The 57,671-nt window shown below is 44.3% G+C and carries 52 protein-coding genes (1 of these 52 running past the window's edge); 16 read left to right on the top strand and 36 right to left on the bottom strand.

The features are described 5' to 3' along the window. Positions 1–753, top strand: a 753-nt coding sequence (locus R7Q41_RS17490; protein ID WP_318144606.1) for a pyruvate kinase, incomplete at its 5' end; no start/stop codon positions are given. A gap of 108 nt (positions 754–861) precedes the next feature. Here R7Q41_RS17490 and R7Q41_RS17495 read toward each other — a convergent pair. Together R7Q41_RS17495 and R7Q41_RS17500 are read right to left on the bottom strand one after the other, a co-directional pair. Beyond that, entirely contained in the window at positions 862–2,013 is a 1,152-nt protein-coding gene (locus R7Q41_RS17495; protein ID WP_005372971.1) for a patatin family protein, read from the bottom strand. Positions 2,014–2,057: 44 nt separating this feature from the next. Next, positions 2,058–2,150, bottom strand: coding sequence for a YnhF family membrane protein (locus R7Q41_RS17500; protein WP_005372970.1), 93 nt, complete (start codon positions 2,148–2,150; stop codon positions 2,058–2,060). A 127-nt stretch (positions 2,151–2,277) separates the two neighbouring features. On the opposite strand from R7Q41_RS17500, the gene R7Q41_RS17505 reads away from it, so the two are divergent. The 3 genes from R7Q41_RS17505 (at position 2,278) to R7Q41_RS17515 (ending at position 4,996) form a co-directional block, all read left to right on the top strand. Beyond that, positions 2,278–2,868 (top strand): outer membrane protein, encoded by a 591-nt coding sequence (locus R7Q41_RS17505; RefSeq protein WP_053349626.1) that lies wholly within the window; start codon positions 2,278–2,280, stop codon positions 2,866–2,868. 569 nt (positions 2,869–3,437) lie between these two features. Next, complete coding sequence (locus R7Q41_RS17510) at positions 3,438–4,904, top strand: sodium-dependent transporter (RefSeq protein ID WP_005372966.1); 1,467 nt, start codon at positions 3,438–3,440, stop codon at positions 4,902–4,904. Further along, positions 4,901–4,996, top strand: a complete 96-nt coding sequence (locus tag R7Q41_RS17515) for a MetS family NSS transporter small subunit (protein ID WP_005372963.1) — start codon at positions 4,901–4,903, stop codon at positions 4,994–4,996. Before R7Q41_RS17510 ends, R7Q41_RS17515 begins: the two co-directional genes overlap by 4 nt. A 63-nt stretch (positions 4,997–5,059) precedes the next feature. Here R7Q41_RS17515 and R7Q41_RS17520 read toward each other — a convergent pair whose 3' ends face one another. The 15 genes from R7Q41_RS17520 to yceD all read right to left on the bottom strand — a co-directional run bounded on the left by R7Q41_RS17520 (position 5,060) and on the right by yceD (position 18,209). Then, entirely contained in the window at positions 5,060–5,461 is a 402-nt protein-coding gene (locus R7Q41_RS17520; RefSeq protein WP_053349624.1) for a hypothetical protein, read from the bottom strand. A gap of 213 nt (positions 5,462–5,674) precedes the next feature. Next, on the bottom strand, positions 5,675–7,105 hold the full coding sequence (ptsG, locus tag R7Q41_RS17525) for a PTS glucose transporter subunit IIBC (protein ID WP_005372959.1): 1,431 nt from the start codon (positions 7,103–7,105) through the stop codon (positions 5,675–5,677). A 444-nt stretch (positions 7,106–7,549) separates the two neighbouring features. Beyond that, complete coding sequence (locus R7Q41_RS17530) at positions 7,550–8,317, bottom strand: TatD family hydrolase (RefSeq protein WP_005372957.1); 768 nt, start codon at positions 8,315–8,317, stop codon at positions 7,550–7,552. Next, positions 8,308–9,270 (bottom strand): DNA polymerase III subunit delta', encoded by a 963-nt coding sequence (locus R7Q41_RS17535; RefSeq protein ID WP_054729226.1) that lies wholly within the window; start codon positions 9,268–9,270, stop codon positions 8,308–8,310. The genes R7Q41_RS17530 and R7Q41_RS17535 overlap by 10 nt, the downstream gene beginning before the upstream one ends. A 24-nt stretch (positions 9,271–9,294) precedes the next feature. Next, positions 9,295–9,927 carry a dTMP kinase gene (tmk, locus tag R7Q41_RS17540; protein WP_005387350.1) on the bottom strand — a complete coding sequence of 211 codons (633 nt, stop codon included), beginning with the start codon at positions 9,925–9,927 and terminating at the stop codon, positions 9,295–9,297. Further along, the gene (gene mltG / locus R7Q41_RS17545) at positions 9,924–10,940 is read right to left on the bottom strand and encodes an endolytic transglycosylase MltG (RefSeq protein ID WP_005372950.1); all 1,017 of its coding nucleotides are present in this window, start codon (positions 10,938–10,940) and stop codon (positions 9,924–9,926) included. Before mltG ends, tmk begins: the two co-directional genes overlap by 4 nt. Next, a complete protein-coding gene (gene pabC / locus R7Q41_RS17550) occupies positions 10,937–11,752 on the bottom strand; it encodes an aminodeoxychorismate lyase (RefSeq protein ID WP_042523095.1) in 816 nt (271 codons plus the stop codon). The genes mltG and pabC overlap by 4 nt, the downstream gene beginning before the upstream one ends. 107 nt (positions 11,753–11,859) lie before the next feature. Next, the gene (gene fabF / locus R7Q41_RS17555) at positions 11,860–13,110 is read right to left on the bottom strand and encodes a beta-ketoacyl-ACP synthase II (protein ID WP_005372948.1); all 1,251 of its coding nucleotides are present in this window, start codon (positions 13,108–13,110) and stop codon (positions 11,860–11,862) included. Positions 13,111–13,203: 93 nt separating this feature from the next. Further along, the gene (acpP, locus tag R7Q41_RS17560) at positions 13,204–13,437 is read right to left on the bottom strand and encodes an acyl carrier protein (RefSeq protein WP_004406112.1); all 234 of its coding nucleotides are present in this window, start codon (positions 13,435–13,437) and stop codon (positions 13,204–13,206) included. Between the two features lie 246 nt (positions 13,438–13,683). Further along, positions 13,684–14,418, bottom strand: a complete 735-nt coding sequence (gene fabG / locus R7Q41_RS17565; protein WP_031781117.1) for a 3-oxoacyl-ACP reductase FabG — start codon at positions 14,416–14,418, stop codon at positions 13,684–13,686. Positions 14,419–14,463: 45 nt separating this feature from the next. Next, on the bottom strand, positions 14,464–15,387 hold the full coding sequence (gene fabD / locus R7Q41_RS17570) for an ACP S-malonyltransferase (RefSeq protein ID WP_138939570.1): 924 nt from the start codon (positions 15,385–15,387) through the stop codon (positions 14,464–14,466). Between the two features lie 75 nt (positions 15,388–15,462). Continuing rightward, positions 15,463–16,413, bottom strand: coding sequence for a beta-ketoacyl-ACP synthase III (locus tag R7Q41_RS17575; RefSeq protein ID WP_017821385.1), 951 nt, complete (start codon positions 16,411–16,413; stop codon positions 15,463–15,465). Between the two features lie 5 nt (positions 16,414–16,418). Next, a complete protein-coding gene (gene plsX / locus R7Q41_RS17580) occupies positions 16,419–17,444 on the bottom strand; it encodes a phosphate acyltransferase PlsX (protein ID WP_017633846.1) in 1,026 nt (341 codons plus the stop codon). A 10-nt stretch (positions 17,445–17,454) separates the two neighbouring features. Next, a complete protein-coding gene (gene rpmF / locus R7Q41_RS17585; RefSeq protein ID WP_005396978.1) occupies positions 17,455–17,625 on the bottom strand; it encodes a 50S ribosomal protein L32 in 171 nt (56 codons plus the stop codon). Positions 17,626–17,684: 59 nt separating this feature from the next. Then, the gene (gene yceD, locus R7Q41_RS17590) at positions 17,685–18,209 is read right to left on the bottom strand and encodes a 23S rRNA accumulation protein YceD (protein ID WP_005387307.1); all 525 of its coding nucleotides are present in this window, start codon (positions 18,207–18,209) and stop codon (positions 17,685–17,687) included. A gap of 149 nt (positions 18,210–18,358) precedes the next feature. Between yceD and R7Q41_RS17595 the strand changes: the two genes are divergently transcribed. Further along, complete coding sequence (locus R7Q41_RS17595; RefSeq protein WP_054577644.1) at positions 18,359–18,940, top strand: Maf family protein; 582 nt, start codon at positions 18,359–18,361, stop codon at positions 18,938–18,940. A gap of 58 nt (positions 18,941–18,998) precedes the next feature. Here R7Q41_RS17595 and rluC read toward each other — a convergent pair whose 3' ends face one another. Continuing rightward, complete coding sequence (gene rluC / locus R7Q41_RS17600) at positions 18,999–19,943, bottom strand: 23S rRNA pseudouridine(955/2504/2580) synthase RluC (RefSeq protein ID WP_318086630.1); 945 nt, start codon at positions 19,941–19,943, stop codon at positions 18,999–19,001. A 639-nt stretch (positions 19,944–20,582) separates the two neighbouring features. Here rluC and rne point away from each other — a divergent pair. Together rne and R7Q41_RS17610 are read left to right on the top strand one after the other, a co-directional pair. Next, complete coding sequence (gene rne / locus R7Q41_RS17605) at positions 20,583–23,657, top strand: ribonuclease E (RefSeq protein ID WP_318144607.1); 3,075 nt, start codon at positions 20,583–20,585, stop codon at positions 23,655–23,657. Positions 23,658–23,989: 332 nt separating this feature from the next. Continuing rightward, positions 23,990–25,549 carry a SulP family inorganic anion transporter gene (locus R7Q41_RS17610; RefSeq protein WP_005380840.1) on the top strand — a complete coding sequence of 520 codons (1,560 nt, stop codon included), beginning with the start codon at positions 23,990–23,992 and terminating at the stop codon, positions 25,547–25,549. Positions 25,550–25,609: 60 nt separating this feature from the next. Here R7Q41_RS17610 and R7Q41_RS17615 read toward each other — a convergent pair whose 3' ends face one another. Continuing rightward, on the bottom strand, positions 25,610–26,059 hold the full coding sequence (locus R7Q41_RS17615; protein ID WP_025767219.1) for a low molecular weight protein-tyrosine-phosphatase: 450 nt from the start codon (positions 26,057–26,059) through the stop codon (positions 25,610–25,612). Positions 26,060–26,176: 117 nt separating this feature from the next. On the opposite strand from R7Q41_RS17615, the gene cobO reads away from it, so the two are divergent. Then, positions 26,177–26,782: a cob(I)yrinic acid a,c-diamide adenosyltransferase gene (gene cobO / locus R7Q41_RS17620; RefSeq protein WP_005380837.1), complete on the top strand. Its 606-nt coding sequence runs from the start codon at positions 26,177–26,179 to the stop codon at positions 26,780–26,782. A gap of 62 nt (positions 26,783–26,844) precedes the next feature. On the opposite strand, the gene R7Q41_RS17625 is transcribed toward cobO, so the two are convergent. The 3 genes from R7Q41_RS17625 to apbC form a co-directional block, all read right to left on the bottom strand. Continuing rightward, a complete protein-coding gene (locus R7Q41_RS17625; RefSeq protein WP_318144608.1) occupies positions 26,845–28,932 on the bottom strand; it encodes an AsmA family protein in 2,088 nt (695 codons plus the stop codon). Positions 28,933–29,119: 187 nt separating this feature from the next. Next, the gene (udk, locus tag R7Q41_RS17630; RefSeq protein WP_005380833.1) at positions 29,120–29,761 is read right to left on the bottom strand and encodes a uridine kinase; all 642 of its coding nucleotides are present in this window, start codon (positions 29,759–29,761) and stop codon (positions 29,120–29,122) included. Between the two features lie 180 nt (positions 29,762–29,941). After that, positions 29,942–31,018 carry an iron-sulfur cluster carrier protein ApbC gene (gene apbC / locus R7Q41_RS17635; protein ID WP_213907174.1) on the bottom strand — a complete coding sequence of 359 codons (1,077 nt, stop codon included), beginning with the start codon at positions 31,016–31,018 and terminating at the stop codon, positions 29,942–29,944. A 162-nt stretch (positions 31,019–31,180) separates the two neighbouring features. On the opposite strand from apbC, the gene metG reads away from it, so the two are divergent. Together metG and R7Q41_RS17645 are read left to right on the top strand one after the other, a co-directional pair. Beyond that, positions 31,181–33,256 carry a methionine--tRNA ligase gene (metG, locus tag R7Q41_RS17640; RefSeq protein ID WP_005387290.1) on the top strand — a complete coding sequence of 692 codons (2,076 nt, stop codon included), beginning with the start codon at positions 31,181–31,183 and terminating at the stop codon, positions 33,254–33,256. A gap of 210 nt (positions 33,257–33,466) precedes the next feature. Beyond that, positions 33,467–34,276, top strand: a complete 810-nt coding sequence (locus R7Q41_RS17645; RefSeq protein ID WP_318144609.1) for a hypothetical protein — start codon at positions 33,467–33,469, stop codon at positions 34,274–34,276. A 110-nt stretch (positions 34,277–34,386) separates the two neighbouring features. On the opposite strand, the gene fadR is transcribed toward R7Q41_RS17645, so the two are convergent. Beyond that, positions 34,387–35,226, bottom strand: coding sequence for a fatty acid metabolism transcriptional regulator FadR (gene fadR / locus R7Q41_RS17650; RefSeq protein ID WP_005380824.1), 840 nt, complete (start codon positions 35,224–35,226; stop codon positions 34,387–34,389). Positions 35,227–35,865: 639 nt separating this feature from the next. Between fadR and nhaB the strand changes: the two genes are divergently transcribed. After that, positions 35,866–37,452, top strand: a complete 1,587-nt coding sequence (gene nhaB, locus R7Q41_RS17655) for a Na(+)/H(+) antiporter NhaB (protein WP_005380822.1) — start codon at positions 35,866–35,868, stop codon at positions 37,450–37,452. A gap of 83 nt (positions 37,453–37,535) precedes the next feature. Continuing rightward, positions 37,536–38,072, top strand: a complete 537-nt coding sequence (gene dsbB, locus R7Q41_RS17660; protein ID WP_031779052.1) for a disulfide bond formation protein DsbB — start codon at positions 37,536–37,538, stop codon at positions 38,070–38,072. A 79-nt stretch (positions 38,073–38,151) separates the two neighbouring features. Here dsbB and R7Q41_RS17665 read toward each other — a convergent pair whose 3' ends face one another. Next, positions 38,152–38,769: a YecA family protein gene (locus tag R7Q41_RS17665; RefSeq protein ID WP_005380818.1), complete on the bottom strand. Its 618-nt coding sequence runs from the start codon at positions 38,767–38,769 to the stop codon at positions 38,152–38,154. Positions 38,770–38,939: 170 nt separating this feature from the next. Between R7Q41_RS17665 and dusC the strand changes: the two genes are divergently transcribed. Beyond that, positions 38,940–39,899, top strand: coding sequence for a tRNA dihydrouridine(16) synthase DusC (gene dusC / locus R7Q41_RS17670; RefSeq protein WP_054576222.1), 960 nt, complete (start codon positions 38,940–38,942; stop codon positions 39,897–39,899). A gap of 51 nt (positions 39,900–39,950) precedes the next feature. On the opposite strand, the gene R7Q41_RS17675 is transcribed toward dusC, so the two are convergent. The 6 genes from R7Q41_RS17675 to yfbV all read right to left on the bottom strand — a co-directional run bounded on the left by R7Q41_RS17675 (position 39,951) and on the right by yfbV (position 47,203). Next, positions 39,951–41,411: a sensor domain-containing diguanylate cyclase gene (locus R7Q41_RS17675; protein WP_318144610.1), complete on the bottom strand. Its 1,461-nt coding sequence runs from the start codon at positions 41,409–41,411 to the stop codon at positions 39,951–39,953. Positions 41,412–41,585: 174 nt separating this feature from the next. Continuing rightward, entirely contained in the window at positions 41,586–43,412 is a 1,827-nt protein-coding gene (gene malZ / locus R7Q41_RS17680; RefSeq protein ID WP_318144611.1) for a maltodextrin glucosidase, read from the bottom strand. A 141-nt stretch (positions 43,413–43,553) separates the two neighbouring features. After that, positions 43,554–44,348, bottom strand: a complete 795-nt coding sequence (locus R7Q41_RS17685; protein WP_005387275.1) for an ABC transporter ATP-binding protein — start codon at positions 44,346–44,348, stop codon at positions 43,554–43,556. Beyond that, a complete protein-coding gene (locus R7Q41_RS17690) occupies positions 44,345–45,280 on the bottom strand; it encodes an ABC transporter permease (RefSeq protein WP_005380812.1) in 936 nt (311 codons plus the stop codon). The genes R7Q41_RS17685 and R7Q41_RS17690 overlap by 4 nt, the downstream gene beginning before the upstream one ends. Before the next feature lie 174 nt (positions 45,281–45,454). Then, the gene (locus R7Q41_RS17695; protein ID WP_005380811.1) at positions 45,455–46,420 is read right to left on the bottom strand and encodes an ABC transporter substrate-binding protein; all 966 of its coding nucleotides are present in this window, start codon (positions 46,418–46,420) and stop codon (positions 45,455–45,457) included. A gap of 330 nt (positions 46,421–46,750) precedes the next feature. Next, positions 46,751–47,203, bottom strand: coding sequence for a terminus macrodomain insulation protein YfbV (gene yfbV, locus R7Q41_RS17700; RefSeq protein ID WP_005380809.1), 453 nt, complete (start codon positions 47,201–47,203; stop codon positions 46,751–46,753). A gap of 346 nt (positions 47,204–47,549) precedes the next feature. Here yfbV and R7Q41_RS17705 point away from each other — a divergent pair, with 346 nt between their 5' ends. From R7Q41_RS17705 to R7Q41_RS17715, 3 genes are all read left to right on the top strand, one after another. Further along, a complete protein-coding gene (locus tag R7Q41_RS17705) occupies positions 47,550–48,746 on the top strand; it encodes an acetate kinase (protein ID WP_005380807.1) in 1,197 nt (398 codons plus the stop codon). 135 nt (positions 48,747–48,881) lie between these two features. Then, complete coding sequence (pta, locus tag R7Q41_RS17710) at positions 48,882–51,026, top strand: phosphate acetyltransferase (protein WP_005380805.1); 2,145 nt, start codon at positions 48,882–48,884, stop codon at positions 51,024–51,026. 342 nt (positions 51,027–51,368) lie between these two features. After that, a complete protein-coding gene (locus tag R7Q41_RS17715; protein ID WP_005380804.1) occupies positions 51,369–51,791 on the top strand; it encodes a hypothetical protein in 423 nt (140 codons plus the stop codon). 114 nt (positions 51,792–51,905) lie between these two features. Here R7Q41_RS17715 and R7Q41_RS17720 read toward each other — a convergent pair whose 3' ends face one another. The 6 genes from R7Q41_RS17720 to R7Q41_RS17745 all read right to left on the bottom strand — a co-directional run. Next, on the bottom strand, positions 51,906–52,853 hold the full coding sequence (locus tag R7Q41_RS17720) for a glutathione S-transferase family protein (RefSeq protein ID WP_213899697.1): 948 nt from the start codon (positions 52,851–52,853) through the stop codon (positions 51,906–51,908). 167 nt (positions 52,854–53,020) lie between these two features. Next, positions 53,021–54,034, bottom strand: coding sequence for a murein tripeptide/oligopeptide ABC transporter ATP binding protein OppF (oppF, locus tag R7Q41_RS17725; RefSeq protein ID WP_318144612.1), 1,014 nt, complete (start codon positions 54,032–54,034; stop codon positions 53,021–53,023). Beyond that, the gene (locus R7Q41_RS17730) at positions 54,013–54,984 is read right to left on the bottom strand and encodes an ABC transporter ATP-binding protein (RefSeq protein WP_005380792.1); all 972 of its coding nucleotides are present in this window, start codon (positions 54,982–54,984) and stop codon (positions 54,013–54,015) included. The genes oppF and R7Q41_RS17730 overlap by 22 nt, the downstream gene beginning before the upstream one ends. 27 nt (positions 54,985–55,011) lie before the next feature. Continuing rightward, entirely contained in the window at positions 55,012–55,914 is a 903-nt protein-coding gene (oppC, locus tag R7Q41_RS17735) for an oligopeptide ABC transporter permease OppC (protein WP_318144613.1), read from the bottom strand. A 15-nt stretch (positions 55,915–55,929) separates the two neighbouring features. Continuing rightward, complete coding sequence (gene oppB, locus R7Q41_RS17740) at positions 55,930–56,850, bottom strand: oligopeptide ABC transporter permease OppB (RefSeq protein ID WP_005380786.1); 921 nt, start codon at positions 56,848–56,850, stop codon at positions 55,930–55,932. Between the two features lie 128 nt (positions 56,851–56,978). After that, positions 56,979–57,671, bottom strand: partial view of an ABC transporter substrate-binding protein gene (locus R7Q41_RS17745; RefSeq protein ID WP_318108848.1) — the end only. Its footprint extends 984 nt past the window's final position; the window shows 693 of its 1,677 coding nt (coding positions 985–1,677); its start codon lies off the right edge, out of view — the gene reads right to left on this strand; its stop codon occupies positions 56,979–56,981.

The raw sequence follows: 57,671 nt of genomic DNA on the forward strand, positions 1-57,671 counted from the left end.
GCGACCAATGAGTCTATTGACGACATTATTCTCGCATCCGATGTAGTGATGGTTGCACGTGGTGACCTTGGTGTAGAAATCGGTGACCCTGAGCTCATTGGTGTCCAGAAAAAACTGATTCGCCGCGCACGCAGTTTAAACCGTATCGTGATTACTGCGACACAAATGATGGAATCCATGATTACTAGCCCAATGCCAACGCGTGCTGAAGTGATGGATGTAGCCAATGCGGTTCTAGACGGCACTGACGCGGTGATGCTGTCTGGAGAGACTGCTGCAGGTAAATATCCTGTAGAAACGGTCAAATCCATGGCCGAAGTATGTGTGGGGGCAGAAAAAATGTCGGAGGCAAGTCTATCAACCTATCGCTTAGATAGAACCTTCGAAACCGCTGAAGAAACCATCGCAATGGCAACCATGTACTCTGCGAATCACATGGAAGGAATTAAAGCGATGATCTCGTTAACTGAGTCCGGCAGGACTGCGTTGATGATGTCTCGCTTAAGCTCTGGCTTGCCAATATTTGCCTTATCACGGAATGAATCGACACTAAATCGAGCAGCATTATACCGAGGCGTGACACCTGTATATTTCGAGTCAAAAAGTGATGCGGGTTTACCAACGGCTCAAGCAGCTATTACTAGCCTTAAAGAGCAAGGGTTCTTGCACAAAGGTGATTTAGTCATTATTACTCAAGGCGATGTAATGGATGTTGTTGGCTCAACCAACTGCATGCGCATTCTACAAGCGTAGTAGTTATACCTAACCGGAGTTAACCACAAGAACCCGCAAATAAGGCTCCGAAAATGGAGCCTTATTTATATGCTTTGTATATTGCGCACATCGTGAACGTAAGAAGGTTTATGCACTCTCTCTACCATCAATTTCAACATCCAGCTGGTCATAGAGTTGAACTAGGTTAAACCCAGCTTGAAGCCCAAGTTGATAGTCATGCTCTAGTGACTCTTGGTCACTTAACAAAGAAGAAGAACGAAGTCCCTCTTTAGGCGCAACTTGTAAAATAAAAGTGTCGTCAGGTGGAGCAGATATAAAGGCCTGAGTGAGCTCAAATGTTTGATAATGAATCATCAGCATGTCGGCTAAACCTGAATCAAAATTCTCACCAATCAAATGACTTAAACGATACAAGTTATCGGCACCGAACAACCAACGGCCTCCATTTAACAGCATTTTCCCTGCAAGCTTCGATTGATGTGCTGCATTAATTTTTTGTTGGAAGAACGACGCCCAATCCAGCTTCCACTGATTCACTTTTTGCTGCCATGATTGCTGTACTGAGTTGATAGACTCTCGATACCATTCGACAGGCACATCCCCCACTTCACTTTGGGCTCTCGCTTCAATCTCTGAAAACGGCTCTGTGCGAATGACAATAATGTTGCGAGCATTCTGACGCCACGCTTCTTGTACAGGGATAGAGGCAGACACGCCGCCATCAACAAATTTATTGCCATTTACGTCGACAGGTCCGTGGTACAACTTGGGAATCGCACATGTCGCTAGCATAGTGTTAAACCACGAGTCATCCAAGATTGGTAGATATTGATCTGATAGCGTCTCTATATTCGTTACCGCAGCAAACGCTCCTCGTTTTCCCAATGCGCTGCGACCTAAATCAAGGTCAAGCTTGTATGGGAAATCTTGAATCCGTTCTAATGCCCACTCTAAACCTAAGTACTGCTGCTTTCGGATATAGCGAAACAGATTAAAAAATTCAGGAGACGTTGTCAGCTCGGTAATAAAAGCTTTGCCCATGCCATGTTGACGACACAAGTAAGAACATAAGTTAAGTGCTCCGGCAGAGGTGCCATAGAATTCATCGAAAGGATCGAAGTTGGAAAGTAAAAAGGCGTCTAAAACGCCAGCGGTAAAAATCCCTCTCTGCCCTCCACCTTGCGTGACTAAAGCAGTTTTACCATGCCTAAAGTGCTCATAAACTTTTACATCAAGCTCTGCATGGCTTTCTGTGATTATACCGCTGTTACGTATCATAGGCTCACGCCGTTTTGTTAAAACGTTTGGTAAAAGTGGTTATCTTAAGCTGTTGTAATAGCAATGATGCCAAATGACAAAAGCACTGCAAAAACAGTCACCACAATGATTAATGCGGATTTTAGATCGTGTTCCATAAACACCTCCTTAATATGTAACAAATTAATAACACCGGTGTGAAATATGTTCAAGATTTGCTTAATTTAGTCGCGCAATTTTGACTAACCCATCACAATTAGCTTAGTCATAATAAGGAGATAGGGCATGAACCAAAAACTCAGCTGGCTAGTAGGAATCATGATGATGAGTACTGCTATCAATGCACAAGCGAATATCATCGTTACGCCATACATAGGCTATACAGGAGGCGGCCAAGTAGAGGATGAAAGTGGTAATACATACGCTCTCGACCCCGCAGTGAATTACGCTCTTTCAGTCGAGACTCCCTTAGAAAAAGGAAGGATCGGATTGTTTTACTCCAATCAATCGACGGAACTTGAAAAGCTGTCCAACTCGGCAGATATACATTATCTGCACTTCCAAAGCAGCATGTACTATCCTGTCGCAGAAAATTGGCAAACCTATATCGGTGTAGGTTTGGGCGCTTCTTATGCCGATGTGGATTGGGTAGACAAAAAATACGGATTTTCGGCTAGCGCTTTTGCAGGGCTGGAATATGAATTTTCAAAGAACTTTGCATTAACGGCCCAACTGAGATGGTTAGGAACGGTCGTTGATAACGATACATCTGGCGCCTGTACTCTACCTAATGACGGCTCAAACTGTATCATTAAGTTCGATACTGATTGGATGAACCAATTCCAATCAAATGTCGGTTTTAGTTTCCGCTTCTAATTTTTATGCATGTTCCTTTGTAGGACTCGTCACAAAGAACGCTGAACGAGTCCTGCACAGAGCCGATAAAGGATATCGTCTAAACACCATTGTTTGGCAAAGTAACGAAGCATCATCTAGATAGGTGCACAAAAGATAGCCGTACGCCCTAATTCATCAAAATAGTCTTAAACACCAAAGCAATTATTAGATCCCAGTTATTTATTCCAGACAAACAACCAACCACCCACACAAAACCACAATCAAACTCAAATTTAACAAGATTAAAACCAGACAACGCATCTGAATTAACATTTAGATTCTATTGCGCTAAGTATTATTAGAAGTTAGTCTGATCAGTGAAAACAGATAAATATTTCAGTTTTATCAAACACACATCAAAATTTTAAGATTAATAATCTACTTTCTCTTACAGTAGCCAGAATATAGCTCTATAAAATTATACAAAGTTAGAATTAAGGATAGAAAAGCTGATGGATAACAGCGGTCCTTTCTTCCAACTGTTTGCGCAATTATTACTGTGTTACGTAGAGAGCTTCATTCCTCAGGGAGTCTTATAGGAGTCAAATATGAAGCGAGAACAATGGGGATCCCGGGCGGGATTCATCTTAGCAGCAGTTGGGTCTGCTATCGGTTTGGGAAACATTTGGCGTTTCCCATACATGGCCTATGAAAACGGTGGCGGCGCATTTTTTATTCCTTACATTTTTGCCATGATCACTGCCGGTATTCCATTTATGATCCTTGAGTTCAGTATGGGACAAAAATACCGAGGCTCGGCACCAAAAACACTAGCGAAAATTCATTCTAAATTTGAATGGCTTGGCTGGTTCCAAGTTGGTGTGGCTGCAGTTATTGCCGTTTACTATGTGGCTGTTATCGGTTGGTCGATTTCTTACTTTGGGTTGTCGTTCACTCAAGGTTGGGGAACCGATACCAACGCATTTTTCTTTAGTGAATACCTAAAGCTAGGTGACAACTCACCAACAGACTTAGGCAGTATTCAATGGAAGATTGCTTTATCCATGGTAATTGCTTGGGCAATTACTTACACCGCTATTGCCAAAGGCGTGAAATCAGGAATTGAACGAGCATCTAAAATTATGATGCCAATCCTATTCTTGATGGTGATTTTCTTAATCGGACGTATGATTTTCTTGCCAGGAGCTCTAGATGGCGTGAACTACATGTTCGAACCCGATTTCAGCAAAATTTGGGATGTGAAAGTATGGGCAGCGGCATATGGTCAGATCTTCTTTACGTTAAGTATCGGCTTCGCCATCATGCTAGCTTACTCTAGCTACCTACCAGAAAAGTCGGACATAACGAATAACGCGTTTATGACCGTGTTGATCAACTGTGGCTTCTCGATCCTAGCCGGCATCATGATCTTCTCAGTATTGGGTTACATGGCTCAAGAGCAAGGTAAGCCGTTAACAGAGGTGGTATCTGCAGGCGTTGGCTTGGCTTTTGTTACTTTACCTGCGGCAATTAACCTACTACCTGCCCCATATATTCTTGGTCCACTGTTCTTCTTTGCACTGGTGGTTGCTGGTCTAAGTTCGCATATTTCAATTATGGAAGCCGTAACTTCAGCCATTATCGACAAGCTGAAGTGGAGCCGTAAAAAAGCTGCAAATGTTGTGATTGGTATTGGCTTCGTTGTCTCTATGGCGTTTGCTACCAATGGCGGTCTGCTGCTACTCGATCTAGTAGACCACTTTGCAAACAACGTTGGCATCATGGTTGGTGGTCTGGTTGAGATTGTCTTGATGGCGTGGCTATTGAAGCGCGTGCCAGAAGTACGTAATTACGTTAACGAGCGCTCTGATTTCTCTGTTGGTCAATGGTTCGAGATCTGCTTACGCTTCGTTACACCAATCATGCTCGCCATTATCTTAGCGACCAAGCTATACGCCCTAATTACTGAAGGCTACGGTGGCTATGATCTAACTTTAGGCTGGGCACTTATCGCCGCACTCTTTATCTTTGGTCTAGTGATCAACGCAGTGAACCGCAAGGAGACAGCAAAATGACAATCAGCGCAATTATTATGATGGTTATTGGTTTAGGTATCACTTGGGGCGGCGCTGCCGTTTGCATCAAGCGAGCCATGGATAAACAATAACAGTATTGCATTCCAAACAAAAAACGCCGGTATTTACCGGCGTTTTTTTATGTTTCTTTTATTCTAGAAACTGTACTTGATGCCAACGGCGCCGCCAAGTTGCAAGTCAGCACCTTTGTAAAGATCTAGCTCTGGGTGTATTTGACCATAAAGGTCCCAGCCGCGTGATAAATCCCAGTTCACGCCAAGTGGTACTCTCACACCAAACTCGTCATCCCATTCATACCAGCCACCAACGCCGACATACCAAGTCACAGGCATGTTTTGATCGAATGTTCCACGCTTAGCGATGTAATCAAACGCCATACCATCGTTTCCGATAATGCCACGATATTTGTTATCTAACTCTACAACAACACTTAATTGTTGATCGACAGCCATACCAACTGATAGATCCGTTGGTTCGCTTGCCGCCATTGCCGTACTAGAAACTAGTCCCAAAAATAAAATGAATTTGTTCTTCATACACGTTATCAATTATTCAAAAAAACATTATTCGCTATTCAAACATAATGGCGTATCAATATGTCAACGATGGGTAAGCTCGATGTATGAAAAAGCTGACAAAAGTAAAGATGAGTTTAGGATCACACTAAAAAAGGAACTGTCAGTTAATAAAATAGGAACTAAAAAAGGAGGCCGAAGCCTCCTTTTATGCATTACTATGAATGACTGCGATTAACCGTGGTTACGAATCCACTCATCCATTTCAGTTTTTAGGTTATCAGACTTAGTACCGAAGATAGCCTGTACACCACCAGCTACAACTACAACACCAGCAGCGCCTAGTTGTTTTAGCTTGTCTTGGTCAACAGCAGCTGTATCTGCAACTGCTACACGTAGACGTGTGATACATGCATCTAGACCAGTAATGTTAGCTTTACCGCCAAACGCTGCAACCAGTTCACCGCCCATATCAGAGCCAGAAGTTACAGCTGCACTTTCCGTTTCATCTTCACGGCCAGGTGTTTTTAGGTCAAGCGCTGTGATTACACCACGGAACACTACGTAGTAAATTACTGCGTAAACTAGACCAACGGCAATCATTAGCACCATCTTCTGAGCGTTACCAGATAGAACTAGGAAGTCGATCAGACCGTGAGAGAAAGAAGTACCGTGTACAAAGCCTAGAGTGTTCGAAACGATGTATGCAGAACCAGCTAGTAGAGCGTGGATACCGTATAGTAGTGGAGCAACGAATAGGAATGAGAATTCGATTGGCTCAGTAATACCAGTTAGGAATGAAGTCAGTGCAGCTGACGCCATGATACCCATTACTTTTGCACGGTTTTCTGGTTTAGCACAATGAGCAATTGCGATTGCTGCAGCTGGTAGACCGAACATCTTGAACATGTAACCACCCGCTAGCTGACCGAAGCCATTACCAGCAGCACGAGATGCTTCATCAGCAACTAGGTAACAAGTTAGTACACCATTTTGAGCTTCACCGGCAGCGTTAACACAAGAACCTGCTTCGAAGAAGAACGGTACGTTCCATACGTGGTGTAGACCGAATGGGATTAGAGAACGCTCAACAACACCGTAGATACCGAATGCTAGCTGTGGGTTTTGGTGTGCAGCCCAATCAGAGAATGCAGAAATTGCACCGCCAATTGGTGGCCAGATAACAGATAGGATAACACCTAGGATGATCGCAGCAAAACCAGTGATGATTGGCACTGCGCGCTTACCAGCGAAGAAGCCAAGGTACTCTGGAAGTTGGATTTTGAAGAAACGGTTGAATGCCCAAGCAGCCACACCACCGACAAGGATACCACCTAGTACACCTGTATCGATTTTCTCAACACCCATAACGCCCGCCATTACACCTAGCGTTGCCGTCATGATGCCGTAACCAACGATAGCTGCAAGACCTGCAACACCGTCGTTGTTAGTGAAGCCTAGCGCTACACCTACTGCAAATAGAAGTGCCATTTGACCGAATACTGAACCACCAGCTTGTTCCATAAGATTAGAAACGATCTCTGGAATAAAGCTTAGATGGGCAGCACCCACACCTAATAAAATACCTGCAACTGGTAAAACTGATACTGGAAGCATCAGAGCCTTACCAACTTTTTGCAGGTTAGCAAAAAGGTTCTTAAACATGTTTATGCTCCTGATAAATTTATAAGTATTATTTGGGCACTAACGGCACACCCCCGTAGCCTAAAGGTTAGCACCCAATGAAAATGTAACCACAACTGCATTATATTTTCCGGCTCTAAATATATATTGATGACCCTCAAACTTTCCACACAGTTACGAAATTTAGTTTCAAAACAAGTCTTGGATCACACCCAAAAACAGCCGATGAAAAGGTTTGCATTGCACTTATATTACTGTTTTATAAAGAATTAATTATTTATATAATTAATTTTAAGGCGTAAATAAAATACGCCCCAATGTTATTTTTAGTAACAAAATTACATTTGTGATTTTTGAATGTTATTAAATCAACATTTTTAGTAAACATTAAACTCGTGAGCGTATCTGTTGTTTTTATCAACAAAAAAGGAGCCTAAGCTCCTTTTTTATGCTCTTATTATTTTTTCATCGCAAAAAAAGATTTCGGAAGTTTTCGGTGGTTTTTTGTGCCACTTCAGAAAGAGAGCACGATTTGAGTTGCGCAATATAAGAAGCGACTTCGACAACGTAAGCGGGTTGATTCTCTTTGCCACGATGGGGGACAGGAGCCAAGTAAGGAGAATCTGTCTCAATAAGAAGCTTCTCTAAAGGTAGAGTCTTCACCACTTCTTTTAACTCTGTAGCTTGACGGAAAGTAACAATCCCCGAGATAGAAATATAAAACCCCAGCTCCAGTGCAGCTTCAGCAAATGGAAGATCTTCTGTAAAACAGTGGATAACACCACCACATTTCTCTGCCCCACCCTTACGCAAAATATCTAGAGTATCCGCACGTGCGTTTCTGGTATGGATAATTAAAGGTTTGTTGAGCTCCACTGCAAGATCAACGTGTTGCTCAAAGCGCTCTTTCTGTAACGCGGCCGTTTCGGGCTTGTAATGATAATCTAAACCCGTTTCGCCAATAGCGACGACTTTTGCATTCGACGCATGGTGGCGCAATACGTCCATCGAAAAGTCGCTTTCAACATCAAGTGGGTGCACACCGCACGAAGCATAAACATTGTCATAAGGCTCGATCATTTCCATCATTTTCGGGAAAGAATCCAGCGTTACTCCAACAGAAAGTAGTTCAGTTACGTTTGCTTGTTTAGCTTTGTTAATAACGTCTTCCACATTGATGTGGAGATCGTCGTAATTCAATTTGTCTAAATGACAATGAGAATCTACGAACATAATGCCTCTCGTGATTCAATTAACCAATTCATTGATAGTAGCTCAAGGTTCAGGCCAGGAAAGGCTTGCACCTGAGCTTTCAGGTTCATCAGCGCCTTCGCTGATGAGTACAAACCGTTATAGTTGTCCGGTTGAAACTTTGTCGCGCCCGGAAGCATTTGAGCTTCTGATACACCAAACTGCGCTTTCTGAGCATCTGTCAGTAAATACCATGCCCAGTCTAGTGATTGCTCTGAGTGTTTAGCGATTAAAGAAGCACACTCAGAAACGTCTGAAACAGGCGAAGACATTGCCTTAATAAAACTGCGTTCAAAAGCCAAGTAAGCTTCGAGCTCACCATTATTTAACGCATCCAATGTTTTTATTGGAGAGCCCATATTCAGTTTTAAGGCATAAGCAGGAACTTGCTTCGCCCCTTGTTCGTGCATCCATTGCATCGCTTGTTCCGCTGACGGAGGCGCAACAACCCAGTGTTGGCAACGGCTACGAATCGTTGGGAGCAGACGCTCCTGATTGTGGGTAACGAGCAAAAACAAGCACTTTGCCCCAGGCTCTTCTAGCGTCTTTAACAGCGCATTCGATGCCGACTCGTTCATAGAGTCCGCCGGTTCTATTACAAATAGGCGGTAACCATTAAGCTGAGATGATTCCTGAGCAAGACGGTTACAAGCGCGAATTTGGTCCACCGTTATCGCCTTTCCTTCTTTCTCTGGCTTGATCCAGTGTAAATCAGGGTGGTTTTGAGATTGATTTAGCTGGCAGCTATGACAAAAACCGCATGCTTCACTCGCGTAATTTTGGCAAAGAAGTGCTTGGCTAAAAAACTCGATAAGTTTTTCGATGCCCAAGCCCTGCTCGCTTTGTAATAAAAGCGCACCTGGTATTCTGTCCGACTCTAACCCTACTTTGAGGTTATCCCATATTGGCTGTAGCCATGGATAATCATTTAACATGAGTCACCTAAATTTACGTTTCACTTATTGACGAGCTAGCCACTCGTTTAGAGCGTCCCGAATATCACGCGACACGCCTTCAATCGTCTGTTCTGCGTTAATGATAACGATGGAAGGATCGGCATGAGCAATCTCCAAATAACGCTCACGTGTACGCTCGAAGAAACTAATATCCATCTTCTCTATACGATCTAACTCACCACGCCCACGTGCACGCTCAAGCCCAACACGAGGGTCAATATCCATATAGAGAGTGAGAGCAGGTTTAAAATCACCAAGCGTTGTATCTCGGAGATTTTTCATTAACGATGCGTCAATCTGACGGCCACCACCTTGATAAGCTTGCGACGACATATCGTGTCGGTCACCAACCACCCACTGACCGTTTTCCAAAGCTGGTTTGATCACGTTCTCAACCAACTGAACACGTGCAGCGTACAGAAGAAGCAACTCCGTCATGTCCTTAAGTTCTTCGCCTTCGTGCTCTTCTTTCACCAGAGCGCGCATTTTTTCTGCTAGCGGTGTGCCTCCTGGCTCACGGGTATTTACGATATCCTCAATACCGGCCGCTTTTAGCGTATCTAAAACGGTTTTAATCGCAGTGCTTTTACCCGCGCCTTCTAGGCCTTCAACGACAATAAAGTTTGCTTTCATCATTTGTTCTTTCTTAGTTCTCTTAAATAGGCACGAACAGCACGGTTGTGCTCAGCAAGGGATTTCGAGAATACATGTCCGCCCTTTCCACTTGCTACAAAATATAAATAGTTGCTGCTTTCTGGATTCAAAGCCGCTTCAATGGAAGCTTCACCAGCCATCGCAATCGGTGTTGGTGGCAAACCATTGATGGTATAGGTGTTATATGGTGTCGGCGTACGCAAATCTTTCTTACGAATGTTGCCATCGTAGGCGTCACCCATACCATAAATAACTGTCGGATCAGTTTGTAACCGCATACGTTTGTTCAATCGGTTGATAAACACAGAAGCGACGCGCTCACGCTCAGAATCAATAGCCGTCTCTTTCTCGATGATAGACGCGAGAATCAAGGCTTCATATTTATCCTGTAATGGCAGCTTTTCTTGACGAGCTTCCCAGCTAGCGTCCAGTATTTTATTGAGTTTTCGATGCGCTCGTTTTAATAACTGGCTTTCACTCGCACCCGCTGTGTAATGGTAGGTTTCTGCTAAAAACAACCCTTCTAGCTTTTCTCTCTCAATTCCGAGCTTCGCAGCCATTTCTTTTTCTGAAAGATCGGTTAAATCATGCTTTAAATAAGGAGCACTTTTTAGTTGATCTACCCATTCAGAAAAGCGGCTGCCTTCAACAAAAGTGATCGCAAACTGGTATTCTTTTCCAGTATTCAGATGCTCCAATGTTTGCGAAAGTGACATACCAGGCTCAAGTTGGTAAGTACCCGCTCGCACTTGCAACAATTCTGGATATAAGTGAGGAATTAAACGGATGTACTCCGATGTTTCAATCACCTCATCTTCAACTAAGGCGCGCATGACATGATGAAAGCTTGTACCACTTTCTACAGTAAACAGCTGAGGTTGTTCCAATAGAATAGGCTTTTCAACGTATTGTTTAGCCTGTGAAATTATATAAAAAACAGCTGCTGCGCCTATCACTGCGATCAGCACAACAAAAGCCAACAGTTTTTTAATCACGTAGTTAAATTCCCTTGCAGTCGTTGAGTCAATTTTCCTATCGGAAATATAGTCTTAGAGTTCGATGTCACTATGCTGCGAATAGGTGCGACACCTAATATTGAGTTACACATGAAAGCCTCGTCAGCACTCAGCAAATCTGGAAGTATAAAACGCCCCTCGATGACTTCAATATGACTTACTTTAAGTAACTCAAGCACCTTACGACGCATTACGCCCGTAACGCCTGATAAGGTCAGCTCCGGCGTAAATACTTTATTACCTTTAACCCAAAAAAGGTTGGCCATTGTAGTTTCAATGACATGGTTTTGCACATTTAACGTTATTGCATCTGCAAACTCTGTATTGTCGATTTCAGCCTTGGCGAGAATCTGCTCTAAACGGTTGTTGTGCTTATGTCCCGCAAGTAAAGGTTGAATCCCTAGACGAGTATTACAAACGCCCAAGTCCACACCTTGTTCTTGCCAAGATGAATAATGAGAAGGAAATGCAAAATTGGAAATCGTCACGATAGGGCCTTTAATCCCATTAGGGCTATACCCTCGCCCGCCAATACCGCGGCTAACGTGAATCTTCACCCCCGCTCGTGCGTCAGATAAAACCGCTTTGCTTGCCCAACCATGCACAACTTTCCAGTCAGGTGAAGAGATCTTCAAAGCGTCAAGGCAAGCACTCATGCGCTCAGTATGCTCCTGCCAGTAAACCAACTCTCCATTTTGGGTCAGGATGGTGGTAAAGCCTCCATCACCGTATTGGAATGAGCGATCACCTAGCTCTACATGCGTTTGCGGAACTCCATTTACCCAAAACATTCACGTACCTTCAAATTAGCAGACAACAAATAAAACAAAACGGCTCAATGCTAAGCATCGAGCCGTTAGAATACAAGTTTCGCTTATCTAAATAAGGTTAGATAGTGTTACTCAGCGAACTTTTTGAAGATCAAAGAACCGTTTGTACCACCAAAGCCAAACGAGTTACAGATAGCGTATTCCATACCTTCAACTTTGCGCGCAGTGTGCGGCACAAGGTCGATGTCTAGACCTTCTTCTGGATCATCAAGGTTAATCGTTGGTGGAACGATTTGGTCAACCAAAGACATAACCGTGATAATTGCTTCAACAGAGCCTGCTGCACCTAATAGGTGACCAGTCATAGACTTAGTTGATGATACAAGTACTTGCTTCGCACCTTCTTCACCAAGAGCACGTTTCACGCCCTTGATTTCTGCAACGTCGCCAGCAGGAGTAGATGTACCGTGAGCATTCACATAACCTACTTGGGTACCTGTGATGTTCGCGTCACGCATTGCCGCTTCCATCGCAAGTGCACCACCAGAGCCATCTTCGCTTGGAGAAGTCATGTGGTAAGCATCACCAGACATACCAAAACCAACCAGTTCTGCGTAAATCTTCGCGCCACGTGCTTTTGCGTGTTCGTACTCTTCAAGCACCATCATGCCAGCACCATCACCTAGAACAAAACCATCACGGCCTTTATCCCATGGGCGAGACGCTTTTTGAGGCTCTTCATTACGAGTAGATAGTGCTTTAGCTGCACCGAAGCCAGCCATGCCAAGAGGCGTAGAAGCTTTTTCTGCACCACCAGCAACCATCGCATCTGCATCGCCGTAGGCAATCATACGTGCTGCATGGCCGATATTATGCAGGCCAGTAGTACATGCGGTAGAAATCGCGATATTTGGACCACGGAGACCACGCATGATAGATAGGTTACCTGCAACCATGTTTACAATGGTCGAAGGAACAAAAAATGGGCTAACTTTGCGAGGGCCTTTGTCTACTAATGCAGTATGGCCAGTTTCGATAAGGTCAAGACCGCCAATGCCTGAGCCGATAGCAACACCAACTCGAGCCGCATTTTCTTCGGTAATTTGTAAGCCAGAGTTATCAAGAGCTTGAATACCCGCTGCAATGCCGTACTGGATGAAAAGGTCCATCTTACGAGCATCTTTTTTAGACATGTACTCTGTGCAATCGAAATCTTTAACAAGACCTGCAAAACGAGTTGAGAAGTTCGTAGTATCAAAGTGCTCGATATTTACGATACCACTTTGACCTTCTAGCAGGGCTTTCCAAGATGATTCTACTGTGTTGCCTACCGGTGACAACATACCCATGCCAGTGACAACTACACGACGCTTGGACACGATATAATTCTCCGGGAATTGAATATTTCTATGAGAGGATAGAAGAAGTTAGAAAGAACACAGGCGGTCTAGGAGACCGCCTGGGAGAGCTAATTACTGAGCGCTGTTTACGTAGTCGATTGCAGCTTGAACAGTAGTGATCTTCTCAGCTTCTTCGTCAGGAATCTCAGTGTCGAATTCCTCTTCTAGAGCCATAACTAGTTCTACAGTGTCTAGAGAATCAGCACCTAGATCATCAACGAAAGAAGCTTCGTTTTTAACTTCTGCTTCGTCTACACCTAGCTGTTCAACAATGATTTTCTTTACGCGTTCTTCGATGTTGCTCATTTTTCTTTTCCTTTACAGATTTCGCCTAATGCGATGATTCCGTAGTTTATTCGAACTATTGAAAGTTGCAAGGGGGTCCTTGCTGGTCAAACCACAAAATTAGCGAATTTAACCGAATTTCAATACATTTTTGACTTAAATCATGCACAAATCTTGCGCATAAGCATGACAAGTTCATGACAGTTAACTGCAACTATAGGCTATTTTTCACAATGTAAAATAGCTTATTTTGCATAAACTGTCGCATTAAACCATGTACATGCCACCATTTACATGCAAAGTTTCACCAGTAATGTACGCTGCTTCAGGAGAAGCAAGGAAAACTACTGCTGATGCAATTTCACGTGGGTCACCTAAACGACCTGCTGGCACGTTCGACAAAGTTGCCGCACGTTGGTCATCATTTAGCGCCTTAGTCATGTCAGTTTCGATGAAACCAGGAGCAACAGTGTTCACTGTTACACCACGAGACGCAACTTCACGAGCCATTGATTTAGTAAAACCAATCACGCCCGCTTTCGCTGCTGCGTAGTTAGTTTGACCTGCGTTACCCATGGTACCAACAACAGAGCCTACGTTGATGATACGACCCGCACGTTTTTTCATCATGCCGCGTAAAACCGCTTTAGACATGCGGTAGATAGGCGTTAGGTTGGTATCGATGATGTCGTTCCACTCATCATCTTTCATACGCATCAATAGGTTGTCACGAGTAATACCAGCGTTATTCACCAGAATATCGATCACACCAAATTCTTCGTTGATCGTTTTTAGTGTCGCTTCGATAGACTCGACATCGGTCACGTTAAGAGCTAGACCTTTACCGTTATCACCAAGATACTCGCTGATAGCAGCCGCACCACTTTCAGAAGTAGCAGTACCGATAACCGTAGCACCTCGCTCGACAAGAAGTTCCGCGATCGCGCGGCCAATACCACGGCTTGCGCCGGTAACTAGCGCGATCTTACCTTCTAGATTCATCATGTTGTGTTTCCTTTTCTTATCGCAAATTTATCGCTTGATGGATTACTTCGCAGCGTCTAGCGATGCGATATCATTCACTGCTGCTGCAGTTAGCGTTTTCACGATACGTTTTGTTAGACCTGTTAAAACTTTACCAGGACCAAGCTCAAGAAGATTTTCTACGCCTTGTTCGTGCATCAGTTCAACTGTTTCAGTCCAACGAACTGGGCTATGTAGCTGACGAACAAGCGCATCTTTGATTTTTGCAGGATCTGTCTCAGCAATCACATCAACGTTGTTGATAACTGGCAGCTGTGGTGAGTTAAATTCGATAGACTCAAGAGCTACAGCAAGTTTTTCCGCTGCTGGCTTCATAAGTGCACAGTGTGAAGGTACTGAAACAGGAAGAGGAAGCGCACGCTTCGCACCAGCTTCTTTACATAGCGCACCAGCTCGCTCTACTGCGTCTTTGCAACCAGCGATAACGACTTGACCAGGCGAGTTAAAGTTTACTGGAGAGACCACTTCGCCTTGCGCTGCGTCTTCACACGCTTTTGCAATCGCATCATCAGCCAAACCGATAATCGCGTACATTGCGCCAGTACCAACTGGTACTGCTTCTTGCATAAGTTGACCACGTAATTCAACCAGCTTGATGGCTTCTTTAAAGTCAATAACACCCGCACATACAAGTGCTGAGTACTCACCTAGGCTGTGACCGGCTAGGTTTGCTGGTTGCTCTAAGCCAAGTTCCTGCCATACACGCCAGATTGCAACAGATGAAGCTAGCAAAGCTGGTTGAGTACGGAAAGTCTCGTTTAAATCTTCTGCAGGTCCATTTTGAACAAGCGCCCATAGATCGTAACCTAGTGCGTCAGATGCTTCTGCAAATGTTTGTTTTACTACGTCATATTGTTCGCCTAGTTCTGCAAGCATACCTACAGCTTGAGAACCTTGACCTGGAAATACGATAGCAAACTTGCTCATGTTGTTTTCCTTTAAGCAAAGTAAAAAGAAATAAGATGCACCAAGTGCACCTTAAATTTTGAATTCTTGTGAAACTTAGAACTTCACAAGGGCCGAGCCCCAAGTGAATCCGCCGCCAAACGCTTCAAGAAGCAGAGTTTGACCGCGTTTAATACGACCATCACGTACCGCTTCATCTAGTGCTGTTGGCACCGTCGCAGCTGATGTGTTGCCGTGTTTATCAAGTGTAATCACGACTTGGTCTAGTGACATCGAAAGTTTCTTCGCTGTCGCTGAAATAATGCGGTAGTTCGCTTGGTGCGGCACTAGCCAGTCTAGTTCAGACTTATGCATGTTGTTGGCTTCAAGCGTATCTTTTACTAGTTTCGATAGCTGAGTGACAGCGACTTTGAATACTTCGTTCCCAGCCATATGAAGCCATTTATCCGCATCTTGCCCCCGCACAGGTACAGGTAGGCTTAGAAGCTCTCCGAATTGACCATCCGAGTATATGTGGGTAGAGATAATGCCAGGCTCTTGGCTAGCGCCTACGACAACGGCTCCGGCACCATCACCAAATAGGATAATGGTTGAACGGTCTGTCGGATCACACGTTTTAGACAAAGCATCTGAACCAATCACAAGTACGTTTTTGCACATACCAGATTTGATATGTTGGTCTGCAACAGATAATGCGTACACAAAACCAGAACAAGCAGCGGCTAAGTCAAAAGCTGGACAACCTTTAATGCCAAGCTTTGCCTGCACCTGACACGCAGATGAAGGGAAAGTATGGCTACTGCTCGTTGTGGCTACGATAATCAGGTCGATATCGTTTTTATCAATACCCGCCATATCGATAGCGTTTTCAGCTGCGTAGAATGCCATGTCTGCTACAGTCTCGTTTTCTGCAGCAATTCGACGCTCTTTAATACCCGTGCGAGCAACGATCCACTCATCACTTGTATCTACCATTTTCTCTAGATCTGCGTTTGTACGCACCTGAGATGGCAGGTAGCTGCCAGTACCTAAAATTTTGCTATACATGAAGACTAATAATGCCTCTCGAGTAAAACCGCTTCCAAACGATCGCTAATACGGCTTGGTACTTGTCGTTTGACCTCGTGTACTGCCTCGCCAAGTGCATTGACAATCGCAGATACATCCGCACTTCCATGGCTTTTTATGACAATGCCGCGCAATCCTAGCAAACTTGCGCCGTTATACTGGTCGGGGTTCAGTGTTTTTAGTTCATTAAACAGCCTAGAAAACAACTTTCTAGCTATCCAACCCTTTATCGTTGATGCCATTATGCTGGTTTTAATTTTTTCGATAAAAAGTTGAGCTGTTCCCTCACTGGCTTTTAAGCATACGTTGCCGACAAATCCATCACAAACAATGACGTCAGCAACATCATGCAAAATTTGATTACCTTCAATATAACCGACAAAGTTAATCGCATCGGTCTGAGAAAGCATTTCTGCGCAACGTTTGACTAAATCGTTACCTTTAATCTCTTCTGCGCCAATATTGAGTACAGCAACGCGAGGAGGACGACCCAAGTGTTCTTCAGCTAATGCACTGCCCATTACAGCAAATTGGAACAAGCTATCAGCATCGCACGATACATTCGCCCCCAGATCTAGCATCCAAGTGCGCTTTCCGGTAATCGTCGGTAAAGCGGAAACTAAAGCAGGACGTTCAATGCCAGGAAGTAACTTAAGAATGAAACGCGATAGTGCCATTAATGCACCGGTGTTGCCACCACTAACACAAGCATCCGCTTTCTGCTCAGAAACCAAATCGATAGCCATACGCATAGAACTATTTTGGCTATTACGCAACGCCAATGAAGGTTTTTCTGAGTTCGAGATAACTTTCTCGCTGTGAAGAATAGTCAAGCGGGAACTGGTCGAGGTACCGAGTTGAGATAATTGAGACGTGATCAGAGATTGATCACCAATAAGAATCACTTTTAGCTCTGGGAAATGAGACAGTGCCTGCACGGCGGCAGGCACTGTTACGCGTGGACCGAAATCCCCGCCCATTGCATCAAGTGCAACGGTAATACTTTGCAAAGGTTCAACCTTACTTGTTGATAACCTTTTGACCACGGTAGTAACCTTCAGCAGTTACGTTGTGGCGTAGGTGAGTTTCACCAGAAGTCGCGTCTACAGATAGAGCAGCTGTAGTTAGCGCATCGTGTGAACGACGCATACCGCGCTTAGAACGAGTTTTACGGTTTTTCTGTACGGCCATTGACCCTACTCCTATACTATTGGGTTAAAAACCTGAAGAAGAATCGGCTACCACACCTATTACTTTTTCAGACTTTTCAAAACGTCGAATGGATTCGGTTTTTCTTCCTCAATTTCTTCAGGAATCTCACCAAAAACCATGTTATTTGAATCAACGCTACAATCCGCTTCATCGTGCATCGCAATTTGAGGTAATGCTAAGATGAACTCGTCTTCAACAAGTTGTATGAGGTCTAATTCACCATATTCATTTAGATCTACCAAATCATAAATTTCTGGTGCTTCCTGTTCTGTTTTCTCACCGTAGTAAGGAGTAGAAAGGAATTCAACTTCGCACTCATGTGCGAATACCTCATTACAACGCTGACACTCTAAATCGACTTCGATGTTAGCTTTACCAGAGATAACAACGAGTCGCTGTTCATCCATCCCAAATGACAATGAGACTTCTGCGTCGCGTTTTACGCCTTCAGTTGTTTCCACTAAGCGCTTGAAAAGACTAGCTTGGATGATGCCATCGTAATCCAATCGTTTCTGTGCAGCTTTAGCTGGGTCAACCGTTCGCGGTATTTTTACCTTTTGCATAGGGCGCGAATATTATCTTCCAAATCAAAATTAGTCAAAGAAAAAGGCAAAAAAGTTGTACTTTTTTGCGCTTAACATACAGAGCATTAGCCAGAATCATTTTTGATCGATTATCCTATTGGAAATGCTCCCACGAATTGTAATTCAAAATGAAAAATTACCAACTGGTTTTAGCCTCAACTTCCCCTTTTCGTAAACAACTGCTTGAAAAGCTCTCACTACCATTCGTTTGTTTATCACCTGATTGCGATGAAACACCTTTTGACCAAGAAACGCCAACTGAACTTGTGCAGAGACTGGCCCAAGAGAAAGCAATATCTTGCCAGACGGATAAAGCAAGTTTAGTTATCGGCAGTGACCAAGTTTGTGTCATTAATGGTGAAATCGTTGGCAAGCCTTTAAATAGAGATAACGCGATAAATCAACTTTTGGCTCAAAGTGGAAAAGTCATCACTTTCTATACTGGTCTTGCGGTACATAACACCGTCACAAACCATACAGAAGTCGGCTTTGATTCTTTCGAGGTGCACTTTAGAGATTTAACGCTTGAACAAATCAAACGCTACGTCGACAGGGAAGAACCTTTTTACTGCGCAGGCAGCTTTAAAAGCGAAGGCATGGGAATTTGCTTGTTTACGAAATTAGTTGGTAAAGACCCGAACACACTTGTCGGACTACCATTGATTGATTTGATTGATATGTTGCATGTTCAAGGACTCGATGTCCTTTAACCCAAATACGATAAAAGGGAGCCACAGGCTCCCTTTTGCATCCGCGAGGAAAACATGGTTACGCGTTTCTTAAACCCGCCAACACTTTTTCTAGTTTCGGTTCCATCGGTGCGTTGATTTCCATCCACTCATCATTTGATGGGTGTTGGAACTTGATGTTTGCCGCGTGTAGGAACAAACGATCTAAACCAACTTGACCTGTGTAAGCGTCAAAGCGACGATCACCGTAGCGATCATCCCAAGCGATTGGGTGACCAGTGTATTGCGTATGAACTCGGATTTGGTGAGTTCGACCAGTAATCGGACTCGCCTGAACCAATGTAGCTTGTTCGAACTTTTCCAAAATCTTAAAACGCGTTTCTGACGGCTTACCATTAGGGTTAACACGAACAATACTGTTCACTTCGTTTTTGAGCAGTGGCGCGTTCACAACCTTACAACTGCTTTTCCATTGCCCCATGACAAGAGCTAAGTAAAACTTCTTTACTGTCTTTTCACGAAACTGGGCTTGCAAGTGACGAAGTGCAGAACGCTTCTTAGCAACCAGCAAAATCCCTGAAGTATCACGGTCAATACGATGCACAAGTTCAAGAAAGCGAGCTTGAGGACGCAGAGCCCTAAGCGCTTCAATCGCACCAAACTTTAAACCACTGCCACCATGCACAGCGGTGCCAGATGGTTTGTTTAGAATCAACATATGATCATCTTCGAAGATAATCATATTTTCCAACTCAGCGACTTTGTTAAGTTTCGTACTTGGTGCGACATCGTCATCTTTTTTCTCGACGGTCACCGGTGGAATACGAACGAGATCGCCTGCTTTTAACTTGTACTCTGCTTTTATACGCTTTTTATTTACGCGCACTTCGCCCTTACGCACAATTCGGTAAATCATGCTTTTAGGAATGTCTTTTAATTGGTTGCGCAAAAAATTATCAATGCGCTGACCCGCCATATCTTCGTCGATATCGACGAACTGGACTTTTGTTCTTATTTCGTTCATGGGCGGTATTGTAAACTCAATTTCGTGCGACTTCACATTATTCTTGTCGTAAAAGAAACACTCCGTGGCACATACTGGTCTAAATTTCGCCAAGCTTTTGTTTAAATTATTAAAACTCTCAATCAAGTTCTCAATTTGTTTTCTGTCTTGAACAGTTTGCACATCTCAATTGCTTATGAAACAGCCAGTTATAAAATAGAAATTTTGAGTTTAGCGGTAAATTTTCTATCGTTTGCGTGAAAGCAGATTGCTGATAGCCACGCGCACTGCTATAGTTCACAGCTGCTAAGGAAGGTTTGGTTACATTTTATTCATTACCAATCATTTATCCTCAAGCAATGTGAGTAGATCGTTGAAGGTCGAGTGCAGCATTGGCGTGAGACACATCGAATTCAACACTCTTGCCACCCTACTCCTCGCATATTCACGTTGAGTACCTACCGCCCAAATAGCGGGTCACAAGTCTACGTTTCCAACAGAAACCACAAGAGGCTTGTGATGACTGAAGTGCCCGAGAGCATCCCCTTCCAGCCGGGAGGCTGCAAAATACAAGCCATGGGATCAGGCACCGTGAAAGAGCGAAAAAACAGTGGCAAGTCGACAAGAAAGATATAAAAGAAAAGACAACGAGAATTTTCAATGAAAAGAATGTTAATTAACGCAACTCAAAAAGAAGAGTTGCGTGTCGCTCTGGTTGATGGCCAGCGACTTTTCGATCTTGATATCGAGAGTCCAGGACATGAATCTAAAAAAGCGAATATCTACAAAGGACGTATCACACGTATCGAACCAAGCTTAGAAGCCGCATTTGTTGATTACGGCGCCGAGCGTCACGGTTTCCTCCCTCTCAAAGAAATTGCCCGCGAATATTTCCCTGAAGGTTACACCTACCAAGGTCGTCCAAGCATCAAAGAAGTGCTAACGGAAGGCCAAGAAGTTATCGTTCAAGTGGAAAAAGAAGAACGTGGAAGCAAGGGCGCTGCTCTTACTACTTTCATTTCTCTTGCTGGTAGTTACCTTGTTCTGATGCCTAACAACCCTCGTGCTGGCGGTATTTCTCGTCGAATCGAAGGTGACGAGCGTACTCAACTAAAAGCCGCATTAAGTACTTTGGAACTGCCTCAGGGCATGGGCCTAATCGTACGTACTGCTGGCGTTGGCAAGAGTGCTGAAGAACTTGAGTGGGATTTGAATGTACTACTTAACCACTGGGGTGCAATCAAAGGTGCAGCGGACTCTAACCCTGCTCCATTCTTAATCCACCAAGAAAGTAACGTTATCGTTCGTGCAATCCGTGACTATTTGCGTCGTGATATTGGCGAAATCTTAATTGATAGCAACACCATCTACGAACGTGCAAAAGAGCACATTCAATTGGTGCGCCCTGATTTCCTTAACCGCGTTAAGAAATATGAAGGCGAAGTTCCACTATTCAGCCACTACCAAATCGAAAGCCAAATTGAATCGGCTTTCCAACGTGAAGTGCGTCTGCCATCTGGCGGTTCTATTGTTATTGACCCGACTGAGGCACTAACGTCTATCGATATCAACTCTGCTCGTGCAACCAAGGGCGGTGATATTGAAGAAACAGCCCTAAACACGAACCTAGAAGCAGCCGACGAAATTGCTCGCCAGTTACGTCTACGTGACTTGGGTGGCTTAGTGGTTATCGACTTTATCGATATGACACCTGTTCGCCACCAACGAGAAGTAGAAAACCGTCTACGTGAAGCCGTTCGTCTTGATCGCGCTCGTGTACAAATCGGTCGTATTTCTCGCTTTGGTTTGTTGGAGATGTCACGTCAACGTTTAAGCCCTTCTCTAGCAGAAGCAAGCCACCACATCTGTCCTCGCTGTAGCGGTACTGGAGTCGTTCGCGACAACGAATCTCTAGCACTTTCTGTACTTCGTTTAATCGAAGAGGAAGCACTGAAAGACAATACAGCGCAAGTTCTCGCAGTTGTACCTGTGCCAATCGCTTCTTACTTGTTGAACGAAAAACGTCGTTCAGTTAACCATATCGAACGCATTCAAGAAGTGAAGATTACGGTTGTTCCAAACTCTGACATGGAAACGCCGCACTTCGAAGTTATCCGTGTTCGTGAAGGTGAAGAGTTCGATCTGATTTCTTACCTACTTCCTAAAAAACTGGAAGCAATGAAAGAAGCGGAAGGTAAAGAGCCAGCGGAAGTTGACGTAAAACCAAAACGAATTGAAGAGCCAGTTCTTAAAGGCTTTGCGGCTCCGTCTCAAACCGCACCTGCACCAGCAGCTAAACCAGCTCCTGAGGCGAAGAAGAAAGAACAAAACGTTGAACAAGAAGAGAAACCTGGATTGTTCAGCCGTCTGTTTAAAGCACTTGGTAGCTTCCTATTCGGTGGTTCTGAAGAAACAAAAGAAGAACAGAAACCTCAGGAAGAGAAAAAACCAAATCGCGATAATCGACGTAACAAACGTGATCGTAACGATCGTCGTCGCAATAACAACCAGCGCGATAATCGTGATAACCGCGACAATCGCGATAACCGACGTCGTCGTAAGCCTCGTGATGAGCAGGCTAATGAGCAAAACGAAGCTCAACAACAAACAAATAAACCGCAAAACCGTAACCAAAAGCGTAAACCTAAAGCTCAACAGGCAGATAAAGCCCAAGAGCAGAAAGCAAACGCAAAAGTAGCGGAAAAAGGTCTGCAGCTAGCAGCGGAAGCTCGTACTGAAACAAAACCAGAAGAGAGCAAACCGAAGCAGCAAAATGCGAAAGCAGAAAAAGTGAAAGAGCGCCGCCAACGTCGCAAATTGAACAAGTCTGTACGCGTTAAGGACCAAGAAGCTATTGAGAAGAAAGCCGAAGAAACAGCGGTTAAGACTCAAGAAACGGTTGAAACCAAAGTTGAGAAGCCAACAGAAGCAGCGGTAGAAGCACAACAAGACAACAAGCAAGCAGAGTCTAAGCAACGTCGTAACCGTCGTTCGCCACGTCACCTGCGTGCAAGCGGCCAGCGTCGTCGCCGTGGCCGTGATCGCCGCCCTAACCCGTTCCGCCTACGTAAGGGAGGTGTCGCTTCTCCTGAAATGGCTATGGGTAAAGTAATGCCACGTTACATTCCGAAACTAGCACCTAAGAAGGAAGAGCGAGTTAAGGAAGAAGCTGTAGCAGCAGTACCTACAATCCAAGGTGGCTTTGCGTGTCCAGAAATGGCAATGGGTAAAGTGATTATTCGTCGCGAGCAACCTGTCGTAACAGATGCGCCAGTTGTTGAACACAAGGTTCAAGAAACCGTTGAAGCGAAAGTGGAAGCTCCAGTAGTAGAAGCACCTGTTGTTGAAACAGTAATCGCAGAAAAAGCTGAATCGGCAGTAGTAGAAACAGCATCGGTAGAGCCTATCGTTGAAACTCCTGTAACTGAACATGCTGAACCGGTTGATGTCATCGTAGAAACGGCACCTGCTGAAGAGCCTATCGTTGAAGCAGCAAAAGAGATTGCAGCCGAAGCGCCAGTAGATAAACCAGAGCCTAAAGTCGAAGCCATTAAAGTTGCGGCTAAGCTAAACGCTAGCGCACCGATGACGAAAGCACCTGGCCCTCAAGAGCTACGCGAAATCACGGTTGCAGCAGCACCGTTCAAAACCGAACGTTACCAAGCTAAAGGTGCTGGTAGCCAAGTGGCTAAAAACCGTGCATCGGCAGAGATGACAAAGCCTAACTTTAACTAGGCTAAATCATTACGTTCAACTGCTTAACGGCATAAATAAATTAAAGGCTACCATCTGGTAGCCTTTTTTATCTTCATATTTGCCCAATAAATTGTTCATATAAATACCAATTCGTGATCACATTTGTACGCCATTATTCGTATCATTCTTGAACTTAATCACACTTTTCGGTAGCATGCGCCGACTCAAGTTTTCGACACCATTCTGATGCTGCTCTTTTAATACTACGGTTTACACTGCAATGTTTGATTAAAAATCAACCTTCCAGTGGCTTGTGCAAATACGAATATGTGTCGGGTTTAACTCATTGCAAAGAGAACTTAAAAACAAACATGTTCGAATTTCCCCAATTTTCTAAGCACTCCGTAAAAAATGATGTGCTATCAGGCTTAACCGTTGCGCTAGCATTGGTTCCTGAAGCTGTCGCATTTGCGTTCGTCGCAGGCGTAGATCCGATGGTCGGTCTTTACGCTGCATTCATCGTTGGTCTTATTACTTCCATTTTCGGTGGTCGTCCCGGCATGATCTCTGGTGCAACAGGTGCCATGGCAGTCGTAATGGTTTCGCTTGTCGCGACTCACGGTGTCCAGTACCTATTCGCAGCCATCATGCTCGCTGGTATTCTTCAAATTGCCGCTGGTATGTTTAAATTGGGTAAGTTCATCCGTATCGTACCTCACCCTGTGATGATTGGTTTTGTGAACGGTCTGGCTATTGTTATCTTCCTAGCTCAGTTGGGTCAGTTTAAAGCGCCAGATATCAACGGCATGCTTACTTGGCTACCACAAGACCAAATGCTACTAATGCTTGGTTTGGTTGCGCTAACTATGGCAATCATTCACTTTCTACCAAAAATCACAACGGCTGTACCCTCTTCACTTGTTGCAATCGTAACGGTGACTGCTTTAGTGGTTGGTTTGGATCTGGAAACTCGCACTGTTGTTGACTTCCTGCGTACAATGTCTGGTGATGAAGCGGCAACACTCGCAGGTTCACTGCCGACCTTCTCTATTCCGGCGGTGCCATTTACGCTAGAAACTCTACAAATCATTCTTCCATACGCGATCATTCTAGCGGCCATTGGTCTAATTGAATCTCTACTAACACTGACAGTTTTAGATGAGATGACGAACACTCGTGGTCAATCTAACCGCGAATGTATCGGTCAAGGTATGGCAAACATGACGTGTTCTGTGTTTGGCGCAATGGGTGGTTGTGCGATGATTGGTCAGTCGATGATCAACGTAAACTCAGGTGGTCGCGGCCGTCTATCTGGTATCGTTGCGGCTATCGCTCTATTGATGTTTATCTTATTCGCTTCTTCGCTAATTGAAATGATCCCACTCGCTGCTCTGGTTGGTGTGATGTTCATGGTTGTCATTGGTACATTCGAATGGGCAACATTTAAGCTAGCACGCCGCGTACCGAAGCAAGACTTCTTCGTTATTGTTCTTGTGACCGTTGTTACTGTTCTTACTGACCTTGCTGTTGCCGTAGCGGTTGGTGTTATCGTTTCTGCATTAATGTTTGCATGGCAACACGCTAAGCACATCTATGCCGACACGTGCTTAAACGAGGAAGGTTCAAAAGAGTACAAGATTCACGGCCCTATTTTCTTTGGCTCTGCGGCTAACTTCCTGGAGTTGTTTAACGCGCCTGAAGATCCAAAAGATGTGATTGTCGATTTTGCAGACTCTCGCGTGACAGATCACTCTGCAATTGAAGCCATTGAAACACTGGCTGAGCGTTACAATGCTCAAGGTAAAACGCTGCACCTTCGTCACCTAAGCCCAGATTGTCGTAAACTTTTGGACAAAGCTGGCAGCTTGGTTGAAATTAACGTGAAGGAAGACCCAAGCTACAAAGTCGCAACCGACATACTAGCGGGTTAACACGAATAAAAAGGGATGAGCTGAGCTCATCCCTTTTTCTATTGTCTTCAAGCACGGCGATTATAGCTTCTTCAAAATTGCGTCTGATGCCTCTTCGATTAAATCAAGCACCAGTTCAAAGCCATCTTCCCCACCATAATATGGGTCCGGGACTTCGTCGTAACCTGACTCAGAATGACTTAAAAATAACGATACTTTGTGTCGATACTTCAACGGACAAATATCCAATAAATCGGCCAAATTTGCTTTATCTGCGGCTAATATAAGGTCAAACTTTTCAAAGTCATCAATGGTGACTTGACGCGCTTGCATTCCTTTAAAAGAATAACCTCGCTGCTTTCCTGCTGCCATCGCTCTTGAATCCGGTCGGTTTCCTGCGTGGTAGCCAATTGTACCTGCCGAATCAACCTCTACTTCAACGCCTAGCTTTTGAGCTTTCGCTCTTAACACTGCCTCTCCAGTTGGTGACCGACAAATGTTTCCCATACAAACAACAAGTATTTTCTTCATTTTATTCCCTGAATTATCGGTGGTTTTTCTTCACGATATGTTGGTCTATCATAGCGAGATAAATCAATGAACCCAAATTAGCTTGGGCACAGCACGAAAAGGAATTAAGGAAGTATTATGTCTATCGAAGAAAATAAAGAAGCACGCCATAAAGCTCGCCAACAAAAAGTCAAAGAACAGGTAGACGCAAAAATCGCTGCTGCTCAAGAGGAAAAAGGTCTGCTACTGATCATTACCGGAAATGGTAAAGGTAAATCGACATCAGGATTCGGTACGATCGCACGCGCAGTGGGTCATGGTTTGAATTGTGCTGTCGCGCAGTTTATTAAAGGTACTTGGGACAACGGTGAGCGCAACCTACTTGAGAAACTCGGCGTTGAATTCCAAGTAATGGCGACCGGCTTTACATGGGAAACTCAAAACAAAGCCGCTGATACCGAAGCAGCGCAAGGCGTATGGCAAGAATGTAAACGCATGCTGCAAGACGACTCTATCGATGTCATCTTGTTTGACGAGCTAACTTATATGGTGAGCTACGGCTACATCGACTTAGACGAAGTGGTCGAAGCACTGAGCAACAGACCTAAAATGCAGTCGGTTATTATTACTGGGCGTGGCGCACATCGAACCCTGATTGAAATGGCCGATACCGTTTCTGAAGTGAAAAATGTAAAGCACGCATTTGAATCTGGCGTAAAAGCCCTCAAAGGCGTCGATTGGTAACACTCGCAGAGTAATTTAAAAAGGGTTGGCAAAATGCCAACCCTTTTGATTTTCACGCACGGTTAGTTGAAAAGATTCTTCAATAAACCATCGACCGCATCTTTGGTTTTCTCGTCTTTGATTTTGTCCGTTAGCTTCTCTACGCCACGATCGATTTCTTTCTGAGCTTTCTGCTTCAGAACATCATCGAATACGAGCTTGAATTTAGGTTCTGCCCACTTACCAGACACATTGATTGGAATCGTGATGTCTTTCAGCTCATCTATATCTTTACCGCCCTGGCCTTCTAGGCTACCTACAACTGACGTGCTGATAGTAAAGTCGACTGTTTCATTGATGTAGTTTGCGGTACCTTTACCACGAACACGTAACAATGGAGACTGAGCTTGCATATTATCCGTTGATACAACACCTTTGTTGAGTTTCAATGTCGCCGTCATCGCACTGAAGTCTGTTTTCTTAGCTTCATTGGTGCCTTCAACTTTTTGCCCTTTAAATTTCGCATAGTTTTCACGAATCAACTGAGCAACGTTGATGCCATTCACCGCACCGTCAGCAAAATTGATAACAACCGTACCAGATAGATTCTTCTTGATACCGGTAGGCGTGAGACTCTTACCTGTAACATTCACATCAATGTTACCTGTCCCTTCAAGTTTGTCGTTTTCAGCAACGTCTATAAGTAGCGGTTGAACTTTCACGCCTTTGATTGACTTTTTAACACTGTAAGTCGCTGGTGATTGGCGTGCATCTAACTTCGCTGTCGCTGAGATTGAGCCTTGGTACAACTTCGAACTAAAAGATGTAAGCTCAAACACGCCACGATTTACAGTGAAGCTCGTTTTTACCGCTTCCATCTTCGCATTTGCCGCTTTGAATTTGTCGATAGTAATGTCACCCTTTACATCTAACGCTTTCAACGCAGACAAATCAGGCTCAACCTCAGGTCCGGCAGGAGCACTCTCGCCACCAGAAGCAGGCTTATTACCTTCGGCAGCTTGCTTATCTAACCCTAAGAACTCATCAAGATCGATATTGGGGCTATGGAGAGCAAAGCGTACTTTAGGAATATCACCGAGTGTCACATCTGCCTTACCATCTAGGGCGATAGCATTCGCTGTTAACTTCTCTAGAACAAAACTCAGATGGTTTTTCGTTAGGTCGAAAGACAGATCAGACACCATGTCGACTTTCATCGGGGACTGAGGTAAAGCATCACCCTCAAAAGTCGATTTAAGAGTTAACTTATCCAACTGTACTTTGCTGATAGCCTTGTCCACGCTAAGTTGACCAGCACCCTGCATATCTAACTTCATACCACCAGCGTCACCCTTAATGGCATAAGTCAGGTTATTTACTTTATCGAATTCAAACGTGTCTAAACCGATCGTTGCCGATTCAATTTTATTGGCAGGGTCAGAGTATGTCGCATCAAAGTTGATGTTCTTTAGCGCGTAGTTTGCCAAACCTTTTTCTAGCTTAAAGTCTGCCTGACCTTTCGCGGTGAACTTTTGGTCGTTCATTTCGCCCTTCACGCCAAAATCAGCCGTTGTCCAGTTGTCAAAAGCGAATTCGGAAAGGTTTAATGAAATATCATAGAGTTTGGTGTAACTACCGGCTTGCTTATCCTGCATTTCTAATGAACCGTTAGAAACCGTAACGCCAGCAAGATTAATACTCCAATCAGAACCAGAAGTTTGCGTTTCACCATTTTGCGTAGGCGCAGCATTGTTCTCTTGTTCTGCTTGTTGTGTTTGGGCTTTCGTCAATGCATCAATATTCTTGCTGCCATCTTTCTTGGTTTCAATGTAGAACTCAGCACCATCAAGCGTGACGTTTCCAATTTCAAGCTGTTGACTAAAAAGTGGCATAACAGAGATGTCTACACCAACGGTATCAACTTTGAATAAATTGGGTTTACTAAAGCCTTGTGGATTTCGCAATTCTGTATGTCCCAACTCAAAGCCAATCGATGGGAAAAATTGCCAACTGATATCCCCTTCAATCACCAACTCTAATCCCGTTTGCTTTTGCGCTTGCTCAACAATAAGGGGTTTAAACTGATTCGGATTGACGAAGATGGTTAACGCTAAAATTGCGACCAAAATGACCACAATCGGTATTGCTAGAATTAAGAGCAGTTTCTTCATTTGTTTTTCCTTGCTCGAGTGTTTTTACAATTATAAGCGCAGACTCCATTTACCGCTGACAGTTCCACAAAGCGTGAAAAGTGTCTGGTTTTAACCTGCAACTGACTAATTTAAAAACAAAAAAAGAAGTGGCACTTAAGGTGCCACTTCTTCTCCTAAAAATAAAGCGATATAGCCGTCTATAGGCTTAAGCTTTCAAAAGTCTTGCAATGTGAGCTTTTAATACATCAATTGCGATACGGTTTTTACCACCGCGAGGAACAATAATGTCCGCATATTGCTTAGAAGGTTCGATAAACTGCATGAACATCGGACGTACTGTTTGTTGGTATTGCTTAAGAACAGACTCCATAGTTCGGCCTCGTTCTTCCACATCACGCTTAACACGGCGAAGCAAGCAAATATCTAACGGTGTGTCCATAAATACTGTCGCATGCATCAAATCACGAAGACGAGGGTCTGTAAGAAGAAGGATACCTTCTAGAATGATCACCTTTTTAGGTGTCATTGTGGTGGTGTTAATTGTTCTTGTGTGCTCAGTGTAGCTGTACTCAGGCACTTCTACTGCTTCACCACGTACCAATTTTTCTAGGTGCTCACACAGTAGGTCGTGGTCCAACGCACTCGGGTGATCGTAGTTCGTCTTTACTCGCTCTTCCATGCTTAGGTGGCTTTGGTCGTTGTAGTAGCAATCTTCCGTGATGACACCGATTTGATGATCGCCTACTTTCGCGCGAAGCTCATTATAAATAGTGCTCGCGATCAGACTTTTTCCAGAAGCAGAAGCGCCAGCAATACCTACGATGACGCATTGATTATTATCAGACATTAGTTTGCACCCGATGATGATTTCTAGTCACATAAAAAGATAAACTGCCTGATTATAGGGAGTTCACCCCATAGTTACTAGTTGGAATTAGGGTTTAGTCATAAGTTTCTGCCTGCTCAGAGGATTAACCTCCGAGCAAACGTTAAAATGTGCAATTATCAACCAACAGGCATAGTAAACTTAGTTCACCATTGTAAAGCTAATCGCATCTGGTTTTGCTTTGCCTTGCCAAAACATCGTGCTACATACGCGATCGGCAAGTTGCTTATAATACCCTGCATGCTCACTTTCTGGGCGTCTTGCTACCGTTGGCACGCCAGCGTCAATATCTTCTCTCATAGAGATATGAAGCGGAATTTGTCCTAACAATGCTAAGCCAAATTCTTGCGACATTTTTTCAGCTCCGCCCATACCAAAAATATGCTCTTTCGCGCCACATTGACTACAAATGTGATAACTCATGTTTTCCACAACACCAATAACCGGGACATGGACTTTGTTAAACATTGCCGCTCCCTTCCTTGCATCGGCAAGGGCTAAATCTTGCGGTGTTGTGACTAACACGCTACCTGTTACCGGAATTTGTTGTGACAGCGTCAATTGAATATCCCCCGTACCTGGCGGCATATCAATCACCAAATAATCCAAATCTGGCCAATCTGTTTCAGTTAATAACTGCGACAACGCTTTTGAAGCCATTGGACCGCGCCATATCGCCGCTTCTGATTTATCCACCAAATAACCGATAGAATGAGTATAGATGCCGTGAGCAAAAATGGGTTCCATCCACTTGCCATCACGAACTTCTGGTTTAGCATCTTCTTGCCCCAACATCATAGGTACAGACGGACCATAGATATCTGCATCCAATAATCCCACTTTCGCCCCAGATTGAGCAATTGCCAACGCTAAGTTAACTGCGGTAGTAGATTTACCAACGCCACCTTTCGCAGAACTGACGGCAATGATGTTCTTAACACCCTTAACCGAGTTAGCCACTTGAGTTTCTAAAGCTTTAACTCCAAGGCGAATATTAAATGGGAATTCAGATACTTTACCCGAGGCTTGCTGCTGTTTGATCCAGTCATGCAGTACGGTTTGAAGCTCATTACTTGCGAATGGCAACGTTATATCAATAGAACCCTGTGTCGTAATCGAAATTGCGCCATGAATATCTGCCCAGTTTTCCACCAACTGTGGATGTTGGAATTGGTTAAACCAGTGACAAAAATCTTGTTTTGAAGTGAACTGATGCATAAGCCCTCCTTTTAGATGTCATGCTACCACCGTCCAGGCTCAACCAGAACCCCAAAAAAACTAAGGCATTCCGCAGTTTGACACCTTGGAGTTAGTCAGTTCATGGGGTAGTATTATCCATCAAAATTTATTTATACCTATCAAGAAAAGCGAATATTAAGTATGGCAAACGATCCAAAAAACTTTCCGTCAAGGAAAATGCTGGTAACTTGTGCCCTTCCGTACGCTAACGGTTCGATCCACCTTGGTCATATGCTTGAGCATATCCAAGCGGACATTTGGGTTCGTTACCAACGCCTACGCGGCAACACTGTAAACTTCATCTGTGCTGACGATGCTCACGGCACGCCAATCATGCTTAAAGCGCAACAGATGGGTATTACTCCTGAAGAAATGATTGCCGCAGTTAGCGAAGAGCACCAAAAAGACTTCGCTGGATTTGATATCAGCTTTGATAACTACCACAGCACACACTCAGATGAGAACCGTGAGCTAGCGTCACACATTTATCTTGAGTTGAAGAAAAATGGCTTTATCTCTAGCCGCACTATCTCTCAGCTGTTCGATCCAGAAAAAGAGATGTTCTTACCGGACCGTTTCGTAAAAGGTACCTGTCCAAAATGTAAGTCTGAAGACCAGTACGGTGACAACTGTGACAACTGTGGTGAGACTTACAGCCCAACAGAACTGATCAATCCTAAATCTGCGGTTTCTGGTGCGACGCCAGTAATGAAAGATTCAGAGCACTTCTTCTTCGACCTGCCTCAGTTTGAAAGCATGCTAAAAGAGTGGACTCGCTCTGGCTCGCTACAAGCTGAAACAGCGAACAAAATGCAAGAATGGTTCGAATCTGGCTTGCAGCAATGGGATATCTCACGTGATGCACCATACTTTGGCTTCGAGATCCCTGGTGAGAAGAACAAATTCTTCTACGTATGGCTAGACGCGCCTATCGGCTACATGGGCTCTTTCAAAAACCTATGTGACAAGCGCGACGACCTAGATTTCGACGAGTACTGGAAGAAAGACAGCTCAGCAGAACTGTACCACTTCATCGGTAAAGACATCGTTTACTTCCACAGCCTATTCTGGCCAGCAATGCTAGAAGGTTCCGGCTTCCGTAAACCAAACAACGTATTCGTACACGGTTACGTAACCGTAAACGGCGCGAAAATGTCGAAGTCTAAAGGTACGTTCGTAAAAGCAAGCACTTACCTAGAGCACCTAGACCCTGAGTGTCTACGTTACTACTACGCTGCGAAGCTAAACAGCCGTATCGATGATCTAGATCTTAACCTTGAAGACTTCACTCAGCGCGTAAACGCTGACGTTGTTAACAAGATCGTTAACCTGGCATCTCGTAACGCAGGTTTCATCGCGAAACGTTTTGAAGGCAAACTGTCTGACAACTTTGCAGAGCCTGAACTTTACAACGAATTTGTTGCTGCTGCTGACCGTATCGCTGAGCTTTACGAAACGCGTGAGTTTGGTCGTGCAATCCGTGAAATCACGGCATTGGCAGACAAAGCTAACCAATACGTTGATGAAAAAGCACCGTGGGTTGTAGCAAAAGAAGAAGGCAAAGATCAGGAACTACAAGACATCTGTTCTGTCGGTATCAACCTATTCCGCGTACTGATGACTTACCTGAAACCAGTAATGCCATCGCTAGCTGCGCGTACTGAAGCGTTTCTAAACCAAGAGCTAACTTGGGAAAACATCGCTGCTCCACTAACAGGCCACGAGATCACTAAGTTCAAAGCACTGTTCAACCGTATCGATCCGAAGAATGTTGAAGCGATGATCGAAGCGTCTAAAGAAGATGCGGCGGCAGAAATGGCGGCGAAAGAGAAAGCTGAAGCGGAAAAGAACAAGGCTAGCCAAACCGAGCTAGACAAAGAACCAATCGCTGAAGAGATTGAGTTCGATGCTTTTGCTGCAGTAGATATGCGTATCGCTCGCATCATCTCTTGTGAAGAAGTACCAAAAGCCAACAAACTGCTTAAGTTCCAATTGGACATCGGTGGTGAAACTCGTCAGGTATTCTCTGGCATCAAGTCAGCTTACAAACCTGAAGAGCTAGAAGGTAAGCTAACGGTAATGGTAGCAAACCTAAAACCTCGTAAGATGAAGTTTGGTATGTCTGAAGGTATGATCCTAGCGGCAGGCCCTGGTGGTAGTGACCTGTGGATCCTTGAGCCACACGAAGGCGCTCAACCTGGTATGCGCGTAATGTAAGTTGTAGCTTTACAATCAAATTTAAAAAGTCCTCGCCAGTTCAGCGGGGACTTTTTTTGACTGAATTCACACTTTTGGGGAATTTGTGCACCAAACTTGTACAGCACCTCTCCCATCACAATCCTAAATTACTGTTTTAATAGAATTTAATTAGTGGCATCAAAACTGCAATCTTTCTTGTTAGGTCCAAACACTAACAAGGAGTTGGTTATGTTTGTTTTGATTTCCACACTATTGTCCATCGCTATTTTAGCCGGAATATATCACTTATCTTCTAAACGAGAGCAGCAACATGCGCGCAAATATCAGCTGTTAACATTGTTACGAGATGTTGTTCACCTTCTGAGACACCACCGAGCTGCTACTCACTACTCGCTTCAATTCCAACAAAACGATCAACAAAAATTGGACGCTCTTCATGATGCTCTGACTAACAAGCTGCATCTTTTAGTCGAAACATCACGGTTTGAAAACAAACCCATGTATCGCGTATTACAGATTAAAGTAGGGAAACTACTTGAACAATGGAATGACCATAGTGTTGCAAGAAACCAGATGGAGCATGGTAAGTTAATTCGTCATTGCTTGTTTTTGATGGATGAAGTAACCATCGCATGGCTAGCGGTTGAACAAAGAAATGACTTGCATAATGAGTATCACATGAACTGGCAAAACATTATGGATAGCTTGGAGACCCTGACTCAGTTACGAATCAGCATTCAAGATTTAGGAGAGCAAGGCGGAAATGAGCGTTTCAAAAATTATGCATCGGTCATGATGCGTAAGCTAAACCAACTAGCGGTTATCGCTCCACTTAGCATTACCTCTCCTGCTTCCACGCGCTCAATACAGACGCTAAATGAATACGTGACAGGGAGTCATGTCGACTTAACAGAAGCAGAGCTTTATGGCGTCACATCGGACTTGTCATTGACCATCTTCAATACTTACGACCATGTCCTTTCAGATGTCGTAGAGTCATTATATCTACCGTTACCCAGACTCTCACTAGCAGGATAAACGTTCCATACCTTATTATTGGTGCTTGGTTCGTCGCCGACTTATAAATAAAAACAAAAAAACCGCAGGCCTAAGGCACTGCGGTTTTCGTTTATTCAACTTGTCAGCGCTTAGCTGTCGTCTTCCGTGAAGTTCGTTGGTAATTGCTTTTTCATTTCGTTCCAGATCAACGCACTTTCCATACCATAATGACGAATCACTACTGGTAGTTGCTCACGCTGGCCACTTTCACAAGTTTCGAGCAATTGATGGTAAAACTTCAGAGCTAGCTCACGAGAAGCTGGATTTGAGAAGTAGTAGCTACCGACACGATCGTAGAGCTTCTTCAAACCATTAAAGATCAAACCGTAAATTTGATTTCCTGAATGGAATGCTAGGCGCTGGAAAAGCATATAATCGTAAAAGTTGAACGTTTTAGCAATCAAGATTTCTTGACGCTTCGCTTCATCTTTCTCGTTATCTTCTTTCACATTCTGCAGAACTTTTTCAGCATACGGCGAAGAAGCGATGAATTCGTCCCAGGAAGCCGCATTCATTAAAGCTTCACAAGATTCGATTACGTTCTTAATTGTACGCTCAGAGCTCTCTTTGTTCGCTTTAAATGCATAGCGCATAAAGATAGGACTGATGTTAGTACGTGCCGCAAGCAGATCTTCTACAATGTTTGTCGCATTATCAACGTCTAGCGTCATTAAAGTATCCAAAATATGCAGACCAGAGGTCTCCATAAATTGGTTAACTTTCGTAGGTTTGCCGTGCTGGATAGTCAGCCATCCATCACGGGCTAGTCGTTGAAGAACCTCTCTTAAAGTCGTTCGAGTAACACCAATCAGTTCGGACAGCTCGCGCTCAGCAGGTAAAATTGAGCCTGGAGGAAAACGGCCGTTCCAAATGCTCTCGATAATATATTTTTCTGCGAATCCCGCAGGGCTTTTCGCCTTTATGACCATTCTACTTTTTATCCAATATTGATTTCTGAGGGTCGATACTACTCATCATACCACTACTTAGCGGTTTGAGAAAATTTACGATCAATAGTGGAAACGACTCCATAACATAGAGTTAATACTCTATATGTTGTGTCAATTTAAGAGGCTCTAACATGCGAGCGAAAGCAGTAAAATATGAATTTTCATTTAATTAAACAGCTCACAAATCTCGGAGAAATAAAGACAACCGTGTCACATTTTTATATTCAAAATATGAAAAATTACTTTGTATATCACAGTTAATATTCTTTCTTAATTTGCCTTTTCTCGTCACTGACCGTCATTTAAAATCCAAGAGGATTTTTTTAAGACTTTCATGGTATAGTAACGCCGTTTTGATCGCGTTATTACATTTAAAAAGTCATTTTAGTCGGTAGCATCACGTTTTGTTATTGACTAATAAATGCCTGAGTGTAGAGTTTGCGGTCGAAAGTGAGCGGTGCTTGAGTTCAGGGGAAGTAACTTGGCAAGACTACAATAAACAAAGGATTGTTGTTTTACTAAGTTATTGTTTTTAAAGACTAGTTAATAAGTCTAACAAACAGATACTTAAGCACTATTGTAGTGTCTATTCATAATTTTGTTATAAAGAGAATTATCATGCCGATATCGCTCGGAAACGCTTTTATCAAGAACTTCCTTGGTAAAGCGCCTGATTGGTACAAAGTTGCCATTATAGCCTTCTTAATAATTAACCCGATTGTATTCTTCCTAATAAACCCATTTGTAGCTGGATGGTTGTTGGTCGCTGAATTTATTTTCACGCTAGCAATGGCATTAAAATGCTACCCATTACAACCTGGCGGTTTACTTGCTATTGAAGCCATTGCTATCGGCATGACTAGCCCTGCGCAAGTTAAGCACGAATTAGTAGCAAATATCGAAGTACTGCTACTTCTAGTATTTATGGTTGCGGGCATCTACTTCATGAAGCAGCTATTGCTGTTCATTTTTACCAAAATTTTACTTGGCATTCGCTCTAAAACCCTACTATCACTCGCGTTCTGCTTTGCTGCGGCATTTTTGTCTGCATTTTTGGATGCCTTGACGGTTATCGCCGTTGTTATCAGCGTGGCGATCGGCTTTTACTCTATCTATCACAAAGTAGCGTCTGGTAACCCTATCGGTGACCATGACCATACACAAGATGACACGATCACTGAACTAACGCGTGATGACTTAGAAAACTATCGTGCCTTTTTGCGCTCTTTGTTGATGCATGCTGGTGTAGGTACTGCCTTAGGTGGCGTAACCACGATGGTTGGTGAACCTCAAAACTTAATTATTGCAGACCAAGCGGGTTGGTTATTTGGTGAATTCCTAATCCGTATGTCTCCAGTGACACTACCTGTATTTTTCTGTGGTCTCATCACTTGTGCTTTAGTTGAAAAGCTTAAAGTGTTTGGCTACGGCGCGAAGCTTCCTAATAACGTTCGTCAGATCCTCGTCGATTTTGACCGTGAAGAGCGTAAAACGCGAACAAATCAAGATGTCGCAAAACTCTGGGTTCAAGGTCTTATTGCGGTTTGGTTGATCGTTGCACTCGCTTTGCACTTAGCGGCTGTCGGCTTAATTGGCCTTTCTGTGATCATTTTAGCGACCGCATTTACTGGTGTCATTGAAGAGCACTCCATGGGGAAAGCGTTTGAAGAGGCCCTGCCCTTCACTGCACTGCTTGCTGTATTTTTCTCGATCGTTGCTGTAATCATTGATCAAGAGCTGTTTAAACCAGTCATCGATGCGGTGCTTGCCGTTGAAGATAAAGGTACTCAACTAGCTCTGTTCTATGTGGCGAATGGCTTGTTATCTATGGTGTCGGATAACGTGTTCGTTGGTACGGTTTACATCAATGAAGTAAAAACTGCACTCATTGAGGGCCTCATTACTCGTGATCAGTTCGACTTACTGGCGGTGGCAATCAATACTGGTACTAACCTGCCTTCTGTTGCAACGCCAAACGGTCAAGCGGCATTCCTATTCTTACTCACATCGGCTCTCGCTCCATTAATTCGTCTGTCTTACGGTCGAATGGTTATCATGGCGCTGCCTTACACCGTCGTTCTTGCGATTGTCGGTCTAATGGGAATCATGTTCTTCCTAGAGCCTGCAACAGCTTCTTTCTACGAAGCTGGTTGGATTTTACCTCATAGTGGTGATCTGACTCCCGTAGTATCCGGTGGTCACTAAAATTTGAGTTGATTAGGAAACTTATCCACGATAAAAAGCTCTGAGTATTCAGAGCTTTTTCTATTTCAGACAGGAACAAAAACGTGACTATTTTAAATTCACTTAACCAGTTTTCAAAGGGACGTTTATCGTGGCTACTGCTTCTGCTATTCGTCGTTTTCTTTGAAGCATGTGCCCTCTATTTTCAGCACGTCATGATGCTTGCACCATGTGTCATGTGTATTTATGAAAGAGTCGCGATGATGGGAGTGGGCGTCGCTGCAATGGTTGGTATATTGGCACCCAAGAACCCAATTTTCCGCTGGCTAGGTTTGATAGGCTGGGGATTAAGTGCTTACAAGGGTTTGTTACTTGCGATGCAGCACGTTGACTACCAGTTTAATCCATCACCATTCGCGACTTGCGATTTATTCGTCACATTCCCTAGCTGGGCTCCGCTCAATCAGTGGGTTCCTTGGATGTTTGAAGCATATGGTGATTGCTCTAAGGTTGTGTGGCAGCTCCTTGATTTATCAATGCCACAATGGTTAGTCGTAATTTTTGCAGGCAATTTAATCGCTTTGGCATTAATTGTAATTGCACAATTCTTCCCTGCAAAACGCGTTAATCCAATTCGTTAATCCTACTGACGCGTAAAAATTAACAAAAAGCCGACCATCTGGTCGGCTTTTTGTTAAGTGGATAGCGCGGCGATTCGCTTTAGCCGCGTGATTGACCACAGCACTGCTTGAATTTTTTTCCGCTCTCACAAGGACAGGGATCATTGCGCCCGATACCTTTGAATGGGTTTAGGCTTTGAGCTTTATTTCCTACCATCAACTCATCCGCGCCCAGCGCGACTTCACCGACCATTAAATCAAGCTGGTCGACTAAATCTGTCAGGGCCGGTGGCGTTTCAATACCTGCGTCGCGCATCTGTTGCTGCGTTGCTGGCTCATCGATAGCCAGCATCAAAGTGGTCAGTAATGCTTGCAGCATACGCTGTAATCCATCATTGAGCTCAACGTCCTGCCACTGTTCTTCAATCATTGGCCAAACAGACATAAAGCCTTCGGCAAAATCAGCAAGTTGTTCAGGTTCTTTGCCTGTTAGCTCTAGCACGGAATATTCGTTTCGTTGAATTCGGTTATGCTGCTTGTGAATTTGCTCTTCCACAGCTGGTTGAATCGCTTTGAATCCCTCACCTAATAGCGGCTCTAACCACTTTTCAGGAGCGAGTGGTTTTGTCGTCAGATTCGCAGCTAACACTGCGCCTTCGATAAATAGGCAAGATTCATCGACGTGAACTTCACCTTTTTCAATCAATGTGTATTGCATGACATCTGGTTTCCCATAAATTTGGCGGCATTATACCTCAGAGCTCAAAAGCACGTAACCTAACGTTGTGTGTTTGACTGCACTGGGCGCTTCGACTCTTTTAATGACAAACTTAACTTACATCGCTACAATCGCCCTCCTTTTTACCACCAAACTGTATTAGGCAAGCTATGCGAGTTGTACTAGGCCCAATGGAAGGCGTTTTAGATCATTTGATGCGCCAAATCCTGACCGAGATAAACGACTATGACCTGTGTGTTACGGAGTTTGTTCGCGTAATCGACCAGCTATTACCCGATCATGTATTTCACCGTTTATGCCCGGAGCTGTTGCAAGGTTCTCAGACTGCATCTGGTGTGCCAGTACATGTGCAATTGTTGGGACAAGAACCAAACTGGATGGCTGAGAACGCAATTAAAGCGGCAAATCTTGGCGCCAGAGGTATTGATATAAACTTTGGTTGCCCAGCCAAAATGGTCAACAAAAGTAAAGGTGGTGCAGCGCTACTCCAGCATCCAGAGCTCATTCACCGTGTTGTGAAAGCTTGTCGAGAAGCCGTTCCAGAAGCCATTCCCGTAACTGCAAAAATTCGTCTTGGCTGGGAGAACCCTGAAGATTGCTTTGAAATTGTCGATGCCATTCAGTCTGCTGGCGCAAATGAATTGACCGTACACGCACGTACTAAACAAGGTGGTTATAAAGCTTCTGAGATAAAATGGGATTACATCAACCAAATTCGCGAACGTTTCGATATCCCACTGATAGCGAATGGTGAAATTTGGAATTATGAAGACGGTCAACGTTGCATTGAAACGACTGGCGCTAACTCTTTGATGGTGTGCCGAGGCGCTTTCAACATCCCTAACTTAGGCAATATGGTAAAACATAACCACCAGCCAATGTCATGGCCCGAGGTGGTTGAGTTGCTCATCTACTACTCCAAGTTTGAGATGAAAGGCGATAAAGGCTTGTATTACCCAAACCGCGTAAAACAATGGTTCTCTTACTTACGTCAGGCTTATCCTGAAGCAAAAGACCTATTTAGAGAAATAAGAACGTTCAACAAAGCCGCACCAATTGTTGAGCATATTCAACGCTACCGCGATGACTTAAACTCTCAGGTTGCATAACTCCCGAACACAAAAAAGGACGAATATCTCGTCCTTTTTTGTATCTAAATCCTAGTAACAGATCTTATTTTTGCCGGTACTTTTGGCTTGATATAACTTTTCATCCGCCGCTTTAAACAATTCATCAAAGTTTTCTACTCGGCTCTCTTTACTAAACACCACACCGCCAGAGATCGTAAAGCCTTCTTTCGTTACGCGTGTCGAGCGCTCATCTATGGCCTTTTTTACTCTGTCTAAAATGAGTTTAATGCCCTCTGAATCTTCGTCATAAATCGCTAAAACGAACTCTTCGCCACCAAACCTTGAGGCAACATCGGTATGGCGAATATTTTCACGTATACATTTTGCAACAAGCTGAATTGCAGAATCACCGACATCATGACCATAGGTGTCGTTGATCTTCTTGAAGTTATCAATATCGAACACTGCTAAAGCAACCTGTTTTTTTGTCATCTTATTACGCCACATGGTTTGCATACCTCGACGATTCAATAAACTGGTCATTGGGTCTCTTGCTGCCAGTTCTTTAAAGTAACGTCGCTCGCTATGCATATTCACATAGAACAAGACGACGGTACTCAGCACGTAAATAAATAGTGCGACAATAAGGCTGTATTTTTCAAAAACCGCTAGGTTCTTAGCTTCATCCCAAAGGTTGTACTCGTAGTACATGCTGTGATTCGCACTCAATCGCTCTAATTCGACTGGTTTGATTCGTGTACTGTTTGAAGGAATGGATTGTAAATTGGAAACCAAATGAAACTGACCAACAAGACCTAGCGACGAAGCCATGAGCGTATTGATGTCAAAATCAATAGACAAAACACCTTGGTGTTCTCCTTTCTCATAGACGGGTACCGTCATACTAATGACTTGACCTTCCATCGAGTCCAACACTGGCCCTGGTCCAGCCAAGGTAATGTTCACTTTATCTTGCGCGGTTTTTTGCCAAAAAGGTCGGGCTTTTAGCGTTGACAAAAGTTCTCTCGTGAAATTTTTTGCGTAGGTATCGGGTGAGGAGATAACGTAACCGCGTTTGTCAATGTAATGGATTCCAACAATGTGCGATTCAATATCGTGCAGAAATGACAATGACGGCGCAAAACCCGCCTTTTGTTCAGCTAACTGGTTAATCGTTGAACCTTGCTGACATAAGCTTTCATCCCCTACGATCATATAATCAAGGTCAACCGCAGGTAACCCTTCACTATAAACACTTTCGAGTAATAACACATCTATAGGCCAAAGATAACAAAGCCCTTCTTTGACTAAAGAATTATGTTCTTCAAACAGTGGGTTAGCGTAATTGGTATAGTTGGTGAAGCTGTAATCTAAAGCCGTGAGTACTTTAATACCGCGAGACATTGCACGCTCGATACGCGAATACTCAGAATCGATATAGCGGTTAACCGCATCATAGTAATTTTTCGTTGTCACGAGTAAAACCACTACAAATAACGCCAGAGGAAAAAAGATGACAAATGAGAGGCTAAATCGCCTTTGGTTTACCATTGAGTACCATGCATATGAAAGGTCAATAGTCTCTTATGACTGCTATTAAATTGATACTCGTTATCTGGTGACGCATGCAATGCAGCACCAGATAACAAGAGACCAAACAAATGTGTGCGCGCTGTTTGAGACCGTTTATATATTAAAGGAGTTTAATCAATATAGAGTGTGGTGTCACTTTAGTCGCCATAATTTGCAGCTCTGTGCCGACATATTGACAGAGATATGACCTTTATAATCAACCTGTTCTGTGTCATCTAACAACGATACAACTTGGCTAACCTCCAAGCCCAGTTGCCACATAGGTAAATCGATTGAACATTCATTACCACTGAGATTAATCATTACAACGACTGCTTCACGACCCAGTACACGTGCGTACGCCAACTGATTGTTAGTGCAATGCAGCCATTGAATACAGCCCGACTGTAAAGGCTTACATTGTTTACGTATCTTGATCCATTGTTGGTAAAGCGATAGCCATTGTGAACTTTCAATTTCATTCCAAGGAAAACAACGACGATTATCCGGGTCTAGCCCTCCTTCTAGACCGACTTCACTCCCATAGTAAATACAAGGCGTGCCAACGTAAGTCATAAGCATTGCTAGCGCGATGTTCATTTTACGCTTATCACCATCAACCAATGTGATAAACCGAGCAGTATCGTGACTATCGAGTTGATTTAGCTGCGATAGCTGATTAGAAAATGGGATTTTTGCTCTGGCTTCGTCCAACCATGCTTTAAACTCCAAACCATCAATGTTGATTGGATCGTACATAATATCTTGTCGTGCGATAAAAGCTCGGACTGGATGAGCAAAACCGTAGTAGTTCATCGCCCCATCCTCTTGATCGCCTTGCAACCACTGCGTTGCTTCAAAAAAGTGCTCACCTAACACATAAGCATTCGGGTTTACTGACTTAGTCGCATTACGAAACGCTGCCACATAATGAGCATTGTTTTTCGCGCCGTCCCCTTCGCCAAGCATATGGATTACATCAAACCGCCAGCCATCAACCAAGTACGGTGGCTTCAGCCAATACTTGATGACAGAATCTTCACTTTGGTAGATGTAGTCGCGCACCTGTTCATTTTCAAAGTTCAGAACCGGTAAGTTACCAATGCCTTTCCAACCAATGTAGTGATTGGTTTCACCTTCGAAAAAGTAGTAATCACGGAACTTTGACTGCGGATTGCCATACGCTCCTTCTCCTTTTTGTTGGATATCAAACCAAGGATGATGCACTGACGTGTGGTTAAACACCGCGTCTAAGACAATCTTCATATTCTTACCACGGATTTTCTCACACAGTTCAGCAAACTGATCGTTGGTGCCGAGCATAGGGTCAACAGTGAAGTAATCGGTGGTGTCGTATTTATGATTACTTGGTGAAGAAAAGATCGGGTTGAAATAAAGCGCAGTAACGCCGAGCTGTTCAAGATAGTCCAACTTTTGTTCTACACCTTTGAGGTCGCCGCCAAAGAATTCACGTGCCCCGGTATTTTGGTGAGAGCCTACCGCGTCTCCCCACGCCTTGACGACCGATGCAGAATCATACTGCGCATAAGCGTGGCGAATATCAGACTCACTTTTACTAGCAGAAAAACGGTCAGGAAAGATTTGATAGAAAACTTGCTCTTGGACCCAGCTTGGTGGTTGATGGTTTACATTCAACTTAAAGTGGAACTCTTTGGGTGGAATACGCTTTTGCATACCCCGTGCATCGAGCCAGTATTGTTGTCCGTCTTTGAGGATCTTAAACACATAATGTGTGACATCTCGATCTCGATTTGGTCGAAACGATGCCTCCCATAGTAACAATTCCCCAGCTGTTCCAATTTGAGCCATGTCGACCAGATATTCTTCATTGTCCGGCTCAATACGCACATAGACGGAATCAAAATCCAATGTCTCGGTTTTCAGCCTGACTGTAACTTGCTCGTCATTACAAGCTAAACCATCAATAGTTTGACTATGAAAAATAAATGGCAGGTTCATTATGGGCACTCCTCGTCATCGGATATGCCACTATGTTATTGAAGAATTAGAGACAAGAAATCCTCCCTGCGAGTTGACATATCAGCCAATTTTCCCAAGGAGGATCACACTTAGTAGGCGTAGTGACTTGTCGGATACCGCTTAGTTCAACAAAAGACTGTCATCTGCCAGCTCTTCACCACGCACTTTGGAGAACATATCCAACAAGTCTGGTACTTGCATGTTAGCGCGCTGCTCTCCAGCCACATCAAGCACAATTTCACCTTGGTGAAGCATTACGGTCCTATCGCCACATGCTAATGCGTCTTTCATCGAATGCGTCACCATCATCACGGTTAAATCGAACTCATCGACAATACGTTTAGTTAAGTCGATAACAAACGCCGCCATACGAGGATCAAGCGCAGCCGTGTGTTCATCAAGCAACAACAACTTACTCTCCGATAACGTCGCCATCACAAGGCTAACGGCTTGTCGTTGTCCACCAGACAGCAACCCAATGCTATCGCCCAAGCGGTCTTCTAAACCAAGACCGAGGATGCTAATTCGCTCTTGGAACAGCTTGCGACGTTTGGTAGAGAGCGCCAACCCCCAGCTGCGTTTTTTACCACGCATGTGCGCTAGAGCCATGTTCTCTTCTATCGTCAGTTCACCACAAGTCCCGGCCAATGGATCTTGAAACACTCGGGCGCATTGCGTCGCACGTTGGGCAACCGTCTGCTTGGTGACGTCTTTGCCATCAATGATCACCTGACCACCTATCATCGGCGTCTCACCTGTCACCGCACCAAGCAACGTCGATTTTCCTGCGCCATTAGAACCAATCACGGTAAGAAATTGATGCTCTGGAACCTCTAAAGAGACGCCTTTCAATGCACGATTTTCCAAAATCGTCCCAGGGTTGAACGTGACCTGAATATTATTTAGTTCGATCATAATGCCTCCCCAGAACCATTTTTTGATGCCGCTTGTTTAGCATCAGTAACGCGTTGTTTCGCTCTCATGCTCTGTTTTAGCTTTGGAGCAATAAGCGCCACAGCCACCAATACTGCGGTAACAAGGTTGAGGTCTGAAGCTTGTAAACCAAACATGCCAGAGCTCAAAGCGAAAGCCACTGCAAGGCGATAAAGTACCGAACCGATGATGACCGCAAATACCGCAACCCAAATCTTGCGCCCGGGAATAAGGGTCTGCCCCAAAATCACAGCTGCCAAACCAACCACAATGGTGCCCACGCCAGAGGTCACATCTGCAAAGCTGTTCGTTTGTGCAAACAACGCGCCTGCGAATCCGACAAAACCGTTAGATAAAGCCAAACCAAAGTAGGTATAAAAACCAGTGCTCGCCCCTTGCGCAGAAACCATACGCGCATTCACACCCGTGGCTCGTAAACCAAGACCAAAGTCGCTGTTCAGCAGGCGAATGACAAAGAAAGCGGACAGAAGAACTAAGGCCCCAACAACCAGAGGGCGAATAAACATCGCATCGCCCAATGCTTCAAACGGAGTGAGAATCGTATCCTCTCCAAGCAACGCCATATTAGGTTTGCCCATAATACGAATATTAATTGAAAATGCAGCGATCATGGTAAGAATGGAAGCTAACAGGTGTAAAATACCACACCGAACAGCCAGAAAAGCGGTTACCCACCCCGTCATACTACCAGCTATCATCGCCATTATTGTCGCAAGCCAAGGATTAATACCTGCGACAATCGCCGTTGCAGCCACCGCCGCTCCCATTGGAAAGCTGCCATCCACACTCAAATCGGGGAAATCGAGAACACGGAACGTAAGATACACACCCAGAGCGACTAGGCCATAAATCAAGCCAATTTCGAGTGCACCAAAAAAAGCAAATGCAGACATAACTGCTCCTTTCTGCATGCTCAGGCTGGCTAATACCAACCTGAACTTAAGACTTCTAACGTATACTCCCCTTCTTCTCTAGCAGAATGCTTTACACGAGAAATCTGGAGAGTATCAGTTTTGGGGCAAGCCTCTATCAACCAACGTGACAGGCTTAACCCCAAAAAGCGTTACTTATTGCATGCTTGTCGCACGTTCAATCACAGAACTTGGCAGCTTGATACCGAGCTTAGATGCTGCGCTTTCATTAATTACAAGGTCAGAGCCCGTCGCGACTTTTACATCCAGCTTGCCTGGTTCTTGACCATCAAGAATCGCCGCCACGTAATCCGCGGTTTGTACACCAACCTGGTAGTAGTCAAAACCTAAGCCTGCAATTGCACCTTTTTCGACATACGACGTCGCGCCACCAAATACAGGTTTCTTCGCTTGATTCGCTGCCACAATCATTCCTTCAATCGCACTTGCAACTGTATTGTCTGTTGGGGCGTAAAGAATGTCTGATTTCGCTGCAATCGCTTGAGTCGCAGACTGAACATCAGCACTTTTTAGTGCGGTCGCTTCAACCACTTGTATGCCTTTTGCTTTTGCGCTTTCTTTTAGTAATTCAACCAAAGTCACGGCATTAGCTTCACCGGGATTAAATACAACCCCGATGCTTTTCACCTGAGGAAGAATTTCTTGGATGAGATCGACATGCTGAGCAACGGGTGAAAGATCAGACAGGCCAGTTACGTTTTTGCCTGGTTGTTCCATCGACTTAACCAATTTCGCACCAACCGGATCTGTTACCGCAGTAAAGACAACAGGAATAGAGCGAGTAGCCGACACCAAAGCTTGTGCCGAAGGTGTCGCGATGCCAACTAACACATCAGGATTTTCGCCGACGTACTGACGGGCAATTTGCACCGCAATCGCTGGATTACCCTGTGCGGTCTTATAATCAAATTCTAGATTTTTGCCTTCTTCGTAGCCTTTCGCTTTCAAACCATCAAGTAACCCTTGGCGCGTCGCGTCTAACGCCGGGTGTTCGACAATCTGTGAAACTGCGACAGTTGCAGTGGCGGCCAGTACATTGGTAGAAGAGAAAATAGCAGTAGCTGATAGAACGGCAGTGGCTAATAAACGTTTCGTTTTCATCATAACTCCTTGATGTGACTTCGTCCTTGTTTCACGAGCTTTCAATATGTGTATCGACTCGTGAATTCAAATGTTTGAAGGCGGTATTGTTGTGTTCATATAACTGTGTACTTCTTGCGCATCTTGTTTTTATTATTACTACTAAGTCTTAGTAAAGAAAAGAAAGATTTAACACTAAAGCAACATTTGTGATCGGGGGGACTTCTTCATCCGGAAAGAATCTTTGGTAAACAAAGCTTCGCTCGCTTCATCAACGACCGTCAAAGTAGGTAATAGAGGCAGGATCAAAAATGGAGCGGCCAGTGCACACTCCATTTCAAACAATTTAAATTAGAACCAACGCTCTAATGACGATTTATCGAGCTGGCGAAACGCTCGGTTCAATATTATCGCAAGCTCTTTGTAACGAGGGCGAGCTTTGACAGGCTCTAATGCAAAACCTGTTTCCACAATTTTTTGATGCAACTCCCGATACCAAGAGGCCAAAGAAGGCGGCAATTTCGTGTTGGATCGAGCACCAAGCCACCAAATGCCTTGAAGTGGCAAGCTAATCGCAAACAAGGCGACAACAATGGATTGAGGTAACGCGTGGTAATTGTTGAATGCCATTTGAGTGAGTACGCTGATCGCAGCAACAGCTGGCATGACTTTAATGCCAAAGCGAGTCGCCTTAATGATACGCTGTTCCGGAAATATGGCGCTTAGCTCTTTACGAACCGGCCAGATCTCCATGTAATTCTGGCCATCTTTCAGGCTATGGATCAATCCGACTTTATTACTCATACCGCTCTCTCACTAAAAAATAGTTGAACATTTCAACTGAAGGTACAAAAAATTGATGAAAGTTAATATTCTTTCAAATTTTTTTTGTTATCATTGCTTATTATCGCTATCCTTTGCAGACCCTCAATCTCATTGTTGCTGTTATTTACAATTTAAGCAACTCCGAGATATCTATCTGCACGGATCGCATCATAGTGATGGAAGGGTTCATCACTATTTCTTTATATGGAATTAGAACAATTTTTGACCAGGATTAGTACGCAGCCTTCTGGGTATCGGCTATTCTTGTGATTAATTTTTCATTCTTTAACTGATTTTTTATCAGACGAATAACAGGTAGTCATACATGTCTAAGCTAGTTTTAGTTTTAAACTGCGGTAGTTCTTCTCTTAAATTTGCCGTTGTTGATGCCGAGAACGGCGACGAGCACTTGTCAGGTCTTGCTGAGTGTCTTCACCTTCCTGAAGCTCGCATCAAGTGGAAACTTGATGGCAAGCACGAAGCTCAACTAGGCAATGGTGCAGCTCACGAAGAAGCACTAGCGTTTATGGTAGAAACTATTCTTGCTTCTAAGCCAGAGCTTAAAGCTAACCTAGGCGCAATCGGTCACCGTATCGTTCACGGCGGCGAGCAGTTCACTCAATCTGCACTAATTACTGATGAAGTTCTAAAAGGTATTCAAGACGCTGCAACATTTGCACCTCTTCATAACCCTGCTCACATCATCGGTATCGAAGCGGCTAAGAAAAACTTCCCAGAGCTGAAAAACGTTGCTGTATTTGACACTGCGTTCCACCAAACTATGCCTGAAGAGTCTTACCTATACGCTCTTCCATACAACCTATACAAAGAACACGGTATCCGTCGTTACGGCATGCACGGTACTTCTCACTTGTTCATCACTCGTGAAGTTGCAGGCCTACTAAACAAACCAGTTGAAGAAGTAAACATCATCAACTGTCACCTAGGTAACGGCGCATCTGTATGTGCGATCAAGAACGGTCAATCTGTAGACACTTCTATGGGTCTTACTCCACTTGAAGGTCTGGTAATGGGTACTCGCTGTGGCGACATCGACCCTGCTATCGTCTTCCACCTACACGACGCTCTAGGTTACTCTGTTGATCAAATCAACACGATGCTAACTAAAGAATCTGGTCTTCAAGGTCTAACTGAAGTGACTTCTGACTGTCGTTTCGTTGAAGACAACTACGGTCAAAAAGAAGAAGCAACACGCGCAATGGACGTGTTCTGCCACCGTCTAGCTAAATACGTTGCTGGCTACACTGCTTCAATGGAAGGCCGTCTAGACGCAATCACTTTCACTGGCGGTATCGGCGAGAACTCTGGCCCTATCCGTGAAATGGTTCTAAACCGTCTTGGCATCTTCGGTATCGAAGTAGATAGCGAAGCTAACCTTAAAGCTCGCTTCGGCGGCGAAGGCGTTATCACGACTGAAAACAGCCGTATCCCTGCAATGGTTATCTCTACTAACGAAGAGCTAGTCATCGCTGAAGACACTGCTCGCCTGACAGGTCTTTAATTGAATTCCTGGCTAGCCACTCGGCTAGCCAGTTTTCATTCAAACGAATTTCTTAGGGGCTCAACTCCTATTCTTCGAGCTTCATGGAATAAGAGTTGAGCTTTTATCCCCCAAATAGCTAAAGGTACTCTACGAATGTCTCGTACTATTATGCTTATCCCTACTAGCGCAGGCGTTGGCCTAACAAGCGTTAGCATGGGTGTTCTTCGCGCTATGGAGCGTAAAGGCGTTAAAGTTTCTTTCTATAAGCCAATCTGTCAGCCACGTTCAGGTGGTGATCAGCCAGATCTGACTTCAACTATCGTTGGTCGTAACAGCGATATGAAGATCGGTGAACCAATGGCGATGTCTGTTGCTGAAAGCCTAATCGGTAACGACAACATGGACGAGCTGCTAGAAACCGTTGTTGAACGTTACAACCAAATCAACAAAGACGCAGACGTTACGCTAATCGAAGGTCTTGTACCTACTCGTAAGCACCCATTTGCAAACCAAGTAAACGCGGAAATCGCGGCAACACTTGGTGCAGAAATCGTGCTAGTTGCGACTCCAGGTACTGATAACCCTGCGCAACTGAAAGAGCGTATCGAAGTAGCATGTTCTAACTTCGGCGGCACTAAAAACAAAAACATCTCTGGTGTTATCATCAACAAGCTAAACGCTCCTGTTGACGAAGCTGGCCGTACTCGCCCTGACCTATCTGAAATCTTTGACGATGCAGACAGCGCGAAACAAAACGAATTGAAAGTGATGGAAATTTTCAACACTTCTCCAATTCGTGTTCTAGGTTGTGTGCCATGGAGCATTGATCTGATTGCGACTCGTGCAATCGACATGGCTAAACACCTGAAAGCAGATATCATCAACGAAGGTGACATCAACACTCGTCGCATCAAGAGCATCACTTTCTGTGCACGTTCTCTGCCAAACATGATTGAGCACTTCAAACCGGGCTCTCTACTTGTTACTTCTGCAGACCGTCCTGATGTTATCGTTGCTGCTTCTCTTGCTGCAATGAACGGTGTGGATATTGGTGCAGTACTGCTAACTGGCGGTTACGATATCCCTAGCGAAATCGAAGGCCTATGTAAACCAGCATTCGACACTGGTCTACCTATCTTCAAAGCACAAGGTAACACTTGGCAAACGTCTCTAAACCTACAGAGCTTCAGCATCGAAGTGCCTGCAGACGATAAAGAGCGTATCGAGTTCATCAACGAACACGTTGCTGGCCACATCGACGGTAACTGGATCGAGTCTATGACTGAAGGCACTCAGAAGTCTCGTCGTCTAAGCCCACCAGCGTTCCGTTACCAGCTAACCGAACTTGCTCGTAAAGCAGGTAAGCGTATCGTTCTTCCAGAAGGTGACGAACCACGCACAGTTAAAGCAGCAGCAATCTGTGCTGAACGCGGCATTGCAGACTGTGTACTTCTAGGTAACCCAGATGAAATCCGTCGCGTAGCGGCTCAACAAGGCGTTGAGCTAGGTACTGGTGTAACCATCATTGATGCAGATGCTGTTCGTGAAAACTACGTTGCTCGCCTAGTTGAGTTGCGCGGTGCGAAAGGCATGACTGAAGTTGTGGCTCGTGAGAAGCTACAAGATTCAGTATTCCTAGGCACAATGATGCTTGAGAACGACGAAGTTGACGGCCTAGTTTCTGGTGCTGTTCACACTACGGCGAACACTATCGTTCCTCCGTTCCAAATCATCAAGACGGCACCAAATGCGTCTATCGTATCTTCAGTATTCTTCATGCTTCTGCCTGATCAAGTACTGGTTTACGGTGACTGTGCAATCAACCCAGATCCAACTGCTGAACAGCTTGCTGAAATCGCTATCCAATCTGCTGACTCTGCAGCAGCATTCGGTATCGAACCACGCGTTGCAATGATCTCTTACTCTACAGGTGAATCTGGTAAGGGTGCAGACGTTGATAAAGTACGTGAAGCAACAAAACTGGCTCAAGAGAAACGTCCTGATCTTATCATTGACGGTCCTCTACAGTACGACGCTGCTATTATGGAAAACGTTGCTGCTTCTAAAGCACCAAACTCTCCAGTTGCAGGTAAAGCGACAGTATTTGTATTCCCAGACCTAAACACGGGTAACACAACTTACAAAGCGGTACAACGTTCAGCTGACCTAGTATCTATCGGTCCAATGCTGCAAGGTATGCGTAAGCCTGTAAACGACTTGTCTCGTGGCGCGCTAGTAGACGACATCGTGTACACCATCGCTCTAACAGCTATCCAAGCAGACCAAGAAGCTAAATAATCGCTTCTGACATCTAGTTGGATATAGATACAAAGCCCTCGATTCGTCGAGGGCTTTTTCTATTGCTGGCCAGAACACTTATTTGTTTTTTATACCAATTACTGCACAACCTATAATTACTGGTGCACAAAGCTTTTCTCCCTATCGCCCTCCATACCTAATCGACATTGCTCGTGCTTGTTCTTACACCGATTGACCCACTCCCCAAAATGCATTGGCTCCAAAGCAGCACGGTCCCTGTTCAATTTATCGACATTATTTACGTTTTAGCTAAACTTTTTTGCTAGGAAATACGTAAAAGCTACTGCAATGCACAAACTCATTGACTGCTAAGGAATATATATGAAGGATTTCATCAATACATCACTGATAAAGTTTGGTTTAGCTGCGTTTCTGATTAGTTTTTCTTCATTCAGCTTTTCCGCCCCGAGTATTAAAGGCGTCGATCAAGATATGTCCGGAGGAACGGTGACCGCTGAAATGGCTCATGCTGATGACAATGGGTGGATGGTTGTCCACCGAACAGACGAATCAATGAAGCCTGGTCCTGTTATCGGCTACGCTCCGTTAAAAATGGGAAAGAATGAAAACGTAAATGCAATTTTGATGGAACCAGTAGAATCAGGCGATATGCTGATGTTAATGGTCCACGGAGAGAAAGGTGGCATGAAGACTGGTGTGTTTGAGTATACGCTCGGCGCTAAAGAGGACGGTCCTGTAAAAGTGGACGGAAAGCTAGTGATGGACATCGTACGCGCTAAGTAAGGTGGCGATGAATGAAAAAGTAAACTTCCTACTCCCGGTATTTAGATGACACAAAAGTACTTAACGGCATTGCTAACCGTTAAGTACTTTTTCATTTGCGATGGAAGCAGCAAACTAGCCAATCCTTTCTCTTCCATGAGGAGTATTTAGGTCTAAATCAGGCCCTTTGGGTACAACTTGCGTCGGATTAATCCCAGTGTGGCTGAAGTAGTAGTGGCGTTTAATGTGATAGAAATCCGTCGTTTCTTCGACGCCTTCGACTTGATATAACTCTTTTAAGTAGCCTTGTATATTTTCGTAGTCTGCGATGCGCTGCTTGTTACACTTGAAATGCCCCACATACACCGCATCAAAACGAATAAGAGTCGTAAACAAACGCCAATCAGCCTCAGTAATTGTGTTCCCTGCTAAGTAACGATGCGTCGCTAAGTGAGCATCGATTTTATCTAACGCATTAAACAAAGAATCAAACGCTTCTTCATACGCCTCTTGTGTAGTCGCGAAGCCACAACGATACACTCCGTTGTTGACATTCGGATAAACAAAATCGTTCCACTCATCAATAACGTGTTTTAGATGATCTGGATAGTAGTCGTCGTGATTCCCTGTTAACGCATTGAATTCCGAATTGAACATGCGAATGATCTCTGACGACTCGTTTGACACAATAGTATTGGTCTTTTTATCCCAAAGTACAGGCACGGTTACGCGGCCCGTGTAATCGGGTTTGGCCTGCGTGTAAATTTGATACATGCGCGTGTGACCAAACAATGGCTCAGGAAGCCCCATTTGCCAACCTTGGCTGAGCATATCAGGGCAAACGACCGTGACATCAATATGTGGTTCTAAACCTTTCAGCTTGCGGAAAATGAGGGTTCGATGTGCCCAAGGACAAGCAAGAGAGACATACAAATGGTATCGACCGGGCTCTGGCGTAAACTCCGCATCAGGGTCGTTTTTAACCCAGTTACGGAATCCGGCATCTTCGCGCACAAATTTGCCACCATTTGATTTTGTGTCATACCAGACATCTTGCCAAACACCTTCAACCAACTTACCCATGATTGCTCTCCTCTCGTTCTGTTTGTGTCTATATTAGCGTTTCCTATCAAACAGAGAATCATCGAACTTAGGACATCATGTTCAAGAAATTCGAATGTATAAATCAGACACATAAAAAAAGCGCGACCCGATGAAGGTGTCGCGCTTAAGCCCGTCACAGGCTGAATTTATACACTAACGTGTAAACAAGATACCGCGTGAACGTCATTACCTAAAATGGTTGGCTTCGTCTTCGCACACTCTTCGGTTGCTTGTGGGCAACGAGTGCGGAATACACAACCCGACGGTGGGTTGATAGGTGAAGGAAGATCACCCTCTAGCATTTGGATTTTCTTATTGCGCTCAATATCCGGGTCCGGGATCGGAACCGCAGACATCAGCGCACGCGTATATGGGTGCTTAGGATCAGCAAACAGAGCCTCGGCCTCGCCAAGTTCCACGGCATTACCTAAATACATAACTAAAACGCGATCTGAAATGTGTTTAACGACAGACAAGTCATGCGCAATGAATACCAGAGAAAGCCCTAACTCTTTTTGAATCTCTTTAAGCAGGTTAACAACCTGAGCTTGAATAGATACATCAAGCGCCGATACTGGCTCGTCACAAATGATCATCTTAGGCTTAAGGATAAGCGCACGCGCTATCCCGATACGCTGACACTGACCACCCGAGAACTCGTGTGGGTAACGGTTAATCACGTTAGGTAATAGGCCAACTTTCGCCATCATCTCTTTAACGCGATCTTTCACTTCCTGCTTAGACAGTTCTGGATAGAATGTCTCAAGAGGTTCAGCAATGATATCACCAACAGTCATACGCGGATTCAGCGATGCCAATGGGTCTTGGAAAATCATCTGAATTTCTTTACGCGTCTCACGGCGCTGAACGCTTTTCATTTTAGTAAGGTCTTGACCCAACCAAACTACTTGGCCGTCAGTAGCTTCAACCAGACCAATGATGGCACGAGCAAACGTCGATTTACCACAACCTGATTCACCTACTACACCAAGCGTTTCCCCTTCGTATAGTCGAACGTTCACGCCATCTATCGCTTTCAGGCTCGAAGGCTTTGACCACGGCCATGCCGACTTTGAGGCAATGCTGAAGTGAACTTTCAGCTCAGAAATGTCCAGAATTAGTTTTTTGTCTACTGCGTTCATTTGTTCCAAGCCTCCCATTCAGAAAAACATGCACGCTGACGACCATCACCAAATGGTGTCAGAATTGGCGCCTCGCGCTTACAACGATCCATCACACGGTGACAGCGCTCTTGATAAGGGCAGCCCGGCGGTAGACGAAGCAAGTTTGGTGGATTACCAGGAATGGTCGGCAGAATTTCACCCTCAGTATCGAGGCGAGGAATCGCCTTCAGCAGCCCCTCCGCATAAGGATGGCTTGGATTGTAGAAAATTTCGTTTACGTTACCGTACTCCATAGTACGGCCTGCATACATCACCAGCACCTTGTCACACGAACCTGCAACCACACCAAGGTCGTGCGTGATCATGATGATCGCTGTGTTGAACTCAGATTTCAGCTCATTCAACAAGTCCATGATCTGTGCTTGTACCGTCACATCAAGTGCTGTTGTTGGCTCATCGGCAATAAGCAGTTTAGGACGACATAACAACGCCATCGCGATCATTACACGCTGACGCATACCGCCTGAAAACTCATGCGGGTACATCGTGATACGCTTACGCGCTTCAGGGATTTTTACCGCTTCCAGCATGCGTACTGATTCTTCAAATGCTTCCGCTTTGCCCATGCCTTTGTGCAGCATAAGCACTTCCATCAACTGATCACTCACTTTCATGTAAGGGTTCAGTGATGTCATTGGGTCTTGGAAGATCATTGCGATCTGTTCCGCACGCACTTTGTTCAGTTCTTTTTCTGGTAAGTTTAGGATTTCTTTGCCTTCAAACTTTGCGCTACCAGAAATAATACCGTTCTTAGCCAAAAGGCCCATGATTGCGAATACGGTTTGAGATTTACCTGATCCCGACTCTCCAACGATACCTAAGGTTTCGCCTTGGTTGAGAGAGAAGTTCAAATCGTTTACTGCGGTTACGATACCATCTTGCGTGGTGAATTCGACGCGCAGATCTTTGACATCTAATAAGCTCATCATTGCTTCCTTAATCTTATCTTTTAATTATCTGTCTTTTGGATCCAGCGCATCGCGCAGGCCGTCACCAACGTAGTTGAAGCAGAATAGCGTCACAACCATGAACACTGCTGGGAATGCCAGCTGCCAGATTGCTACTTCCATTGTCTGTGCACCTTCTTGTAGAAGAGCGCCCCAACTTGTCATTGGTTCCTGAACACCAAGACCAAGGAATGATAGGAATGATTCCGTTAGAATCATACTTGGGATAAGCAGCGTAGAGTATACCGCTACAATACCCAGTACGTTCGGTACGATATGACGAGTAATGATTTTCCAGTTGCTTACACCACACACATGTGCCGCTTCGATAAACTCCTTGCTACGTAGACTAAGAGTCTGACCACGTACGATACGCGCCATATCTAGCCATGCGATAGCACCAATCGCAACGAAGATCAGCATGATGTTACGACCTAAGAATGTTACCAGTACAATCACCAGGAACATAAACGGTACCGCGTATAAAATTTCTAGAATACGCATCATTACGCGGTCAACTTTACCGCCGATGAAACCAGATGCTGCGCCGTAGAGCGTACCAATCAGTACCGCTACAAATGCACCCATAACACCTACCATCAACGAAATACGACCTCCAATTAGCGTACGCACGTATAAATCACGGCCTAAGCTGTCAGTACCAAACCAATGGTCAGCATTCGGTGCAACGTGCATCGCGTACCAGTCAGTATCATCAAATGTGTACGGTGCGATCATTGGCAGGATAATAACCGCCAAGGTCATTAGAACAAGAAGGAATAAGCTCACCATCGCCGCTTTGTTGCGCATGAAACGGATACGAGCATCTTGCCAAAGACTGCGACCTTCAATCTCCAAGTTTTCGGAGAATTTCTCAATCGCTTCTAGGTTTTCTTTTTTCGTTAACATAACCAAACGTCCCTGTTAGTAGCGAATTTTCGGGTCAATCATTGCAAGTAAAATATCTACAATCGCGTTGAATAGAATGAATAGGAAACCAATCAGAATGGTTACCCCCATTACTAGCGAGTAGTCACGGTTAAACGCAGCGTTAACGAATAGTTTACCAATACCAGGCAGACCAAAAATGGTTTCGATAACAACGGAACCGGTGATGATACCTACGAAAGCTGGACCCATGTAAGAAACAACAGGGAGAAGTGCCGGCTTAAGAGCGTGTTTGATAATGATATAACGGTAACTTAGACCTTTAGCACGTGCCGTACGAATAAAGTTACTGTTTAGGGTTTCGATCATCGAACCACGCGTGATACGAGCAAAGGTAGCAACATACAGTAGCGACATACCAATAACAGGAAGCACTAAATACTGCCAGCTACCATCTTGCCAACCGCCCGCAGGGAAGATATTCCAATGAAGCGAGAATATGTAGATAAGCGCAGGCGCTAATACAAAGGATGGCATTACGACACCAAGCATCGCAGTCGACATAATGGTGTAATCAATCCAAGTATTTTGCTTGAGCGCAGCAATGGTACCGACGGTAACCCCCATTATCAAAGTAAAGATAAAGGCGATGAAGCCCACTTTAGCCGAAACAGGTAAGGCAACCGCGATCAGCTCGTTTACTGAGTAATCAAGGTATTTAAATGACGGTCCGAAATCACCTTGGATAACATTGGTCAAATACGTGGTGTATTGTTCAAATACAGGTTTATCCAAGCCATATTTAGCTTCGATGTTTGCCATTACTTCGGGTGGCAATGGACGCTCTGTCGAGAAAGGGTTTCCCGGTGCAAAGCGCATAAGAAAGAAAGATACGGTGATCAAAACCAACATTGTTGGGATCGCCTCAAATATCCTTTTTGCGATGAATTTAAGCATAAACTCACTCTTTCAGTCTGTGACAGTTAAATTAAAGAAGTCGTCCAATTCTTTTGGACTAAAGATAGGCGCTACATGCAATTTCTCACATGTAGGGCCTCATTTTTATAGTTCTATCGAGTTACGAATTACTCTGTGATGTAGAGATCTTTAGAGTAAATCTTGTCTTCCGCGTTATTTACTGGGAAGCCACCAACTTTCGGTGATAGTAGACGTGATTTCACGTACTGGTAGATAGGTGCGATTGGCATATCTTTTGCCATCAACTTCTCTGCTTCTAGGTAAAGTGCTTGGCGCTCTTCGTTAGAAGTTGAAGCAAATGCTTTGTTCATGATCGCATCGTACTCTTTGCTGTCGTAGTGAATACCACCAGTAGTGTTATTACTCATCATCAGCGTTAGGAAAGATGAAGCTTCGTTGTAGTCGCCACACCAACCTGCACGAGCAACCTCAAAGTTGCCAGAATCTTTGGTAGATAGGTAAGTTTTCCACTCTTGGTTTTCTAGCGTAACGTCTAGACCAAGTGTCTTCTTCCACATTGAACCCAGTGCAACCGCAAGTTTCTTGTGGTTCTCTGATGTATTGTATAGAAGGTTAAATTCAAGAGGGTTGTCTGCGCCGTAACCCGCTTCTTCCAATAGACGCGCAGCTTCTGCGTTACGCTCTTCTTGCGTCATTTTGCCGTATGCAGGAATTTCTGGGTTGAAACCTGCCGTAATTTCAGGTGTTAGGAAGTAAGCTGGCTTTTGACCTTGACCTAAAATCGCATCGGTCACAATGTTACGGTCAATCGCATAAGAAATCGCTTTACGCACACGAAC

The sequence above is a fragment of the Vibrio sp. 2096 genome (assembly GCF_033339595.1).
In the GTDB taxonomy this organism is placed as follows: domain Bacteria; phylum Pseudomonadota; class Gammaproteobacteria; order Enterobacterales; family Vibrionaceae; genus Vibrio; species Vibrio alginolyticus.

Bases quoted from the DNA above. Each gene is read 5' to 3' on its own strand.
- R7Q41_RS17495 (WP_005372971.1), bottom strand. From the start codon at position 2,013: ATGATACGTAACAGCGGTATAATCACAGAAAGCCATGCAGAGCTTGAT.
- R7Q41_RS17500 (WP_005372970.1), bottom strand. From the start codon at position 2,150: ATGGAACACGATCTAAAATCCGCATTAATCATTGTGGTGACTGTTTTT.
- R7Q41_RS17505 (WP_053349626.1), top strand. From the start codon at position 2,278: ATGAACCAAAAACTCAGCTGGCTAGTAGGAATCATGATGATGAGTACT.
- R7Q41_RS17510 (WP_005372966.1), top strand. From the start codon at position 3,438: ATGAAGCGAGAACAATGGGGATCCCGGGCGGGATTCATCTTAGCAGCA.
- R7Q41_RS17515 (WP_005372963.1), top strand. From the start codon at position 4,901: ATGACAATCAGCGCAATTATTATGATGGTTATTGGTTTAGGTATCACT.
- R7Q41_RS17520 (WP_053349624.1), bottom strand. From the start codon at position 5,461: ATGAAGAACAAATTCATTTTATTTTTGGGACTAGTTTCTAGTACGGCA.
- ptsG (WP_005372959.1), bottom strand. From the start codon at position 7,105: ATGTTTAAGAACCTTTTTGCTAACCTGCAAAAAGTTGGTAAGGCTCTG.
- R7Q41_RS17530 (WP_005372957.1), bottom strand. From the start codon at position 8,317: ATGTTCGTAGATTCTCATTGTCATTTAGACAAATTGAATTACGACGAT.
- R7Q41_RS17535 (WP_054729226.1), bottom strand. From the start codon at position 9,270: ATGTTAAATGATTATCCATGGCTACAGCCAATATGGGATAACCTCAAA.
- tmk (WP_005387350.1), bottom strand. From the start codon at position 9,927: ATGATGAAAGCAAACTTTATTGTCGTTGAAGGCCTAGAAGGCGCGGGT.
- pabC (WP_042523095.1), bottom strand. From the start codon at position 11,752: ATGTTTTGGGTAAATGGAGTTCCGCAAACGCATGTAGAGCTAGGTGAT.
- acpP (WP_004406112.1), bottom strand. From the start codon at position 13,437: ATGAGCAACATCGAAGAACGCGTAAAGAAAATCATTGTTGAACAGCTA.
- fabG (WP_031781117.1), bottom strand. From the start codon at position 14,418: ATGAATCTAGAAGGTAAGATCGCGCTAGTTACCGGCGCAAGCCGTGGT.
- fabD (WP_138939570.1), bottom strand. From the start codon at position 15,387: ATGAGCAAGTTTGCTATCGTATTTCCAGGTCAAGGTTCTCAAGCTGTA.
- R7Q41_RS17575 (WP_017821385.1), bottom strand. From the start codon at position 16,413: ATGTATAGCAAAATTTTAGGTACTGGCAGCTACCTGCCATCTCAGGTG.
- rpmF (WP_005396978.1), bottom strand. From the start codon at position 17,625: ATGGCCGTACAGAAAAACCGTAAAACTCGTTCTAAGCGCGGTATGCGT.
- yceD (WP_005387307.1), bottom strand. From the start codon at position 18,209: ATGCAAAAGGTAAAAATACCGCGAACGGTTGACCCAGCTAAAGCTGCA.
- R7Q41_RS17595 (WP_054577644.1), top strand. From the start codon at position 18,359: ATGAAAAATTACCAACTGGTTTTAGCCTCAACTTCCCCTTTTCGTAAA.
- rluC (WP_318086630.1), bottom strand. From the start codon at position 19,943: ATGAACGAAATAAGAACAAAAGTCCAGTTCGTCGATATCGACGAAGAT.
- rne (WP_318144607.1), top strand. From the start codon at position 20,583: ATGAAAAGAATGTTAATTAACGCAACTCAAAAAGAAGAGTTGCGTGTC.
- R7Q41_RS17610 (WP_005380840.1), top strand. From the start codon at position 23,990: ATGTTCGAATTTCCCCAATTTTCTAAGCACTCCGTAAAAAATGATGTG.
- R7Q41_RS17615 (WP_025767219.1), bottom strand. From the start codon at position 26,059: ATGAAGAAAATACTTGTTGTTTGTATGGGAAACATTTGTCGGTCACCA.
- cobO (WP_005380837.1), top strand. From the start codon at position 26,177: ATGTCTATCGAAGAAAATAAAGAAGCACGCCATAAAGCTCGCCAACAA.
- R7Q41_RS17625 (WP_318144608.1), bottom strand. From the start codon at position 28,932: ATGAAGAAACTGCTCTTAATTCTAGCAATACCGATTGTGGTCATTTTG.
- udk (WP_005380833.1), bottom strand. From the start codon at position 29,761: ATGTCTGATAATAATCAATGCGTCATCGTAGGTATTGCTGGCGCTTCT.
- apbC (WP_213907174.1), bottom strand. From the start codon at position 31,018: ATGCATCAGTTCACTTCAAAACAAGATTTTTGTCACTGGTTTAACCAA.
- metG (WP_005387290.1), top strand. From the start codon at position 31,181: ATGGCAAACGATCCAAAAAACTTTCCGTCAAGGAAAATGCTGGTAACT.
- R7Q41_RS17645 (WP_318144609.1), top strand. From the start codon at position 33,467: ATGTTTGTTTTGATTTCCACACTATTGTCCATCGCTATTTTAGCCGGA.
- fadR (WP_005380824.1), bottom strand. From the start codon at position 35,226: ATGGTCATAAAGGCGAAAAGCCCTGCGGGATTCGCAGAAAAATATATT.
- nhaB (WP_005380822.1), top strand. From the start codon at position 35,866: ATGCCGATATCGCTCGGAAACGCTTTTATCAAGAACTTCCTTGGTAAA.
- R7Q41_RS17665 (WP_005380818.1), bottom strand. From the start codon at position 38,769: ATGCAATACACATTGATTGAAAAAGGTGAAGTTCACGTCGATGAATCT.
- dusC (WP_054576222.1), top strand. From the start codon at position 38,940: ATGCGAGTTGTACTAGGCCCAATGGAAGGCGTTTTAGATCATTTGATG.
- R7Q41_RS17675 (WP_318144610.1), bottom strand. From the start codon at position 41,411: ATGGTAAACCAAAGGCGATTTAGCCTCTCATTTGTCATCTTTTTTCCT.
- malZ (WP_318144611.1), bottom strand. From the start codon at position 43,412: ATGAACCTGCCATTTATTTTTCATAGTCAAACTATTGATGGTTTAGCT.
- R7Q41_RS17685 (WP_005387275.1), bottom strand. From the start codon at position 44,348: ATGATCGAACTAAATAATATTCAGGTCACGTTCAACCCTGGGACGATT.
- R7Q41_RS17690 (WP_005380812.1), bottom strand. From the start codon at position 45,280: ATGTCTGCATTTGCTTTTTTTGGTGCACTCGAAATTGGCTTGATTTAT.
- R7Q41_RS17695 (WP_005380811.1), bottom strand. From the start codon at position 46,420: ATGAAAACGAAACGTTTATTAGCCACTGCCGTTCTATCAGCTACTGCT.
- yfbV (WP_005380809.1), bottom strand. From the start codon at position 47,203: ATGAGTAATAAAGTCGGATTGATCCATAGCCTGAAAGATGGCCAGAAT.
- R7Q41_RS17705 (WP_005380807.1), top strand. From the start codon at position 47,550: ATGTCTAAGCTAGTTTTAGTTTTAAACTGCGGTAGTTCTTCTCTTAAA.
- pta (WP_005380805.1), top strand. From the start codon at position 48,882: ATGTCTCGTACTATTATGCTTATCCCTACTAGCGCAGGCGTTGGCCTA.
- R7Q41_RS17715 (WP_005380804.1), top strand. From the start codon at position 51,369: ATGAAGGATTTCATCAATACATCACTGATAAAGTTTGGTTTAGCTGCG.
- R7Q41_RS17720 (WP_213899697.1), bottom strand. From the start codon at position 52,853: ATGGGTAAGTTGGTTGAAGGTGTTTGGCAAGATGTCTGGTATGACACA.
- oppF (WP_318144612.1), bottom strand. From the start codon at position 54,034: ATGGGAGGCTTGGAACAAATGAACGCAGTAGACAAAAAACTAATTCTG.
- R7Q41_RS17730 (WP_005380792.1), bottom strand. From the start codon at position 54,984: ATGAGCTTATTAGATGTCAAAGATCTGCGCGTCGAATTCACCACGCAA.
- oppC (WP_318144613.1), bottom strand. From the start codon at position 55,914: ATGTTAACGAAAAAAGAAAACCTAGAAGCGATTGAGAAATTCTCCGAA.
- oppB (WP_005380786.1), bottom strand. From the start codon at position 56,850: ATGCTTAAATTCATCGCAAAAAGGATATTTGAGGCGATCCCAACAATG.